Genomic DNA, 57,671 nt, shown 5'->3' with positions numbered 1-57,671 from the left:
ACTAATGAATGTTCATCGCCCCCAGTGCCGTGAAGCAACACTAACGTTCGTTGGGTTAACCCTTGGATAAATAAGTGTTCCATTTTATTTATCGTCCCTTCTCGTTGTGTCAAAAGGCCGGACAGCACTTTCAATGTAAGTCCGTTGACTTTCTAAAAATGGTGGTAAGGATAGACTTTCCCCTAAAGTTTCATAAGGCTCATCTCCCATAAAGCCAGGGCCATCAGTAGCAAATTCAAACAAGATATGACCAATCCGGACATAGAGTGATTTAAAGTAAAAGCGATCCACATAACCTGAATGGCGTAAGCCCTCACTGTCTAAAATTTGTTCCCAATAAGTTAAGGCGGCCCGGTCTTTAACGCGAATAGCTAGATGGTGAACTTCACCGTAACCTTGCTGACCAGAAGGGCTCTCAGAATCAGTCACAACAATAATTTGGGCGCCATTCCCTCCTTCGCCGACTTCGTACAACTTACTCGCCCCAGCTTCAGCTACTTCCCGATAGCCTAGTTTATCAACTAACCAATAAGCCATCTTCGTTTGATAACTAACCGTTAACTCCACTGGGCCTAATCCGACAATTCCAAATTCATGAGGGACTGGACCATTTTGCCAAGGAATCCCTGGGGCAACACCAGTCTCGCCTTCATCAGAAAAGAGCTGATAACGTTGCTGATCAAAGTCGCTAAAACGTAAACTTTGCTTACCGAATGTTTCACTAATGCCTTCATTTTCAACGCCAAATTCCGTCAAGCGTTCTAGCCAATAGTCTAAGGCTTTATCACTAGGAACTCTGAAACCTGTCCGGGTGATTGAGTTATTGCCTTTGATGCCTTGAGGGTTATTTGGAAAATCAAAGAACGTCATATCCGTCCCTGGATTGCCTCGGTCGTCAGCAAAGAACGTGTGATAAGTTTGAATATCGTCTTGGTTGACTGTCTTTTTAACTAGTCTCATTCCTAAGACTTCCGTAAAGAATTGGTAGTTTTTTTCCGCACTACTGGTCATTGCTGTAACATGATGAATACCTAAAATATCGTGATTAGTTGTCATAACATTTCCTCCTAGATAAGTGATTACTTTCAAAAGTAACTTACTTTATGTAAGTATTATACCTTGAGAATTTGACTAATGCAAGTTTTGTCGCTTAAATCACAAAAAAGCAGTCAGAGCCAAGGCTCCAACTGCTTTTTAAGTCGATTAGGAAAGAACTTCTTCGTAATCCCCTTCTTCATCAAATTGACTATTGTATAACTGCTCATAAAAACCACCAGTCGCAAGTAGCTCATCATGAGTTCCTTGTTCGATGATTTCTCCTTGATTCATGACTAAGATTAAATCAGCATCACGGATTGTTGACAAGCGGTGAGCAATGACAAAGCTCGTCCGACCTTCCATGACTCTCGCCATGGCTTTTTGAATTAAAGCTTCTAGGCGGGTATCGACAGAACTTGTGGCTTCATCAAGAATTAAAATCTTCGGATTAGAGATAACGGCTCGGGCAATCGTTAATAATTGCTTTTGACCGAGAGAGACGTTGCCAGCTTCTTCATCGATAGCCATTTCATAACCGTTGGGCATCGTCCGAATAAAGTGATGAACATTGGCTGTTTTAGCGGCATCAACGACTTCATAATCCGTAGCATCTAATTTACCAAAGCGAATGTTTTCCCCAATTGTGTCGTGGTATAACCAAGCATCTTGGAGAACCATACCAAAGAGTGAACGTACTTCACTCCGATTCATCCGCTTCATGTCAATGCCATCAATTTTAATCGCACCTGAATCAACATCATAGAAACGCATTAACAAGTTAATCAACGTTGTTTTCCCAGCGCCAGTTGGCCCAACGATTGCCACAGTTTGACCTGGTTTCACTTCAAAGCTTAAATCTTTAATTAGCGGTTTACGTTCATCGTAACTAAAAGCCACATGCTCAAATTTAACATGTCCTTCCACTGTGGCAGGAACAGGTGTGTCTTGATCATTGACTAGTTCTTCTTCTTCATCTAAAATTTCAAAAATTCTAGTCGTTGAAGCCGAAGCACTTTGCAATACAGCTGCTAGCTGGGTGACTTGCCCCATCGGTTGATTGACTTGCCAAATATATTGAATAAAGGCTTGTAAGTTTCCGACCGTTAAGCTGCCGGCAATAATAAAGAAACTTCCTAGGACTGCCACAACAATATACGCAATGTAAGCTGTAAATTGCACTAAGGGCATCATTAAGCCTGAAATAAAGGCTGATTTAAAGCCAAAATGTGATAAACGGTGACTCACTTCTTTAAAGCCATCTAAAGATTGCTCTTCTCGACCGTATAGCTTTAAGACATTAAAGCCAGTCATATTTTCCGTGACATAGCCATTTAAATCCCCTAAAGCATTTTGTTGTTCTTGGAAATACTTCTGAGACTTAGAGACAATGTAACGAGATAAAAGAATTGAGGCTGGAATCATTAAAATCGCAATTAAAGCCATTTGGACATTTAAGACAAACATCATTGTTCCAGCCATGGTAATTCCAAGAAAAGCCGTAATGACCGCCATAAAACTTTGTTGCATCGCATTACTCACTGCGTCAACATCATTGGTGACCCGGGAAAGGACTTCCCCTTGTTGGTGAGTATCAAAATACGAAACTGGCAAGCGATTAATCTTTTCGGCAATGTCCGTTCGCAGATCTTTCATTGCTCGTTGGACGACTTTAGTCATTAAGACTTGACCAAAGTATTGGGCCAAACTATAAAGGACGGTAATCACTAACATCCAAAAAATTGTCATCAAAATGTAGTTGAAATTAATCGTTTCTTTATTCGTGACATTTTTTAAAATTTCTGTCGTTGGTAAACCAGTTACGTAGGGTAGCACCGCATTCAATGCCACAAAAGAAACGGTGAAAAAGACAGAGAACCAAAACATCAATTGATAAGGACGAATATAGGTCCATAAGCGTTTTAGCGATTTGATTGAATTTTTCATGCTAATTCCTCCTCTGACAATTGCGATGACGCAATATCGTAATAGATGTCACAGGTTTTTAGGAGCTCTTTATGAGTCCCCATTGCGACTAAATTACCTTCGTTAAGCACGACAATCTTATCAGCATTCATAATCGTACTAACCCGTTGGGCGACAATTAAGACCGTTGACTCCGTCGTTTCTTCTTTCAAACGGGCTCGCAAGTTGGCGTCAGTCTTATAATCTAACGCTGAGAAACTATCATCGAAGACATAAATGGCTGGTCGACGAATAATCGCCCGGGCAATCGCTAAACGTTGTTTCTGACCACCAGAGAAGTTCGCGCCACCTTCTGATAACATTTCAGCATAGCCATCAGCTTTTTGTGAGATAAACTCTGTTGCTTGAGCAACATCTGCGGCGTATAAGAAATCTTCTTCGGTAGCATCTTCTTTACCAAAAGCCATGTTTTCTTTAATCGTCCCTGTAAATAACAACGCTTTTTGCGGGATATAACCAATTTTATTCCGTAAGGCAGCTAACTGATAGTCTTTAACATTCACACCATCAATCAAAATTTCACCTTTAGTCACATCATAAAAGCGGGGAATTAACTGAATCAACGTTGATTTACCACTACCAGTACTACCAATAAAAGCCACTGTTTCACCTGGATTAGCCGTAAAACTAACGTCCCGAATGACTGGGCTCTCAGTTGCACCTGGATAAGCGAAAGTCACGTTCTTAAACTCAATCACCCCATTAGTTGCTGTTTCAGTTACCCCAGTCGGATTTTCTGAAATTGAAGTCTTTGTATCAAGGACTTCTTGAATCCGACCAGCGGACACAGCTGCTCGTGGGTACATCATAAAGACTGTTGCAAAGAGCATAAATGAGAACAAGGCGTGGAACACATATTCGATAAAGGAAATTAATTTCCCGACTTCTAGTTGCCCTAATTCAATCTCCTTTGCTCCAAACCAAATGACTAAAACCATAATAATATTAAACAAGAAAAAGAAAGCTGGTTGAGCAATTGCAACGAGTTTAAAAAGTTTCGTTGAACTTTCCGTATAGTTGCTATTGACTTTATCAAAGCGTTTCTCTTCAAATTTTTCATTAACAAAGGCTCGAATGACTCGCAAACCTGATAAATTTTCTCTTAAAATCAAATTGATTTTGTCTAAGTTCTTTTGTTGTTTTTCCGAAAGTGGTTCTGAAATTTTAGCTAAAATCACCACGCCAATCAGTAACAACGGAATAGCGAAAAAGACAAATTTTGACAGTGAGACACTTTCACGCATAATCATGTAAAGACTAGCAGTAAACATCATTGGTGTCATAAAACCAGTTCGCAAAAGCATCCCTAAGAACATCATTACTTGATAAGCATCATTCGTCGTTCTCGTAATTAAGGAAGACACGCCTAATTGCTCATATTCTTGATGAGAAAAAGTTTGCATGTTTTTATACATATCATCACGAATATCAATAATAATTGAGGTATTTAAACGGGCGCCAAAATAAGTTAATAAGATGTTTAGTGTAATCCCAATTAAGGTAATCACAATCATAAAGATCCCCATCATTTTCACATATTCAAAATCCCCTTGTTTTACGCCTGTGTCAATCATTTTACCAAGTAGTGTTGGCAAACCTAACTCAATAATAATAAAGCCAAAGACACATAAAAAATTAAAAAAGAGCAATTTTTTATGGCGCATTGTATACTCCCACATTAGTTTCAACTAATCATCTCCAATCCTTCTTTACAGCATATTTTAAGGAATAAAATACACATTATATTTAACTAGTTAAATATAGCACACAATTAAAGACGAAAACAAACTTTACCTATTATATAAAAAGACTCTTTGTTACCTCCTTCCTATACTTATTCCTGAAATTATGATAGAATTATTTTAATTGTAATGCACACATCTTTTATAAAACAGTTAGCTATGTAAGTCTACATACAAACAAAATGAGACGAATTCAAGGTTTCATTTCTCTAGTAACCAGTGTTATAGAGAGTTTCATAAAAAAAGTAGGTGAATTTCGCCTGATTTTGGTGTGTTCAAATCTTAGTTTTTATAAACAACAATAATAATAATAATACGCATAGCAAACTATGCATGAAGGAGAATGATATATGATTTTCAAAGTATACTACCAAGCAACAAAGATTAGAAACCCAAAAAGAGAGCAAACACAGGTTTTATATATTGAAGCCGAAACAGAAGTTGCTGCTCGTCAATTAGTTGAAGACAATACCCCATACAACATTGAATTAGTTCAGTTACTTGATGGTAACCACTTGGACTATGAAAAAGAAAATACAGAGTTTTCATTAACGGTGTTTAACTAAGATGAAACCCAATATAAAAAACAATGAAACAGGTGTTTTTGGCATTGGTGGACTTGGTGAAATCGGAAAAAATACATACGGGGTACAATTTCAAGATGAAATCATTATTGTTGATGCTGGGATTAAATTTCCAGAAGACGACTTACTTGGAATTGACTATGTAATTCCAGATTATAGCTACATCGTGCAAAACATCAAAAAGGTCAAAGCCTTAGTTATTACTCACGGCCACGAAGATCATATTGGTGGCGTCCCTTACTTATTAAAACAAGTGAATATTCCGATTTATGCTGGACCTTTAGCGCTGGCTTTAATAAAAAACAAACTAGAAGAACACGGCCTTTTACGGGAAGCAGAACTTCATGAAATTAATGAAGACACTGTCATTAAATTCCGGAAAACCGCAGTCAGCTTCTTCCGAACGACTCATAGTATTCCTGATGCATTAGGTGTTGTTGTTAAAACACCTTCAGGTAATATTGTTTGTACAGGGGATTTCAAGTTTGACTTCACTCCGGTGGGTGACCCACCTAACTTACAAAAAATGGCTAAAATTGGTGAAGAAGGCGTTCTGTGTATGTTATCTGATAGTACAAATGCCGAAGTTCCTGGTTTTACTAAATCTGAAAAAACGATTGGTAAATCAATTGAACATATTTTCGAGAAAATCGAAGGACGAATTATTTTCGCTACCTTCGCTTCCAATATTTTCCGTCTTCAACAAACGGCGATGGCTGCTGTTAAAACCGGCCGTAAAGTCGCAGTCTTTGGGCGAAGTATGGAAAACGCCATCATCAATGGTCAAAAACTTGGTTACATCAACGTACCAGATGATACTTTTATTGACGCTCGTCAAATCAACAGTGTCCCTGCTAACGAAATGTTAATCTTATGTACTGGTTCTCAAGGTGAACCAATGGCTGCTCTAAGTCGAATTGCTAACGGGACTCACCGTCAAATTTCAATTCAACCTGGTGATAACGTGATCTTCTCAAGTTCACCAATTCCTGGCAATACTACAAGTGTTAACCGAGTAATTAATTTACTTTCTGAAGCTGGTGCCGAAGTGATTCATGGAAAAGTTAACAACATCCATACTTCAGGTCACGGTGGTCAAGAAGAACAAAAATTAATGTTAAGCTTAATGCGTCCTAAATACTTCATGCCTGTTCATGGTGAGTACCGGATGTTAAAAGTTCATACCCAACTTGCCCAAGATACTGGTGTGCCAAAAGAAAATTGTTACATTTTAGAAAATGGTGATGTCTTAGCCTTAACACCTGAAAGCGCTCGTGTTGCTGGTCACTTTAATGCTGGTGATGTTTACGTCGACGGTAACGGAGTTGGCGATATCGGTAACATCGTTTTACGTGATCGCCGGATTCTTTCAGAAGAAGGCCTTGTCTTAGCGGTTATTACTGTTAACTATAAAAAACAACAAATTATGGCTGGTCCAGATATTTTATCTCGTGGCTTTATCTACATGCGTGAATCTGGAGATTTGATTAATCAATGCCAACGGATTTTAGCCCGTGCAATTAATAAAGCGCTAAAAGAGCCAAACTGTAATGAAGCAATGTTAAAAGACATTATTGTTAAAACCTTAGATCCTTTCTTAGTTGAAAAAACCGAAAGACATCCAATGATTTTACCAATGATTTTAACCTCAGATAATTAAGCAAAAAAGTTAGGAAGACTTGTCCAATGACAGTCCTTCCTAACTTTTTTTAATTTAATGTTGCTTTACTACTAAAACGTTACATTTAGCATGTTGAACGACGTAATTTGTTGTTGAACCGATGATCATTCGATTAACAACTCCACGACCAGTTGCCCCAATTATAATTAAATCAATCTCAAATTGTTCAGGTACTGTCCGGGCAATACTTGTTTTAGGATTTTCTAACCGAACGAGAGGCACCACATTTTTCAAACGATGATTGGCTGTATAACTGACGTATTTTTCCATTTCTGCTTCAGCAGCTTTTTGTTCCCCATCCATAATCTCCCCATAAGCAAAAGGACTATAAGAACCGGCTTGGTCGTTGATGACTTGTAAAATATAGAGTGTGGCTTCGTTCCGTTTCGCCACCGCCACTGCATGTTTAAAGGCACGACTACTATTATCAGATCCGTCCACAGCGACTAATATTCGTTGGTATGTTTCTAACATTGAAAGCACTCCTCTCTTAATACTTTCATTATAACACGTTAAAAGAACGCTTTCACAATTATTTACTACAAAAAAAGTTTGAGAAGAATATCTTTCTCAAACTTTTTTAATTATTTCTTTTTAATTTTACCGGTCCAGCCGTTGTATCCACCTTTTAAGATGTAAACATCCGTATAGCCATTTTTACGTAACACATTAGCTGCGCGAATACTTAAGGTTTTCTTTTGGTCGTATAAGAAAATTGGTAAATCTTTTCTTAATGACCCTTGAGATTGTTTAAACATTGAATAAGGAACACTGCGAGCCCCTAAAATATGACCAGCATCAAAGGATGATTTTTCACGAACATCAATGATTTGACCTTTTCTCATTCGCTCTTTAAACTCTTCTTCAGTAATGGTTTTAGCTGAGCGTTTTGCCATCATGCGAAGGTATAACTCATTGCCGCCCATTCCTAAAAGGATTGCTGCTAAAATAATATTAATCGTTAATAATGTTGGATTCACTTGCTTGCTTCCTCTCTAACTCTAATCTGCTGTTTTAAACTGTAATGCTAAAGAACTTGCGCCGATGACACCAGCTTCATTTCCAAGTTGGGCTAATTTAATCTTAGTGCTTTCCGTAACTTGGGGGAAAGTGAACTCGTTAAAATAAGTCTGAATGCGACTTCTTAAGAACTCCCCAGCTGCTGACACCCCGCCACCAATAACAATATCAGTTGGGTTTAACATATTACCGATATTACCACATGCTAGGCCTAAATAAAAGGAAACTTTATCAACAACCATCAAAGCAAAATCATCCCCTGCCACGGCTTCGTCAAAAACGACTTTACTCGTAACATCTTGACCGTCATCAATCATATATTTCAAGGTTGATTCACCGGCATAACTTTCAGCCATCGTTCGCGCTAAGCGGACAACACCAGTAGCACTAGCCACTGTTTCCAGACAGCCTTTTTTACCACAAGTACAATCGAAACCAGTTGGTTCAACCGTAATATGGCCGATTTCACCAGCTGCCCCAGCAACACCGTGAAGCAATTGACCTTCAGCGATGATTCCACCACCGACACCAGTCCCTAATGTAATAAAGGTAACGTCAGGACTGTTTTCACCAGCACCTTGCCAGCGCTCGCCTAGAGCAGCCACGTTCGCATCGTTATCTAAAGCAAAAGGAATTCCTAAGGCTTTTTCGATGTCTTTTTTGACTTCTTGTTTCGTTTTCCAGTTTAAGTTGTAGGCTCCGATGACTGTCCCAGCTTCCCGATCAACCGTTCCTGGTGTTCCCATGCCGATGCCGATAAAGTCGTCTTTTGTCATATTATACATTTCTAGACGATGTTTAATCGAAGCAATAATATCAGGAACGATTAACGTTCCCTCCTCGGCGCTATTCGTTTCAATGCTCCACTTTTGTTGCACTTCACCAGCTTCCGTTAAAATAGCGAATTTAGCTGTTGTGCCACCTAAGTCAATTCCAATTAATTTACGATTCACTGTTATTTCCTCCTTATGATTGAGCTCTCGCTGTCTTTCAAGGTCATGCTCTCGTGTTAAAACACTTTTGGCTGTTTGATAAACTTTCAAGTCTAACATACCAGCTTGATACAAACTATCAAGTTCAATGCCAATCATTTCAATATCCCATAACCGTTTGCCTAAATAAACATATGACCCAAAGCGCTTTAATAATTGTTGCACATCATAAAGCGTTCTCAATTTTGCCACTTCCTCTTAGTATAATCGCTACAAGCCTAAGCTAAGTCACAATGGGCCTTAGTCTAGACTTGTTCATTAAAAACCACTCAATTTAAATTATACCTAACAACTAGGTCTTTTGGCAATGAATTATCGGTTTTTCAGCATCTTTTAACTGACTTTTCAGCACTCTGCTAGATTTGTTAACAAATAAAAAAACTAGCTGAAATTTCAACTAGTTAAAAACTACCGTAGTTCATAATTTTGTAAAGACAAATCCCAATAAAAAAGACTAAAATTAAGACTGCTCGGATTTTTTGGTGAATGTCTACTTCCAGCCTATCATAACGACTACCTTTAACTGAAGGTAAAGAGATTAACAAGCCTAAGATAAAGCCACCAATCACGCCACCAACATGGCCTAACATGTCAATTCGCGTACTAAACAAATTGAAAATTAAGTTCATAATAATTAACGTTTGCATTCGTTGAGCCATAAATTGAATCGTTGGGTGATAACGATAGACTCGGCCTAAAGCGACAAAAATCCCGAATAAACCAAATAGGGATGTACTTGCCCCGGCGGAAACTGCAAGGGGGTTACCAAAAGCCAAGCTTAACAGATTACCTGAAATCCCTGATAATAAGTAAACAAGTAAAAAACGCCAATGGCCTAATAATCCTTCTAATTGTAAGCCAATAAAATACAAAGTTAAGGAATTTACGATTAAATGCATTAAACCGATGTGGACAAAAATTGGTGAAATTAAGCGCCAATATTCATGGCCGACAATCACTAATTCCTTGTCCATAGCACCGTACTGGACTAAAATACTTGATACTTGTGAGCCATCTAGCCCATACCCTCGAGCTAAGCCTGCTAACGTCATGCCTAAGAAAACTAATAGTTGAATGCCTAATAATAGCCAAACCATCCAAGGTTGATTTTTCAAACGTTTTAATTGCATCTCTTGTTGATAATTCATTCATTTCTCCTTGTCTCTTGATTATTTTCAATAATTAACTGCTGGACAGCTATATCATAAGGCTGAGGTTCCCAATTACTAACCAGTTGTTCTTGCAAGACTAAACTACAAGTTTTCCCTTGGTAGTCTGCCAAATAACGGTCATAAAAACCACCACCAAAGCCAATCCGATAACCATCTGGGCGAAAGCCAACACCTGGCACAATGATTAAATCAAGATCATTTTTACTTATTATAACACCTTTTTTCGGCTCTAATACGCCAAAAGCAGATTCTTCATAAACTGTTCTAAGATTTGTCTTAATAAAAACCATTGCTTTTTCTTGCGTGATTTTAGGGACAACCATCAACTTACCTTCCGCTTGCCCTCTTGCTAAAATTTCTTCAGTGGCGACCTCCACTCCTAAACTAATCGTCACTGCCACTGTTTCTGACTTTTTCCAAAGACTGGAACTAAATAACTTAGTTAGTAGTTCTGCTTCTTTCGCTTTCTTCACCTCAGGGTCATGAGACAGTTCAGTTAATTTAGCTAAGACTTCTTGACGAATGATTTTTTTCATAGAGCTTCCCGCCTAACTTTTTTACTTTTATTAACTTGCTTTTAACTTCAGCTAACTAAGCAACTTCTTCAAGTGCCCCTTAGTCTGTGTGCCTACTTTACTAACTCATAATAACATAAACCCTGACTATCCCACTAATAGTTATTAAATTAATTTACTTGACTTTTTGTGTTTACAATCGTAAACTCTAGCTATAGATTACAAACGTAATCGAAAATTGGAGGGGAATTTTATGACAACTATTTTAGAAGTTCAAAACTTAAAAAAAGTTTATCAAAAGAAAAACGGCGGTACTCATACTGCTGTCAACGGCATTTCCTTTGCACTCAAAAAAGGCGAAATTTTTAGTTTTTTAGGGCCTAATGGGGCTGGAAAAAGTACCACAATTAATATGCTGACAACTCAATTATCACCAACTTCTGGCAAGATTTTATTTCAAGGTCAAAGCATTACTGACAATCCTAGTTTAGTCAGAAGTAAAGTTGGCATCGTCGCTCAACACAACAACTTAGACCGGGGCTTAACTGCCCGTGAAAATTTAATTTACCACGGACGCTACTTCGGCATGAGTCATCAAGAAGTAAACCGTAAGGCCGATGAGTTACTAGCGAGTTTCGGTTTAACGGATTGGCAAAATGAATACGTTAAAAGCTTTTCAGGTGGCATGGCTCAACGATTAAAAATTGCTCGGGCGATTATGCACGAACCTGATATTCTCTTTTTAGATGAACCGACAACTGGTCTTGATCCTGCTTACCGAGAAATTTTGTGGGAGCATGTTTTAAGATTGAATAAAGAAAAACAGACAACAGTCTTTTTAACTACTCACTATATGGAAGAACCAGAACGCTTCTCCGATCGAATCGTTATTTACAATCAAGGGGAAATTAAAGCCATCGGGACAGTGGCTGAATTACGAGAACTCGTCCCTGCTAAAAATGTGATTTCGATTACCCTTAATCAAATCACCCCTAGATTAATTAACGCGATTAAAAATATGCCAGGAGTCAAAGAAGTCTTTCAAAAGAACGAAAAATCACTAGTTGTCTACGGTGATAATAGTCACACGCTTTTAACTGAAGTCATTAGCTTAATCGAAAAACAAGCTGAAACTTTAGAGAGTATTAATTTAAGTGTCACAACTTTAGACGATATCTTTATTCAATTAACTAATCAATCCCAGGAGGACAAATAAATGACAGCAACTAATATAAAACAAAGCCAAGTCTTTTGGACGATGGTCAAACGAGACTTAGTTATTCAAAAGCGCAACTGGTTAGAATTCATCTTTAGAGTCGGTATGTTGCCCTTTATCTTAATTTTAACTTATGGTTATATTTTACCAAGAATAGGGATTTTATCAGCGGATTTTCCTAATCAAATGTTCCCCGGTATGGTTGGAATGAGCTTACTAGTAACAGGAATTCATGGGACTGCTGTTCCTCTTTCCATGGACTTTAATAATTCACGAGAAATTGAGGACCGCTTGCAAGCCCCGGTTAATATCCGTTTGACTGCTTGGGCGAAGATGTTCGTCGGCATCATTGAATCTTGGATTGGCGCCTTAATCGTCTTACCAATTTCCTTAATTTTTATGGGAAATCATTTAAATATCCAACTTGATTTAGCAAGCAGTTTCTTACTTTTGGGCATTTTAATTATTAGTTCGATTACTTCTGCTGCCTTAGGCTTATTAGTCGGAACGATTGTTAAACCAATGCAAATTTCCGCTATGTTCCCAGGCTTTTTAATGCCTTTAATTTTCACTGGTGCAATTTTCTTTAGTTGGTCAGCTTTATCAGCAACTCCAATCATCAAATGGTTAGTGTTAGTTAACCCCTTAGTTTACATTAATGAAGCCTTACGTTTCGCCATGACTTCCTCAACTGAAACAATGCCGATTATGGTCAGCTTAGTTGGCATCTTATTATTCACTGTAGTGATGTCTATTATTGGTTTGAAACGCTTTAGTAAAATGGCTGTCCGTTAATTTAAAATACAAAAAAAGCTAAGACTCTTAAAAATAAGGGTCTTAGCTTTTTATAATCGTTGACTATTTTGTTTCACGGTGAAGCGTAACTTTACGCTCACGCGGACAATATTTTTTAACTTCTAAACGATCTGGATTGTTACGTTTGTTTTTGTTAGATAAATAGTTACGTTCTTTACATTCTGTACATTCTAATGTGATATGAACACGCATGATATTCCCTCCAAGCATTAATAAATAGAAGATTGCTCCTCTTACTTGAATTATCATATCATTTTTATTTAGAGATTACTAGCCTTTTTCGCAAATTTGTTAAGTACTTCTACTTTACAAAATAAAAAAGAGTGACATCTGGCTGACGTCACTCTTTTTCACTAGTCTTTTTCGTAAAAATCATAATAAGCATTTAAGATTTCTGCTGTAATTTTCGTATTCAAATTATCCTCTTCATCTTTTAAATGTGGCAATATAACTGTGACTGCAACTTTTGGATCATCGTAAGGCGCATAAGCTACCATTGTACTATTAACGAGGTTAATTGGGTTTTCAGGATCATTCGGATTGTTTTTTGGAACTTCCGCTGTTCCTGTTTTACCAGCAGCGACATACTTCGTTGAAGGCATTTCGTAAAACTGAGCCGTACCACCGTAATGATTAATCACTTGGTACATTCCTTCTTGGATAATCTCTAGCTGATCTTGAGTACCAACACTAGACATGATTTTTGGTGTAATATTTTGTTCCAACTCACCTAAACCACCATCAGCACTATTACCATAAACCCCTTTAACGACATGAGGCGCGACTTTTATGCCATCATTAGCGATCGTTGAAATATATTGAGCCACTTGCATCGTTGTATAGGCATCAAAGTTTCCATAAGATAAATCCAGTAAGTTACCCATCCGACCTTCGATTAAATTACCATCGTCAGTGTAATGGATTTTCGGAACTAAGCCATTGCTTTCTCCTGGCAAATCAATGCCAGTTGCTGTTCCTAAACCAAAACTCTCATAGCTGTTTCTTAAGGTTTGGAAAACGTTACTATGATCACCTAAAGTCATATTCGGTGTGTAAGTTTCACCCATCATTCCCATCACAATTTTCATCATGTAAACGTTGGAAGACCGTCTTAAGGCATCGATGGCTGTTAACGATTGAGGGCCACTAGTGAAAACTGATTTTTTAGGATTATCACCTTTAAGTTGAATCACTTCATCGACTAAGCTGTCATTTCCAGAAATAATGCCATTTTCGTAACCTGACATAATCGTTGCTCCTTTAATTACCGAGCCTGGAGTAAAGACATTATTAATCGTTCCTAACGTATCGTCTTTCAGTTCCCCAGTGTCTTCATCTCGAGCCAAACCAACCATAGCATTGATTTCACCCGTTTTAGGATGATTGACAACGGCATAAATACCTTCTGAATAAGCTGTTTTGCCTTTACCTTCGATGATTTGGTAGTTTTTCTCAAGAATCTCAGTGACTTTTTTCTGGAACTCCATGTCAATAGTTAAGACTAAGTTTTTACCTTTTTCACCTTCGTAAACTTCTTTATTTGATTCAATCTCATTTGTTTCTTTATTAATGATGACTTCTGATTGAGATTTAGTCCCTTTTAAAACTGATTCATATTGCTTTTCTAAGTAACTTAAACCAACTCGATCGTTGCGAGCATAGCCTTTAGCCAAGTAAGCAGCGCTCTCTTCTTCCGGTAAGCCGGTTTTTTCCGAAGAAACCGTTCCTAAGATACTCCGCATAAAATCTTCTCTTGGGTATTCCCGGTCCCAATCCATCCCCGTTGAAATTCCTGGTATCTCGGTAATGTTCTCACCAATAATCGCGACTTCTTCTTTTGTAACATTTTTATTTTTAATAAAAACTGGGGTCATGGCATAGGCCCCATTGATTCGTTTGAAGACTGTTGCGGCTTTTAACGTCTCTTGATCGAAAGCTATTTCTTCCTCAGTCACTTTATCAACTGTGTTGCTGTAAACTTCCGCATTTGATAAACTAGTTGCTTTTTCTTTATCTTTTAAGCGGCCTTGAGCGGCTTTTAAATTAGCAGCATCAGCTAACCAATAATCCTTTTTGTCTCGTTCGCTTAGTTTATCCGCTTCAATAGCAATTAAATTGACAATTTTCTCTGAAACAGTTCGCATTTCAGGGGTTTGCATCGTTTCTCGCTTCGTATAAATAATCGCTTGATTGGCTTCATTACCAACTAATACTTCACCTTTGGCATCATAAATCATTCCTCTGGGAGCATTGCCTTGAACAACTGTTTTTTGTGACCATTCAATCTTCGCTTCAAAAAAGCTGCCATGAGCAATTTGTAAGTAAGCTAACTGGACTAATAGTGCCACGAACAAACCAAAGACGACAAAGAACAAAAAGTTTAAGCGAAAGGGGATGTGAGATTTTTTGGTTGCCCCTTTGACTTCCGCCTTCTGTTCGGACTTTAATTTTTCTATAAATTTATTTTTAGGTTTTTCTTTCATTTTAATGATTCCTTCCAAACTTGTTTAATAATCGAGTTCAATTAGCCTAGGACTTCCCTAGCTTGAGTAAACTCGGTTGACTCTTGAAAGTATCTCATTTATTTAGCTGATTAGCAATTGAATTCCCTTTAACTTAATAAAATTATTACAATCAATTGAAATAAGAAAAGGATTGCTCTCTAAACTTAGGAGCAATCCTTTTAATTAATCTTTACGGCTATAATTTTTAACTTCAGCTATTACACTCTCAATGAAAACTTCCGCTAACATTGAGGCAGTTTCTTTACTGCCGTAGCGGCGAATATTAACTTCACCAGCTTCGACTTCTTTGTCTCCCACAACTACTTGATACGGGATTTTTTGCGTTTGCGAACTACGAATTTTGTAACCCATTTTTTCGTTCCGTTCATCGACTTCGAAACGTAAGCCTAGGCTAGCTAATTTTTCTTTGATCTCGAAAGCATAATCCATATGGTGATCATTACTAACAGGAATAATCGTTCCTTGAATCGGCGCTAACCAAGTCGGGAACGCCCCTTTGTGGACTTCTGTTAAGTGAGCCACAAAACGTTCCATCGTTGAGACAATTCCACGGTGGATAACAACTGGACGATGAGAGTTCTCACCATCTTCGCCAACGTAAGTTAGATCAAAACGTTCTGGTAATAAGAAATCTAATTGAATTGTTGACAAGGTTTCTTCAATTCCCATGGCTGTTTTAACTTGGACGTCAAGTTTTGGACCGTAGAAGGCTGCTTCCCCTTCTGCTTCAAAGTACTCTAAGCCCATTTCATCAACAGCTTCTTTGATCATTCTTTGAGCCTTATCCCACATCTCGTCATCGTCAAAGTATTTTTCAGTATTTTCAGGATCACGGTAACTTAACCGGAATTTGTAATCATCAATTGCAAAGTCATCATAAACAGCTAACATTAATTCTAATGTCCGTTTGAATTCCTCTTTGATTTGATCAGGGCGAACGAAAGTATGACCATCGTTTAATGTCATTTCTCGGACCCGTTGGAGACCTGATAAGGCACCACTCTTCTCATAACGGTGCATCATGCCAAGTTCAGCAATTCTAATTGGTAGTTCACGGTAACTGTGAACGTCGTTTTTATAAACCATCATATGATGAGGACAGTTCATTGGACGTAAAACGAGCATTTCACCATCACCCATGTCCATTGGTGGGAACATGTCTTCATGGTAATGATCCCAGTGACCAGAAGTTTTGTAAAACTCAACATTTGCCATAATTGGTGTGTAAACATGTTGATAACCTAAGCTGATCTCTTTGTCAGTAATGTAACGTTCGATTGTTCGACGAATTGTCGCACCATTTGGTAACCAGAAAGGTAAACCAGAACCAACATCAGAGTTTGTCATAAAGATGCCTAGCTCTTTCCCTAATTTACGGTGATCACGCTCTTTCATTTCTTCACGGAATTGTAAGTAATCTTTTAACGCTTTTTTATCAAAGAAGGCTGTTCCGTAAACCCGTTGCATCATTTGGTTATCGGAATTACCACGCCAGTAAGCACCTGCCACTGATAGTAATTTAAAGACTTGAATTCGACCAGTTGATGGCACGTGAACGCCACGACATAAATCAACAAAATCCCCTTGATCATAAACAGTGATTTCTTCATCTGCTGGTAAATCAGTAATCAATTCAACTTTATAAGGGTCTGCTTTAAATAATTCTAAAGCTTCCTCTTTAGTCACTGACTTACGGACAATTGGATTATTTTCTTTCACAATTTTCATCATTTCAGCTTCAATTTTCGGTAAATCTTCTTCCGAAATCGGCTGTGAACTATTATCAGTATCGTAGTAGAAGCCATTTTCAATAGCTGGACCTACGCCAAAATGAATCTCCGGAAATAGGCGACGAACAGCATTAGCCATTAAATGGGCTGTAGAGTGACGTAAAATTCCTAAAGCATCTTCGTGATCAGCAGTAACGATTTCGATCTTGCCGTCAACTTCTAAGGGGCGAACTAAATCGACTAGTTCACCGTTAAACTTACCGGCTAGAGCTTTTTTTGCTAAACTTTTGCTAATACTTTCAGCGATTTCAAATGTTGATGAGCCTTTTGGAAATTCTTTCAAAGCGCCATCTGGGAATGTAACATTAATAATTGACATGTGATTTCCTCCTATAGTTTATTACTTATTTTGGTCTGTTCAGTCAGAGATCTGAAACCTTTTGACAATAAAAAAAGCCTAATGTTTTGTAAATAACTTACAAAACATTAGGACGATAATGGTCGTGGTTCCACCTAAATTTTAGAATATTAGCTAGTAAACTCCCTTTGCTAACTTCTCTTAAGACGGGATAACGGTCCGGCCGACTTAGTTTCAAACTAAATTCTCGAAAGTGGTCAATAGTTAGCGATGTTTAGGAAAATTACAGCCAAGTTTTCCTTCTCTGAGAAACAGCATCTAATAATTGGTGTCTTTCTCACTGATAAAGACTATATTCATCTATTTAACCACGATTAAGGGACTTTGGCAATAGTTTATTTCTTAACCTTACCGGCTAAACCGTAATTTTCTTTTTCCATGTCACTAATAATAATTGAAACAGCCTCAGGACTAGCCCCAGTATTTTTAACAACGGCTGCTGTCACATCTTTGATTAAGCCGGCTTTTTGTTCTGGTGTCCGACCTGCTAACATTTGGATATTAATAATTGGCATACACAACTTCCTCCTTTAGTGTTTTCTTTATTTTACCATATTAGTTGATTTTTCAACATTGACTTGCTGAGGTAAAAATTTAATTATCCCTAAGCACAGGCCACTACTCACCATAAAAAGACTTAGGCCCGTCTTTAAACCTAGGGCTGTAATAATTGTTGTAAAAAGGATTGTCATCATTGGGGCTGTTGCCATCAAGATCGTATTAACACCGCCAGAGACAGTTCCTAATTGAGCAACGGGAATGCTTTTTAATAATAAGGCCGATAGTTTCGGACTGGCCACACCACATAAAAAAGTAGCCATAATCGAACTAAGGTAGACGAATGGAATTGATTGCATCATCAAGGAAAGACTAATCAACGTTAAGCTTAGAAAGATTAATTGACAGATGAACATTAAAGAAAGATTTTTTGCTAGCTTCGCTCCTAATAAATTCCCGGCAATAATACCGACTGCGAATATGCCTTGCATCAAGGCAATCATTAAAGCAAAATTACCAACAATCAAATGAGGGTACTGACTGAAGTAAATACTAATTAATGGTGATAAGAGTGATAAAAAGCCATTGGCTGCAGCTAATAATAATAAGGCCCTAAATAAAAGTTGCTGCTGTTTTAAAATTTTCAGTGCACTCAAAATATCTTGAAAGAACTCCTTCAGACTTTGACTTTCAGTCACTGTTAATGACTCTTTTTCAATTTGGTGCAATTTAGGGCTTAACACTAACATCATGACCATCACAGCCCAGAACATTAAACTATTCAACCAAGCCATGACTTGATAAGAAAAGATGCCGATTAAGAAGGCACCGATAAACCCAGCAGCAATACTTGCCGTTTGTTGCAAGGCCCCACTTAAGCCTTGAGCTTCTTCCAAATCTTCTCCTTTGACAATGTAAGGATAAAAAACAATGGTCAAACCACTTGCATATTTACCAATAATATCGGAAATAAAGTTAATTGTAATAATCCCACCTAACAATAATAAGGACTGCTGAAAGCCCATTAAAATTCCAACGATTCCATATAAAAGGCCACGACTGGCTCCCATCATTATCAGCTTGCGATTTTTATTTCGACTTTGATCGGCTAAACCACCTGTCACTACGCCTAATAAGTATGGTAAAGTTTCTGATAAACTGACTAGCGTAATAGCTAAGGTAGCATTTTCAAACTGGCTAGCGTAGGTTAATAAGGCGATATAATAAATGCTGTCGCCAAAAGTTGAAAATAGCGTTGCAAAAATTAAGTGTCGGTAAGTTTGATTCATTTTTAATAGTTTCATAGTCAAGACTCCTTCGTTGGTTTTGATAGTTTTAGTTTACCTTGGAAAACTTCCCCTTCTAAAAAAAGTCTAGTATACTAGACCTATTAAATGAAAAGGAGCATAACTATCGAAACTTACGGACCTACCATTCGCCAAATTCGTCTTGATAAAGGCTTTCGGCAAAAAGAAATTTACAGTGGCATCGTCTCTAAATCTTATGCCATTGCCTTTGAAAAAGGCCAACACCAAATGGGGCTTAATCATTTTGAAAAAACCTTAGAACGGTTGTATTTAACTTACGATGAATTTATTTATATTAAAAATGGTTATCAAGGTCATGAACTGCAACCTTATGCTGAAATTTATGCTGACGCTTCGAACACTGGCAACTTAGCAGAGTTGAAAAAAAACTATCTCTCATTAGCAGATCAACTTGGCTTCAAAGCCACCCTCCAAAAAAACTTGATTTATCTAAGTGGTTTTTCAATTGCTTCTTTGACTAACCATTCTGACATCGCCTTTTGGGAACAAACAGCGGAACCGATCAAGTTCATCAAAAACTACTTGTTAGGGGTTGAAAGCTGGACGTTATTCGAATTAGAAGTCTTTGCTAATAGTTTATCTTACTTTCCAATCTCATTGACAACACAATTAATGGAGCGAGCTTTGCAAAAACTAGCTAACTACCAGCATTTCCAAGCAACTAACCGCTTATTAGCTGCCACTTTAATCAACTTTATCGATCAATTAGTTGATCAAAACGAGTGGTCGAAAGTTAACTATTTCCTCCCTGCTTTAAAAGAAATTAGTGATTCGATTGATATGTCTTTCGAACGAATTATTTATTTGTTTTTCGAAGGGGAATTAAACTACGCTTTAACTAAAGATCCTAACTATCTAAAACAAATTGATCAGTGTATTGCCATGATGAGCTTACTTGATCATCCGAAGTTTCTCCGAAGTTTTCAAACTGCTAAAGCAACTTTATTAAAAAACTGTCAATAAATATTATCTAATTCTTATACTTTTCCTCAACTTTCGTTAATATTTTCTCGTTATACTGTCACTAATGCAATTATAGGAGATGACACACGATGAAAAAATTTAAACGAATTGCCTTATTAATCTTTTCTTTAGGCTTACTCTACAGTATGTTAGTCTTCAGCTTGATTTTAAGCTCTGTTAACGACCAAGGGATTGAGTCCGCTGACTCATTAATCATTTTAGGTGCGCAAGTCCGGGGAAAACCTGCCAAGCCGAGTCCTGTTTTAAAAGAGCGCTTAGACACAGCCTTAATTTATTTACAAAATAATCCAGCTACAAAAGTCGTTGTTACTGGTGCCCAAGGTCATGATGAAATGGATTCTGAAGCTAATGTCATGGCTGACTATTTGATTAGTCACGGCATTGATCCAGACATGATTATCCGAGAAGACGAATCAACTAATACGATGGAAAACTTGCTGAATGCAAAAAAACTGACAGACTTAGGGCAAACAGTTGTGGTTTCTAATGATTTCCATCTCTATCGAGCCAAAATGTTAGCTAAACGAATCGGCATTAACAATGTCACTGGCTTAGCTGCAAAATCGACAACAAGTGCGAAAACCGTGACTTATTTACGGGAAGTTTTCGCCTTAGGCTATGGTTTAATCTTTAGTTGGTAACTTTTTTATTTTTTGTGAGCATAACTTTTTACTTATTTTAAGTAAGCAGATATACTAAGTCATGTAATCAAATAAAAAAAATATTAAAGGGGTACACATATTATGACAAACTTTATCGACACGTTAAAAAACAGACGCTCAATCTACGAGATTGGTTCTAATATTAGTTTAACAGAAACAGAATTAGAAACATTGATTCATTCAGCAGTCAAAGAAAGCCCATCATCATTTAACTCACAAACATCACGCGTCGTTATCTTATTAGAAGATGCTCACCAAAAATTATGGTCAATCGTTGAAGGGGCCTTAAAACCAGTGACACCAGCTGAAGCTTTTCCTAACACCCAAGCAAAATTAGCAAGTTTTGCAGCTGGCAAAGGAACAATCTTATTCTTTGAAGACACTGATGTTGTTAAATCTTTACAAGATCAATTTGCTTTATACGCTGATAACTTCCCAATCTGGTCTGAACAATCAACTGGTATTGCTCAACATTCTGTCTGGGTCGCTTTAGCTGAAAAAAATATTGGTGCCTCATTACAACACTACAACCCATTAATCGATAGCGAAGTCGCTAGCACTTGGGATATTCCAGCTAACTGGAAATTAACAGCTCAAATGCCTTTTGGTTCAATTGAAGCACCTGCTGGCGAGAAAGAATACATGGATGATGCCGCTCGTTTCCGCACAATTAAATAAATAAACAAAAAAAACAATCCCTAGGGATTGTTTTTTGTTTTATTTGAATTTGCCAAAAGCAACGACATTGCCATCATCACAAGAATTAAATCCCAGACTTTCATAAAACCTTCTCGTTCCTGGGGTTTCTTCTGTCAACAAAACTTTTTGTCGAACTTCTGGATAGGCTTCAAAGATTTTTGTCATTAGTTGGCTTCCCAAACCTTGTTTTTGAAAGCTTGGATTAACTAAAATATCTTGAATATAAATAATCGTTAAGCCATCTCCAACAACTCTAATTAGTCCACAAAGTTTCTCACCTTGCCAAAGACTAATCACCTTTAAGGATTTTGCCACAGCTTGTTGCAATAAGGCTGGCTGATCAGTATAGGCTGTCCAACCGACACTTCCATATAGTTCTAGTAACTGCTCTTGGCTGATGACTTGGTTGTCACTAAAGCGATAAGCTTCCGGCATTAGTCAACCTCCACATAACCAGCAGAATCTTGTTTAAATGCCTGACTTGCAAATTGTTGACTATTTTCAACATAATAGGCGGCATTTTGTGTAATGCCAGCAATTTCTTCCGGGGTTAAATGTCTAATAAATTTAGCTGGGCTACCCATAATTAAAGAATTAGGCGGGATTTGCTTGCCTTCCGTCACTAAAGAGTTAGCGCCAATAATGGTATTTTCACCAATCACCGCCCCATTCATCACCGTTGCCCCCATGCCTACTAAAACATTATTCCCAACTTCACAGCCATGAATAATACAGTTATGGCCCACCGTCACATCTGCCCCAATCAGCACAGGATGATCATGATCAACATGAACCACTGCCCCATCTTGGATATTTGTCCGCTCACCGATAATGATTTCGTTATAGTCTCCTCGTAAAACCGCTTGAAACCAAATATTACTTGCCGGTTTCAACTTAACTTTCCCGACAACATCTGCACTTTTAGCAATAAAAATTCCATCTTTACTCACTAGTTTCCGTCTCCTTTAATTGCATTTTACTTAGCTTAACAAAATGAGGTTTCCTCGTTAATGGCAACTCATCTGCCGTGATTATTTGCTTAAATATAATTCTCGACGTCGGCATGGAAAATAAGCTTCCACTAGCCAGACTTCTAAAAACGATTATTTTGTTCTCATTTATTTCTTGAACTACGTTCCAAAATTCTAATTCTCCAGCAACTAGGCTCTCCGCTTGAATGTAATATTTGTCTTGATCAATTGTCACAATTTCAATATAACTCATTCGACATCCCCCTTATTAGTTCCTTAACTATATTTTAGCACATTTCCTGAGAAAGCGCTGACACAAAAAAGCTATGACTTCTGTCATAGCTTTTTTAATTAAAGGGCTTTAATCCCACTCATTATAACATCAACTTATTTTCGCCAATTATTGGGACTCCACAAGGTACCATCGATTTCCCCTTGCTTTTGTTCTAGGCGAATGTCTTGTTCTAGAATGATTTTTTTCGTAGCAAAAATTAGCGCTTTTTGTTTGTAGTCACGACTACTTGTCATCCCCTGACTTAATTCTTTTTGAATCCATGCGCTTTTAGTCATTAACCTCACCCCTTCCTTAATCAAACTCAGCTAAAGTCTGATCTAGCTCAGCAATTTCTTCATAAGACTCTAACACATGACTTTGGGCATAAGTTAACGTTTCCTGATTGGGGTCAGCCAAGTCCCTAGCTCTTGCTTTTTCTAGTTCTCCCAAGAGCCATTTTGTTCGATCCTTTAAAGCCGAGCTATTAGGTCCTGTTAAATAATAGTGATAATCCGTCACTAAAGTTAGCTGTTCTTCCTCTGTTAAATAAGCAAATTGATAAATACAAAAATTTGGTAAATAGTTCATGCCGAAATAACGAGCCACACTTTGATACGGTGCCGTTAAACGATCGATTGTCTGGCCTTCTTTACCACCTACCCGATAAGCCGTTTCCGCCACCCCAATCGTGATGACTAATCCAAACTCTTTCCCTTGAAGCTTGCCTTCTCCTTGGCTTAATACAACGTCTTGCCACTCTTTAAGTAAAGCCGGTGAACTGTACCAATATAATGGAAACTGAAAGATAATTCGCTGATGTTCCTTTAAAAGGGCGAGTTCTTTAGCGGCATCTATTTTTCCATCAGGGTAACAGCTGTCTAAATGATGGAGAGTCACTGATTCATCATGGGCGACAGAATCTCTCAAAAAACGTTGGCTGCTAGAATTAACTAAGTCTGGGTGTGATATTATTACTAAAGTTTTCATAATTTGCCTCCTATTGTCCCATTTATTATATACTAAATCTGACAATCAAGAAATTTTTTGCCTTTCCTAGTTAAAAGATTTGTTTTCACTTAGAATTACCTCTATACTAGATAAGCATGTCATTAAAAAAAGGAGGCTAACACACATGTCAATTAGCGAATTTATCACTTATATCGAAGCCCGTTTAAATAGTAAAGATGCCTTCTACGCCAAATCTTTAGATGATCAACTTGCCAGAAACCAACGCCGGGCACCTGCCAAACGCTGGAATGAAGTTAAAATGGAGCGGGTGATTGATAAACAGTGGAAAGAATTACTTACTAATGTCTATAATCAAATCCGCCCACAAATCAATAAAGAACTACCTGGTGATGAGGCTTGGCTTAATTTTCTAACCCAAGATGATTTTTTAGAATCCATTGACGAATCAGTCTTTGAAATTGAATTTGAGTAATCTTTGATAGTTAGCAGTTATTTATATTATTGGTCATATAATTCAGAATGACACAATTAATTCTTTTTAGCTCTTGCTAAGAAGAATTTTTTATTAGTTTATAATCCCCTCTGACAGTGGCAATTCTTTGACTTTTTTTAGGGAAAGTAAACATTTTTCCCCATTAACCATGGTGATTTCTTTTTGTTTTCGATTGATTTCTCTAATATTTTTGCTATTGACCACACATGATTTATGGCTGGACAATAACTCTGGTGATAGACATTCAACGGCTTTTAACTTGCCATAAAATTCAAGTTGCCCTTTAACTAAGTGCAGCCTCAATTTGTGGGGAGTACCAGTCGTTTCAATAAACATTATGTCTGACAATGAAAAAATACAAGTTCTACTACCTATCTTAAGTTTAATTAAGTTAGGTTCCCATTCACTAGTTAGCTGATAGTGTCTTTGCCCTTGCTTTAAAACTTCTAGGGTCTTCTCTCTCAACATTAAGTAATCATCTTTAACAATGTATGCGATTGCTTCAATCTGATTATCAAAACTCAAAGTGATTTTCTTTATGTCATTGGTTAATAAAACAATTTTCCCCAGAGGATCAATATTTCTGATTTGTTTTCCCAACTCTAAGCCCGCCATTTGACCATCACCATCAATATCAATAAAATAAATCCCTCTAACCTGAGAGTTTTTAACTAAATAGGTAACTAATTTACAGGCTTCATTCGTCTTCATCATCACCTTCATGTCAAATTCTTCTATCATAATTTGATTATTTAACATTTTTTCAATTTTTTGACTTAGCTTCCAATTTGTTTCATAAATAAACACTGATAACATCAACCCCTCCTCCTCAATCAATAGTCCTTACAACTATAAAGTACGTCACTTAAAATCAAAAACATTTTTTAAAACTAACAAAAAAGAAATTTGGTGAGTTATTTTTATTAGTTCATGATAATATTCCCTTTAATTGCTGATTATGAGTTAGAATTATATTATCAAAAATAAGGATTTATTTTTATGTTTAAGTTATTAAAAAAAAATTTCTACAATATTTCTCGTCACTTTTAGTCTCTCAGGGTCATTGTTAACAATTTTATCAGTTACTGCTATGGCAACCGAAATTTCTACTCCTCAAATTAGCCCCTCAGATGATACTAATATTATTCCCACTTTAGCTTTAAATCAGTCTCACATTCAAACTATTTCCCTTGAATATGGCGAGGAAGCTAAGATAATCGTTACTAAAATCGAAGAGGGTGAACCTGAACTTCAGCTCCGGTGGTCTCATTGGCATACGAGGAACAACATAACTAATGGTACTTATAAAATTAATGTCATCTTCGGTCTAAACAATGCTGGTTTTACAATCCGTGTTAATAATAGAAATATAACTTCTGCTTACGATCAGTGGTTTGTTTCCGTTTATCAAGCTACTAGTTCTTTACGTCTCAATAATAGTAAGCAAGCGACTCTTTCTCTAACTTTTACCGCTTCAATACCTTGGATTGGTGGTCCATCATGGACTGGCGGAGTTCGTGCAAAAATTGAAGGAAGTAAATTAGTTACTTATTACCGCTAATATTCTCTCGACGAAGGAGGTCTTTATATGATTGGTGGCATTATTGTTTTCATAATTTTAGTTTGTTTACTGTATCTACTTTATCGATTAATCAAAAAATTTGTTCTCCCCCTACTTTAGTTTCTCTTATAGTTTATTGCTCCCTTACAACTTTGTCATTTTAAGGGGGCTTTCTGACAATTCTGTTAGCCCTTGGCTAGGCGCCTTTGTGGTATTATCAATTTATAGATAAACAAATCAAAGGAGTGGTATCAATGCTAATCTTAAAACTTATTTCTGCTTGTCTCTTATCGGTTTCCGTCATTTGGTACGTTCATTGCTTCTTTCGAGACATTGATGCTTAACCCTTTTCAAAAAAGGTAGTTTTTATTCTTTCTTTAAGATATTATATTAAAGAAAGGATGGTATCACTATGGTATTTGGTCTAATTGGCTTACTATTTTTTATTTTAATATTAATCATTTTTTATTGCGTCATTAAAGCCGCGGTTAGAGACGGCATCAACGAATCAAAGTTAGTTTCAAAAAAAACTCCCCCTCTTAAAGAGTCTGAAAAAATTAATCCAAACTAAAAAAATCCATTCAAGCTTTTTCCTTGAATGGATTTTTTATTTTATTCTAAAATAACTTCTTACAGACGGTTTTCTAATTCTTTTTGTAACTCTTCAAAACCAGGTTTACCTAATAAAGCAAACATGTTTTTCTTGTAGGCTTCAACACCTGGTTGGTCAAATGGATTAACGCCATTAATATAACCAGACACCCCAACGGCGATTTCAAAGAAGTACATTAAGTAACCTAAAGTAAAGGCATCTGTTTCTGGAATCGTAATCACAAAGTTTGGCACGTCACCATCAGTATGAGCTAATAATGTTCCCTCAAAGGCTTTCGTGTTAACGAAGTCGATTTCTTTTCCTTGTAAGTAGCCTAATCCATCTAAATCAAGATCTAATTCAGGAATTGTTAATGTATGACGGGCTTTATCAATTTTGATTACTGTTTCAAAAATGTTTCTTGATCCGTCTTGAATTGATTGACCAATTGAGTGTAAATCAGTTGAGAAGTTAGCACTTGCTGGGTAAATACCTTTTTGATCTTTACCTTCTGATTCGCCAAATAATTGTTTCCACCACTCAGAGAAGTATTGTAACCCAGGCTCATAGTTAACTAAAATTTCAGTCACTTTCCCTTTACGGTATAAAATATTTCTTAAAGCCGCGTATTGATAAGCTTGGTTGTCAGCAAGTTGATCACTACTGAAATCTGTTCTTGCTGCTGCTGCTCCAGCCATCAAGCCATCGATGTCTGCGCCACTAACGGCAATCGGTAATAAGCCAACTGCGGTTAAGACTGAAAAACGTCCGCCGATATCATCAGGAATAACGAATGTTTCCCAATTTTCAGAGTCAGCTTCAACTTTAACTGCCCCTTTTTCTTTATCTGTTGTTGCATAAATTCGTTTGTTAGCTGCTTCTTTACCGTATTTTTTAATTAATAACTCTTTAAAGACACGGAAAGCAATCGCTGGCTCAGTTGTTGTCCCAGATTTAGAAATCACGTTAATCGAGAAGTCACGATCACCAATAATTTGGATTAAATCTGCTAAATAAGTTGAGCTAATGCTGTTACCTGCAAAGAACACTTGTGGTGCTTTACGCTCCTTGCTATCTAATAAGTTGTAAAATGAGTGGTTTAAGAAATCTAGAGCAGCTTTCGCTCCAAGATATGACCCACCAATTCCGATGACTACTAATACTTCAGAATCTTCTTGAATCTTCGTCGCTGCTTTTTTAATACGAGCAAATTCATCTTTGTCGTAATTAACAGGTAGGTCGATCCAACCTAAATAATCACTACCAGCACCAGTTCCTTCTCTTAATGCTTTATCAGCTGCTGAAACTTGGTTTTGCATATATTCTAATTCGTGTTCGCCAATGTATGAACCAATTTTAGAATAATCAAACTTAATGTGTGACATTGTTGTTCCTCCTTCAAGGTTTTAGTAATTCTTCATTCCCTCTATACTTTACGTTTTTTTCAAGCATTTTTCAAGTAAACAAGTAAACTTCCATGTAAAAAAGTGAAAAAAAGAGCAACTAATAAATAGTTGCTCTGCCCTTTTAGCATTTTTGTTTGTGAAATTTTAATTAATTAGACCAATCCTTGAGAGATCATCGCTGTCGCAACTTTAGCAAAGCCAGCAATATTAGCACCGGCAAGTAAATCACCACTGGTGGCATATTCTGTGGCAGTATCACGACAAGTTGTATAAATTTTTTCCATAATTTGATCTAACTGTTGATCCACTTCGTCTTTCGTCCAAGCTAATCGTTGAGAGTTTTGTGACATCTCTAGAGCTGAGACAGCTACACCACCAGCATTAGCCGCTTTTCCAGGACAATAATTAATCCCTGCTTCTTTAAAGATTTCAACTGCAGCTAGAGTACTTGGCATATTAGCTCCTTCTGCCACAATCTTAACGCCTGCTGCGACTAAAACTTTAGCTAGCTCAGCGTCAATTTCATTTTGAGTGGCACAAGGTAAAGCGATATCGTAGGCTTCACGATATGACCAAACTGATTCCCCTGGAAAATAAGTCGCTGAGTCTCGTTCATTTGCGTAAGCTGACAGGCGTTCCCGTTTAACTTCCTTAACCTCTTTCAATAAAGCCACATCAATTCCCTCGGTATCAATAAGATAACCACTTGAATCAGAACAACTAATCACTTTTCCACCTAGTTCTTGAGCCTTTTGAATCGCATAAATCGCCACATTACCACTACCAGAGACAATGATTTTTTTAGCTTCTAACGTGTCCTTTTGATCAGCTAATAAATACTTCACAAAATAAACTAGACCATAGCCTGTGGCTTCGGTTCTGCCTAAACTGCCCCAGTAAGCTAAAGGTTTACCTGTTAAAACCCCGCCTTGATGGCCATTTAAACGTTTATATTGACCAAAGAGATAACCAATTTCCCGAGCACCTACCCCAATATCGCCAGCAGGCACGTCCATACTTGGACCAATGTACTTTTGCAATTCCGTCATTAAACTTTGACAAAAACGCATAATTTCCGGGTCTGATTTCCCTTTAGGGTCAAAATCACTGCCACCTTTACCTCCACCGATTGGCAGGCCGGTTAAGCTATTTTTAAAGATTTGTTCGAAGGCTAAAAATTTCATGACACTTTCTGTCACTGTCGGGTGAAAACGCATGCCACCTTTGTAGGGACCAATCGCTGAATTATACTGAACCCGAAACCCGCGATTAACTTGCCATTTCCCTTGGTCGTCTTGCCAAGGTATTCTAAATTGAATTAAGCGCTCCGGTTCTAACATCAGTTCCAAAACATTACTTTCCATGATTTGAGGATTTTTAGTTAAAAAGGTGGCAATTGTTGGCAAAAACTCATGAATTGCCTGTAAATATTCCTCTTGCCCTGGATTCTTTTGTTCAATTTTTTCAGTTAAGTTTAACAAATAGTTGCTTACTGTCATTTTCCCGACACCTCCATTAATATTTTTTATAAGTATATAGTATATTGCAACAAAATAAAAGTATTTTCATTATTCTTTCACTAGTTTCTTTCAATCTTAAGAGAGTAGCTTTTATACTCATTTATGGTAAACTTATTTAGAACGGAGGAGAGTATTTATGACGAAAGATGTCATCGTTATCGGTGCCGGGACTAGTGGCATGATGGCAGCTATTTCTGCTGCCCAACATGGCGCAAAAACCATGCTAATCGAAAAAAATAAAAAAGTTGGAAAAAAACTACTATTAACAGGGGGTGGTCGCTGTAATGTGACTAATAATCGCCCTGCAGAAGATATTATTCACCACATTCCCGGGAACGGCAAATTTTTATACAGCGCTTTTTCACAATTTGATAATCATCAAGTGATGGCCTTTTTTGAGGAAAATGGCGTTTCACTTAAAGAAGAAGATCACGGTCGGATGTTTCCTGTTAGCAATCGCTCGAAAACAATTGTCGGTTGTCTCTTTGATAAAATGATTGAACTAGGCGTCGAAGTCTTAACAGAAGCCTCTGTTAAAAAATTACTTATTGAAGACAAACGGATTGTCGGTGTCCAATTAGACTCTGGTGAGCGCCACATTGCCCCTTGTGTGATTGTTTCTACTGGTGGTAAAACCTATCAACACACTGGTTCTACTGGTGATGGGTATCGCTTCGCTAAAAAAGCTGGCCATACTGTCACTCACTTATTTCCAACCGAGTCTCCCTTATTATCTGATGAACCATTTATAAAAAATAAAACCCTCCAAGGTCTAGCTTTGCAAGACGTGGGTTTAACTGTTTTAAATGAAAAAAATAAAGCCATCGTGACTCATGAAATGGACTTATTATTCACCCATTTCGGTGTTTCTGGTCCGGCGGCTTTACGTTGTAGCATGTTTGTTAATAACGAACTTGAAAAACGGCAAACTGTAACGGTGGCTTTAGATGCCATGCCTTTAAAAACACCTCAAGAGGTCTCTCAAATGATTACTGAGCGCCAAAGAGAGTTTGAAGATAAATCCATTAAAAACGGCTTGAAAAATCTCTTACCTGAACGTTACTTAGAGTTTCTCTTAGAAAAAGCTGGCATTGATGGTAGTCTACCTTTAAAACGCTTAGAAGATAAAGAACAAGCTGAGCTAGTTGCTTTAATTAAAGAGTTTAAAATTGAAGTTAATGGGACTTGGCCTGTTGAAAAATCTTTTGTAACAGGTGGTGGCATTGCTCTTAAAGAAATCCAACCAAAATCTCTTGAAAGTAAATTAGTCGATGGTTTATTTTTCACTGGTGAAGTCTTAGACGTCAATGGTTATACTGGTGGCTATAACATTACGGCTGCCTTTGTCACAGGTCATGTGGCAGGTAAACACGCTGCTGAAATTGCTAGTTATTATGCTTATTAATTAAAAAAGAGTGTCAGAACCTATTTTTACTGTCAGGTTCTGACTCTCTTTTATTTTTTGTACCGTGAAAGTAATTTAGCTTGATGATTGACCATAATTGTTTCTAAAGAAATCTCATATTTATCAGCAATAATAAAGACATTATCTAAGACATCTCCTAATTCTTCAATTAAATTAGCTAACTTAGCTTCTGGGGTCTCTTCAATTTCATCTGGTCGATCACGGCCTATTTCCAAATCACGAATGGCCCGACTGACTTCACCAACTTCTTCATTCAAAAAATTAGCCCGAATGAACGGCCCGTAATTATACCAATCTCTTTCTTTATAAAACTCACTAATAAATAACTGATAATCCTTAATATCCATCTGCCACGTCACCCCATCATTCTTTTTATACCAACAAAATAGTAGCTCATTTATTTATAAATTGAAAGAGATTTAGCTTGAATTTTTTAAAAATAAACTTCTAACTGCCTTGAGCTAACAGGAATTGGGACTTCTATTAATGGCTTCTTTTTGTAAGTCCGCAAACTTTGTTATATAATAGAACTGATAAGAATTATTATATTGGAGGAGATTAAATGTTCCAACAAAAGAAAGTTTTTAAGACCTTAGAAAATCGTCAATTTACATCAGAAAGTTTATTAGCCGAATTAGAATTAATGAAGAAATTTGATTTTGACGACGTGTCATACACAGGTTTAAACTTAAACTTAGACATGTTAATGACTCAAAATATTCGTGATAAAAATTTCCAACTGATTGAATCAGTTAACGGATTAGCTAAAAAATCTTATCAAAATTGGCAAGCTGATTTAACGACAGCAATTAATATTTATAACCAATTTGCTGAATACACCCGTGAACACTTTAATGAGTTTTTAAAAGAATCACAGGCTTTCCAAGAGGAAACAGGTTACTCTAACACTTCTAGCCAGTTTAAAGATTTCTTCGAACAAGGAAACTCAATGTACTTCCATGATGTTTTACATAGTGTTTTTAATATCTCCCGTCGCTTAGACTTATCGATTGAAGATTTTGAAGAAGCCTTAGCGACTGATAATGAGACTGTCTCTGATTATCCTTTACCAAAGAAAAAAGTTTTTGAAACTAAATAAAAAAAACGGATCTGGGACTTAACTGTCACAGATCCATTTTTTTATGTTAACGTCAGCTTGGCAAACTGTCCCTTAGTAGCTCTCGCTAAATCTTCTGATTGAAGACTCATTTGCAAGCCACGGCGACCGGCTGAAATATGGATTTCCTTTTGAATCTGAGCCTTGTCATCAATAAAAGTCGGAAATAATTTCTTCATACCAATTGGCGAACAGCCGCCGCGAATATAACCTGTAGTGCTCTCTAACTCTCTCAAGTGCAACATTTCCATTTTTTTATTACCACTGATTTTGGCTAAACTTTTTAAATCTAGTTCACAATTACCAGGGATTACCGCAACTACTGGTCCAGTTTTATTGCCCACAGTCACAAGTGTTTTATAAATCGCCCCTGCTGGCAAGCCCAATGTTTTAGCTGTTGTATTGGCATCAATGTGTTCTTCCTCAAAAGGGTATTCCGCTTCTTGATACGCAATCTTCATTTGTTCCAAGAGCCGAATTGCATTAGTTTTCTGAATTTTTTTCTTCGCCATCTCTTCACTTCCTAGAATTTGCTGATTTTCTCTAGCTCGGGGTGAGCCATTGAGAAAGCTCTGAAACCATTAATTGTCCTGGCGCTGAAGTCGTCCTCAATCCACCAAAAGTAATCGCTGACCCAACTAAGCCCCCTGCTAAACGACTGATTTTGCCTAATTCGCCCATCGATATCGTAATCAATGGTTGGCTATCTAATCGCTGATTTAGTTGATCTGTCACAACTAAAAGGTCTAGGACGTCACTCGCTTTTTGCGGCATCACCGCAATTTTCGCTAGATCCCCACCAACTTCTTCTAGTTCCAGAATTTTTTCGACTAATGCCATTTGGCTAGGTGTCTCTTTAAAGTTGTGATAAGAAATAATGATTGCTACGTTTGCCTGACGGGCGGCTTTAATCACTGGTTCTAAACTACTTTGACCAAAACGACCTTCTAAATCAATTCCTTGACCAATTTTTGCGGTCAGTAAGCCTAAGTACAACTGATTGTAGGCACTCCCTTTTAAGGCACTTTCACCACCTTCAACTTTCGATCTAAACGTTAAGAGTAACGGTTTATCTCCCAGGACTTCTTGGACTTTTTGACCTAAATTGATGATTTGAGCTGGAGTAAATTGCGGAATTAAGTAATCTAAACGCCATTCAATCAATTCAGCTTGAGACTCTTTAATTTCTAAGGCTTGAGTTAAACAGCTTTCTTCATCTTTGCCAACAATTGACACACAGATTTTAGGACTGCCTTGACCTATTGCTACTTTTCCCATCAAAACTTCTTTCATAATTGCCTCCTTGTTAATCTAATTGATAGATTAATACTTTTAAGTAGTTTCCTTCTTTGAAACTACGATTAATTACATAATCTTGCGGTAAACGATGAGTCTCAGTTAATTTAAATTTGCGACCTTGACTTTTCAAGCCTTGTTCAACCATCTTTTGGTATTTATCCAAAGACACATTAGCCGCATTAGTTGAGGCAATTAACCAACCTTGTGAGTTAATTAACCCCGCCACATCTGCTACTAAATCACCATAATTTTGGGCCACTGAAAAAGTTCGCTTTTTACTTCGGGCAAAACTTGGTGGATCAAGAATAATCATATCGAAGGACATCCCTTTGCGTTTCGCATAATTAAAATAATCAAAGACATCCATCACAACAATCTTATTCGCTTCTAGAGATAAATCATTGACTTCAATCATTTCTTTAGTCTTTGGTAAACTTCTTTTAGCTAAATCAACACTGACGGTACTAGTCGCACCTCCCCTTGCTGCCGCTACAGAGAAAGCACCAGTATAACTAAAGGTATTTAAAACACTCATGCCACTAGCCATCCCAGCCACTAAGCGACCTCTGACATCTTTTTGATCAAGGAAGATACCAGTCATCATGCCTTCATTTAAATAGGTGGCAAAGGTTACCCCATTTTCTAAAACTAACAAAGGCTCTGGGGCAACCTCACCAAAGATATGTTGGGATTCGACAATCCCTTGGCTTTCAAAGCGATTTTTTTCATAGAGTCCTTTAATCATTGGGACAGCTTCAATCAAAGCGGCGGTAATTAATTCACGGTGTTGATAAATGCTTTGATTGTACCAAGAAATCACTGCAAACTGATTGTAAATATCAAGGGTCATTCCACCAACCCCATCCCCTTCACCATTAAACAAGCGGTAAGCCGTTGTTTGAGGGTTATTAACTAAGTCGTGACGTTTAGCCAAGGCCTTAGCAAATGACTGCTGGAAAAATTCAAGATCGATTGCCTCATTCGCTACCCGACTTAAGACCCAGCCGATGCCTTTATTTTGAACGCCTAAATAGCCAGTCCCTAAATACTCATTTTGAGGAGAATAAAAAGTGACCCAGTCTGAAGTGACTTTTTCTTGTGGATTAAGTAAATCCATTTTTTGAATCAAAGGATAGCCTTGGCTAATTTTGCCACAGACTTTTTTATTTAATTGAATTTTTTTCATAATTTTCTCATTTCTAATATAATTTCTTCACACTTTTTTTGTATACTTTTCTTAAAGTCTATTCTAACATAATTTTAGTTGTTTGATGATATCTTCCATTAATAACCAACTTTTGCTTTTATATATGAAAATAATCAGATTGTAATTTTCATGAAATGAATGCAAATTGACAAAGGAGTCACTTTCTTGGTAAAATGAAGAGTGTGGGTTTCTGTGCCCACAACTAAAATTACGCAAAAACTCTAAAAATAACGACTGAAACATGGAAACTGAAAGGAAGTTTTAACTTTGAAAAAATCACACTATCCAAACTGGCTTAACAAACGGATGGGGTTCTTCGGATTATTAATTATTTTATTTTGGGCAAAAAGTATTTTTGCTTACATAATTGACTTTAATTTAGGCGTTGAAAATGCCTTCCAATACTTTATCTTATTCATTAATCCATTTGCCTCATCAATCTTTTTACTATCAGCTGCCCTCTACATCAAAAATAAAAAAGGCTCATACATTACAATGCTAATTATTTACTCATTAATGACCTTACTATTATTCTCTAATGTGACTTATTACCGAGAGTTTACTGATTTTATTACGATCAATACGATGCTAGGTGCTGGTAAAGTTGCTTCTGGCTTAGGGGAAAGTGCTCTTCGACTTTTCCGTCCTTATGATTTCGTCTACGTGATCGACATTCTAATAATTATCTTTATGTTAGCAACTAAACGAATCAAAATGGAAACTCAACCTTTACGTGCCCGTTTAGCTTTTGCAATGACTGCTCTGTCAGTGATGGTTTTCACCGCTAACTTATCTTTAGCTGAAACAAGCCGCTCTGAATTGTTGAAACGAACATTTTCAAGAGACCATATCATTAAATACTTAGGAATTAACTTCTTTACAGCTTACGACGGTGTCCAAACTTACAAAGCAAACCAAAATCGTGCTCAAGCAAGTGAAAACGATGTTGTTACTATTGAAGAATACGTTAAAGAACACCACGCTGAAGCAAATCCTGAATTATTCGGAATTGCTAAAGACCGTAACGTTATCTACATTCACTTAGAAAGTTTACAACAATTTGTAATTGATTATAAACTAAAAGATGAAAATGGCGTTGAACACGAAGTCACACCTTTCTTAAACAAAATTTTCCACGGCCAAGATACTTTTAGTTTTGAAAATTCATTCCACCAAGTAAAATCTGGTAAAACGAGTGATGCTGAAACCTTACTTGAGAATTCATTCTTTGGTTTAAACCAAGGGCCATTGTTTACTCAACTGGGTGATAAAAATACGTTCCAAGCCGCTCCTGCTATTTTAAATCAAGAAGCTGGCTACACTAGTGCCGTCTTCCACGGAAATGCTGGGACTTTCTGGAACCGCAACGAAACTTACAAACACCTTGGTTACAATTATTTCTTTGATGCTAGTTACTATGATGTTAACGAAAGTAATTCGTTCCAATACGGTTTACATGATAAGCCATTTTTCCAACAATCAATTCAATATTTAGAACATATGCAACAACCTTTCTACACGAAAATGATTGCTGTTTCAAATCATTATCCTTATTCAGAATTTAAAGATGACGATGCTGGCTTCCCCTTAGCAGACACGAAAGACACTACGATTAATGGTTACTTCGCCACTGCTAACTATTTAGATAAGGCCGTTGAAGAGTTCTTCAACTACTTAAAAACAAGTGGCCTTTATGAAAACTCAATGATCGTGATGTACGGCGATCACTACGGAATTTCAGACTCACGTAACACCGACTTAGCAGAACTTGTTGGCAAGAGCCCTGTTGAATGGGGAGACTTTGACAATGCGCAAATGCAACGTGTGCCTTTAATGTTCCACATTCCAGGTGAAACTAAAGGTGGCGTTAACTCAACCTTTGGCGGTCAAGTGGATGTCTTACCAACCTTACTAAGTTTACTAGGCATTGATAACTCAAAATACTTACAATTAGGACAAGATTTATTTTCAAAAGAAAATGAGCAAATCGTAGCCTTTAGAAATGGTAACTTTATGACACCTAAATACACTGTTATTGGGGACAATGTCTATGATAATTCTACTGGTAGTATGATTCATGAACTTGGTGAAGAGTTAACAGAAGAAATTAAAGGTTACCGTGAGAAAGTCATGAAACAGTTAAATACATCTGATAGCTTAACCAATGGTGACTTATTACGTTACTTTGACAGTGGCTTGAAAGAAGTTGTTCCAACTGATTATAATTATAAAAATCAACTGGAGCAATTACAACAAATTGAAGCTGATAAAGGCGCCGACTCAACTAGTCTCTTTAGCCAAAATGGTAATAAATCAACCGTTGATTCATATATCACTAAACCTTTTAAAGAGTACTACCCAGAGTTAGCTAATGAGAAAACTGAAGCAACTTCTTCAACTGAAGAAAAAACAGAATAAGCTTAAGCCACGAATTAACTTAAATTCGTGGCTTTTTTATGCTTTATCCGCTTTAATTTCATATATTTTTCACATGTTCTGTTTATAATAAATAGTATGAGGTGACCAGAACATGAAGAAAGCGCAAAATACATTTGCTAGTATTCGTTACTATAAAAAATATAATCTGTTGCTCTTTGGTTTTTTTAGTCTTTCTTTAATGGTCCTGACTTTGTTAAGACTCTTACTTAAATTTCAAAAAAGCAAAATGTTATTAATTTCTGAGCGTTGGGACGTCCTTTCCCAGTATTTACCTGGAACACCAACTAAAGGCTTCAATACGATCGTTACTGCTAATATCGAACTTCAAGAAACATATTTCTTCGTCACTAAAATCGCAATGTCGAGTATTCTGATAATTGGAATTGCTCTAACAGGAACATTGTTATATCACCGACGGCAAGATATCAAAGCCTTATTAAGCTTAGGCCTCAGCCTTTGGAGAATTAGTTTTCAATTAATCATCGAAGCCTTATTTCCAATTATTTTCAGTTTCTTAGGAGTCCTTTTAGTCATGTTGCTTTCCCAAAACTTTATTAAAGAAGAAACAATGTCGATAAACGAGCAACTCTTTTCTAAAGAGCTGCCTTTTGAAATTGTGATTAAGTCCCATAACGACTTAGAAAATACTGATCAAACGAATAAAAAACTTTTACTCCCTTTCAATGCAGAAGCTTTTTATAGTATTGAAACATCTGAAAGTACTTTTGGCAGCCTACAATTAACAACTGAAGTTGCCCGTAGCTTTGTTCAGCTCTTTTTACTTAGTCTACTTTTTATTACTTTAACTTCAATTGCTAGCGTTTTTTATCTTCAAAAAAACATGTATGCCTAAAGGTGGGTTGTTAATGACTAAACTAATTGATGAATTGAAACAACAAAATCACCCTTTAATTATCGTTTACTTTGATAAGGAGGGATCACCAGACTTAGCTAAAAAAAATCCTCACTTGGCTAAAGAAATGACAAGCTATTATTATATTGGTAACGATAGTTCGCTGCTCCCTTTTTTGTCAGTCCAAGAAAATCTCTTACTAGGCATTTCTCGTAAACAAAAAAAGAGCTACTTTCAAAATATTCTTAAATGGAGTCAATACTTTAAACTAGCTACCGTTGTCAGTAATCAACAAGCAGCCAGTATTAGTCCTGAAACTAAGTTTTTAATCCACTTAATTCGAGGGCTAGCCTTACAGCGGGAAGTTATTTATTTAAATGATGTTGAACTAGCTTTGCCTCTCGATTTTCTCTTAGATTTACTCCCTTCCTTAAAGAAAATCACAAAAGAAACGCCGACATCTTTTGTGATTTTTACTAAACAAGCCCTTTTGAAACAACAAACCGGCGTCCTTTTAATCGAAGGTTCAAACTAATATCCCTAATAATTTCAGTTAGATTACTTACAAAAAAAAGTCAGCGCCTTGATCGGCACTGACTTTTTTTGCGTTTACGACTTTTTACGTTTAGTTGCAACAAAGGCAACTGAAACTAAAGTCATTCCTACTAATGTTAATAATAAGCTACTAGCTTCATTTGTTTGTGGTAATTTATTACTTGGTTTATTACTTGGTTTATTGTTAGGCTTAGATTGGTCTGTTTTCCCTGGTTTAAGAGGTTCTACTGGATCAACGGCCGTATTCCATGCTGTCACTTCAATGACGTTAGGTTGGCCTGCTATGATAGTTTCAATCTCAAATGGTACTGGCGTTTCATCTAGCTGGTAACCACTTGGCGCTTTCGTTTCGATAAAGTGGTACTTACCTGGCGCTAAATCAGTAAATTTGATTTTTCCAGCTTTATCCGTTGTTAATTTTTCTTTTAACACTTTGCCAGTTTCATCGACTAATTTGAATTCTGCACCGGCTAACGTTTTTTGTTTGCCCTCAACAGCACGTTTAGTTAATTCAACTGAACCTTGGTAGTTGATTAATTCTAAGTCTTTCACATCAACACGACCATTAGCTGATTCTTCATTAATCGTGAATGGTTGTGGCGTACTATTAATGATATATCCTGTTGGAGCTTCGATTTCAACTAATTGATAGTCTCCTGGTTCCAAGTTTTCGACTTTGACTAAGCCAGTTTTATCAGAGATATGTTCTGGATAATCTGCTTCAGTATCAACTTCTCCAGCAACTAGTTTCTCTAGTTTGAAGACTGCTCCTGCTAAGCCATTGCCTCGGTTATCACGTTTCATTAATTCAACTGACCCTTGATAGTTAATTAATTCCAAGTCTTTCACAACTTCAGGTTGACCTGTAGCTGTCTTTTCAATTGTAAACTCAACTGGTTCACTATTTAAGATATAGCCTGTCGGTGCTTTGATTTCTTCAAAGTAGTACGTTCCTGGCGCTAAACCTTTAACAGTAATGTTACCTTCTTCATCAGAAGTTAACACGTCCCCAACTGACTTATCATTAGCATCGAAGACTTTAAATTCTGCTCCAGCTAACGCCTTGTTTTGACTGTCTTTTTTAACTAATTCAGCACTGCCTTGATAGTTGATTAACTCTAAATTATTAATATCTGCATGACCAGTCTCTGATGTTGCAGCAATTGTAAATTCAACTGGTTCGCTATTAATGATGTAACCTGTTGGTGCTTGTGTTTCAATTAAACGGTATGTACCAGGTTTAATATCACTTTGGCTCACTAAGCCTGCTTCATTAGAGACAAGATTTTCAAACACAACATTATCTTGCTCATCAATAATGCTAAAGACGGCTCCCGCTAAAGGATTCCCCTCTTGATCACGTTTATTTAATTCAACGCTACCTTGATAGTTAATCAATTCTAAACCTGTGACATCACTACGTCCTGATTCTGACTCTTCAGCAATAGTGAAAGCCACTGGGTTACTGTTAATGACGTAACCTGTTGGTGCTTGTGTTTCAACAAAGAAATACTTACCTGGTGCTAGGTTTTCAGCTAAAACTTTCCCTGTGTCATCAGAAGTTAAGCCTTCAATAACTGTTTCGCCAGTTTCATCAGTGACTTTAAATTCAGCCCCAACTAACCCTTGACCTTCTTTGTTTGTTTTAATTAGTTCTGCCGTTCCTTGGTAGTTTTCAAAAACTGCCCCTTGTTCAATGCCATAGGCGTGTTCAGGACGACCTTTAGCACTTCCCTCGATAGTAAAATCAAAGACTTTCGTCCGAGTGATATAACCTGTCGGTGCTTTGATTTCAGTCATCTTGTAATCACCAGGTGCTAACCCAGTTACTTTAACTAAACCAGTTTTATCTGCTTTAATAATCGCTACGTCTTCGACTTCTTCATCTGTTTCAGCCTCAAGGGTACTTCTCGCAACTAATTTTTCTAATTTAAATTCTGCTCCAGCTAAACCATTATCAACAAAAGTAGCTCGTGGACGAACATCGCCACTGACTTTTCTGAAGACAATCTCACCTTGATAGTTAACAAAATCAACTTCAACAATCGTCGGTGTTGCTGTCGCTTCATGACTAATTGTAAAGGAAACTGTTTCTTCATTCAAAACATAGTCTGTTGGTGCTTGAGTTTCTTCAAAATAATAATTACCTGGTGCTAAGTTTTTGACTTCAATTAGCCCTTTGTCATTTGAAGTTAAGCCACTAGTAATTAGTTCTTTTCCTTCATTAAAGAGACTAAAGACCGCCTCTGAAAGTGTCTCACCTGCTTCGTTAACTTTAGTTAACTGTGCGCCACCTTGATAGTTAATTAATGATCCTGCATTAACTAACACTGGTTGACCGGCTGCTTCTGCAACAATTTCAAAAGTAATTGGTGTTTTATTTAACATATGCCCTGGTGCTGCTTTTGTTTCAATAAAAGCGTATTTACCTGGTGCTAAATCTTGAATTGTTACTAGGCCATTTTTGTCGGAAATTAAATCCGTTTCAATGACTTGACCTTGATCTGTTTCAACTTTGAAAGTTGCCCCAGCTAAAGCTAGGTTGTCTTCGTTAGTTTTAACTAATTGAGCTGAACCTAAGTAGTTGATTAATTCAAGACCTGTAACAACAGTTGGTTCGCCTGCTGCTTCTGGACTAATTGTAAATTCAACTTTTTCAGTGTTTAAAATATAACCTGTTGGTGCTTTGATTTCTTCGAAATGATAGGTACCTGGTGCTAAGTTTTCAACTACTAACTTACCATCTTTATCCGATGTTAAGACCTCGCCAACTTTTTTACCTTCAGCATCAGTTACTTTGAATTCTGCTCCAGCTAACCCTTCGCCATCGTTGTTAGTTTTAATTAACTCCGCTGAACCTTGGTAGTTAGTCGCTTTACCAACTTCAATCATCATTGGAGTTTCAGTTGCTTCATTAGCTACTGTGAACTCATAAGTTTCACTATTTAAAAGATAACCTTCTGGGGCAGTAACTTCTTTAAAGAAGTAAGTCCCTGGTGCTAAGTTTGTTGCTTCAACTATTCCGTTTTCATCAGAAATTAAATCTGTAAGGATACTTTCGCCCTCTTCATTAATAATTTCAAAAACGGCACCTGCTAACCCTTTGCCAGCTTCATCAACTTTTGTTAATTGAGCTGATCCTTGATAGTTGACAACATCATTTAAAGGCACGTTGACAACTTCACCTTTGGTTTCATTAACAATTGTAAAACTTTGCGACGTTTTATTTAACATGTAACCTGGGGCTGCTACGGTTTCAAGAAGGATATAGCTTCCTGGTGCTAAGTTTTTAAACTCAACTAAGCCATCCTCATTAGCAGTAGCATTAATATTTAAAGGTTGCATTTTACTATCAAAGAGGCTAAAGACCGCTCCTGAAATCGGTGTTCCTTGGCTGTCTTTTTTTATTAAACTTGCTTGACCTTGATAATTGACAAATTCCCCTAAGTTAACAGCGGCAATTTCATTACCAGTAATTTCAAAAGACTTAATTTCAGTATTTTTAATAAAACCTGGCGCTGCTTCAACTTCCGTCAATTGATAGTTACCAATTGCTAAGCCTTCAATTAATAGTTCGCCATTTTCATTAGTGGCAATCTTTTGGAACGCTGGCAATTCTTCAAATTGACCTTGAGGATTTTCTTTCGCTAGACTAAAGATTGCTCCAGCTAAGGGCGTACCCTCTTCATTAACTTTTTGCATCCGTACTTCATTTAACGTGTTAACAACGATTAATGGCTGAGCTTCATTGGTTTCACCACGAACAACTTTAATTTCTTTCGTACCTGCTGTTAATGATTCATCCAACATATAGCCTGAATTACGTGTCACTTCTTTTAACGTATATGTTCCTGATAAGATATTAGCAAAATGGATGATACCATTTTCATCTGTGGTGTTCTCACGGACCATTTTACCGGCCTTATTAAATAGTTGGAACTTAACTCCAGATAATTTACGTTTATGGTCATCTTCTTTTCTAATAAAGACTTCTGAAATCTTACCAGAGCTTGTACCATCATGATCAGTGTGATAAACATTAATCGTTTCACTGACTTCTTTAACTGTTACTTTTTCATTGTCCCCATAAGCTGAGACTTTGTTAGTTAAGGCATTATTGCCGTCTGTTAGTAATAAGTCGGTACTATAACTAATCCCATAAGTTTTAGTAATTTCTTTTAAAAATGAGATTGTCATTGTTTCTTGACCTGTTGCTAAGTCTTGAGTAATGACTAATGAATAATCTTCATCACGCGTTAAGACTTTGTCTGTGTAAGAATGATCGCCATTTTTATCAGTTTTCATTTCTGTAATTTTAACTGTGTCTTCTTTAATGACTTGATTTAAAGAAGGCTCATCAATTACGGTAAAGCCTGAAACTGTTGATTGGCTTTCATTGGCACGAATTTCCCAATCGGCTTGTTTCTCATTTTCTTGGTTTTGATTCCCACGTTTTGTAGCGAAAGTACCACCATTTTTAATCGTAACATCAGCGGTTAAAGTATCTTGTAAGTTCTCGCCAACATAGAATTCAGCCTTGTTTTTATAACTGTCTTGCTCTTCAATAATCTCACCAGCTAAACTTGTTTGGAAAGTTAACTGATACCCCATCTTTTCAGAAGGTGACGGTAAAAAGACTTCTAAAGTGGCTTCATTTTCTGCTGTTGGTTCAGTTACGGCAGCGTCTGAGATTACTTTCCCAGTTTGGATATTACCATTTTTATCAACAGTAAATTCTTTTAATTCTGCGGACTTGGCTACGTATTTTTGGTTGCCGTTAATTTTATCTGAAATATAACCATCGATAATCTCTTTACGGTTATAGTTAACATTAATTGTCCAAGTAATCAGTTTCGTTTCAGCATCATAGACACCTGACTTACTACCATTGTTATAAGTTTCAGAATTTGGCCAGTGCTCTGCCCCAACCTCATTTTTACGAGTCTCACCATTTGTATCGGTCCAAGTCGCAATGGCGTGATTATAGAAGCCACGGCTCTTATCAGCTAGCTCATTTTTATCATAGCTTGTTCGATAAGAAATATATAATGTCTCATTGGTAGTTTCATAGTTACCCTTTAAGGATAAATCAAAACCGGCTTTGTCTGGTTTTGGTGAAACGACATAGTCAGTTCCAGCTTTTAAGACTTCGCCATCTCCATCATTTAATCTAACTTCTAACGTTTCAGCTAAGAAAGTTAAGCCTTTGTTTGCAAAAATATCTTCTAATACCCAGTTCTTCATTTCGTATTTACTTTGATTGACTGTTAACTGCCAGTCAATCGTTTCATTTGTGTAGTCGTAATCTTTGACACTTTTAACTAAGCCATTTTGAGTAACCCCGTTAGTTGTACCACCTTTAGAGTCACCCGCGGTTTTCACAGTGTTTTTAACTTCTTTAGTACCACTGTCAACGAAGTAGTTATCTTTAAATTTAGTGTCATAAGTCATTTTCACTGCATGATCGAGACCATCAGTGAAGGTGACTTTAAAACTATTATCTGTTTCGACTAATTCATAATCTTTGCCTAACACTAATTGACGGCCTTCAGAAAAATTACCTTTTTCATCTGCCACTTGTTCATATAATTTGACTGACTCTTTAACTAAGACCATTGATTCATCAAATGTATCTTCTAAATAACTGTCTTTCTCGTTCAGCTTTTTCTCGCCGTAGTTATATTCAACTGACCAACTAGCAGTTTCCGTTGCGGTATCATAAGCACCATTTGATTTATTTAATAAGACACCATAGTTTACGCCAACTGTGGCACTTGTTGATAAGTCTTTGCCATTGTCTGAGGTTTGTTTAACATTATTTGTAAACTTTACATGTCCACCGTCGGCAGGTTTAGCTGATTCTTCAATTTGAGTTTGGTACTCAATTTGGTAGGCTTTATTCGTACTACCTTTAAATTTAATTTGACCTGTTTTAATATCAAGGTCGTACTCACTTGGAGAAACTAGTTCTTTTCCACCAGTTAATTTTCCGTTAATATCAACGCTAACAGCATAAATCTTAACGTCTTCAGCTTTAGCAATGACTAAACCTGTTGGTAAAGTATCAGTAATCGTTAAGTTAGTTAAGTTCTTTTGAGCTGTATTAACCATTAAAGTCCAATCAATGGCTGTAGCATTTTTATCTTTATTCGCTTGACCAGTTTTCCCAATTTTTTCTTCTGTTTTAGATGTAACTGGAATTTCGATTGTAAAGTCTTTATCTTTAATCGGGTTTTTAATCGTGTAAGTTTCTTCTTTTGTAATTAACTTCTCGTTCAAAGTCGTTTTAATATTGAAGCTACCTTGAATATCTTCCATGTCTTGAACATTGTCATTAAAAGTAATAACTACTTTGCCTGCTTCAGAAACAGTATAGCTGGCGTAAGGTTTACCGTCGTCATTTTTAAAATCTCCAGAAAACCCACTACCAATTTTAAATTCTGGTGCTAAGTCAAATGAGAAAGTTTCCCCTCCATAAATATTATCTCTTAATTTTTCTGGTAAGGACCAATCAACTTTTAAAGAGATCGTTGAGTCAATAGTCACAGCACCAGCTGGTTCAACTGTATAAGTTAAATCTTTAATAATATTTTCCTTGATTTCTTTGCCATCAAATAAATCCGATTCTCTCAGACTTAATTTTTTGGCTGGTTCTTTGCTTTCAGTACTAGTTGTTGCTTCACTGCTGTCTTTTGTGACTTCTTCTGTACTGCCTACTGTTTCTTTTGTTTCTTCTGCTTCTTCTGTTTCGCTAGTTGCTAGTTCACTTGAACTAGTTTCAGTCCCTGTCACAGCGACTGGAATCTCTGTTGTTCCTAATGAACTATTAAGGGCTAAGCTATCATTAGTGACCGCCTCTTGACCTTTATAAGTTACAGCTAGATCAAGACTGAACTTTTCTTCTGCAATAATCTCTTCCTTAATAGCTAAGTTAATTTCTTGGTCTGCTGTTGACGCTTGACCTAATACTTTGCCATTCAAGTTCGTTAAAGCAACTTGTTGATTTACTAACTTAAAATTATTACTAATAGTAATTAGTAATTCAGCTAATTCCGTCTCATTCTTTGTGAAATCACCAGTCACATGTAACTGGTATGCTTTGTCTTTTTCAATAGAAGTGACTTCTTGGTCTCCTTCTCTTAATTCAGCATTAATGCTCGTTAAGTTAATTTTAGGTAGGTTGTCCGTTGCTCCTAATGTATCTGCTACGGCAACTACTGGTCCTACTAGTGTCTGTAAAAGTAAGGTTACAACAGCTAGTATCGGTACAATTTTTTTCAAGTTAAATCTTTCCTCTCTCATTTTGGATTTGAGTTAAACGATTTACGTTCTCGTTCTTTATTTACTCATTATTCATAAATATGGCTGTAGCTAAAATTTCAACTTCTCTAGTATAGGTTTCACAAGGAAAATACACATCTATGGTTACTTTTAGAAAGTGATTTATACTTTTTTACCTTCTCATTTATAAAACGTTTTCATTCATTGGTAAATCAAACATTAATTATTAAATGACAGATTTATGAGAGTTTTTCTAATTAACAACGCAATCATATCTATTGACTAAAAAATAATAATCATTATAATAAATCGCTTATATTTTTATTTACCGTTCAATTAGTTTTTGAAACGAAAAAGAACAACAAGGTGATTTTGCTAATTCCTTGATGTCCTTTTTGCTTCCGTTATTTAATTCGTTAATTCAGTCATTTTGCTCACAAAAAAAGCCGACAATTTTCATTGTCGGCTTTCTAAATGAGACTATTTTTTAATTAATTCTGCTACTGCCTCAACGTGAGGTGTTTGTGGGAACATATCAACTGGTTGGACTTGTTTGACAACATAGCCTTTTTCAGCAAATAATTGGCAATCCCGAGCTAAACTAGCAGGGTTACATGAGACATAAATGATTTTTTTCGGTGCCATCTCAACAGCAGCCTCAATAAAGCTTTCGGCTAAGCCTTTACGAGGTGGATCAACGACTAAGACATTTGGTTTAATGCCTTTTTCTAACCACTTAGGCATGACTTCTTCCGCTTTACCAACTTCAAATTTCACGTTATGAATTTCATTAACTTGAGCGTTAATTTTAGCATCTGAAACAGCTTCACGACTAATTTCCATGCCGTAAACTTGCTTGACTTGATCAGCTAAAGATAAAGCAATTGTCCCAATGCCGCAATAGGCATCAATGACTGTATCGCTTTTCTTGAAATTAGCAAAATCAATGGCCGTTTGATAAAGGACTTCTGCTTGAACAGTGTTCACTTGGTAGAAAGATTGAGCAGAAATACGGTATTTATGGTCTAACAGTTTATCTGAAATATAGTTTTGACCGAATAAGGTTTTTGCTGATTTACCAAGAATGACATTAGTTTTTTCTTCGTTAATACTTTGAACGATTGACACAACTTCCGGTAATTGTAAGTGAATTTCTTGAACCATTTTCTCATAGTTAAATAATTTAGCTGTTCTCGTTACTAAAACAACCATCATTTCATGAGAATAGTGACCACGACGAATAATAATATGACGTAAGTTACCAGTATGTTCTTCTTCGTTGTAGGCTTTAACACCATATTTTTCTAGGACGTCACGGACAATCACAATCGCTTCATCGATTTTTTTATCTTGAATGTAAAAATCTTCTAAAGGCACAAGGTCGTGACTATTTTTACGGAAAAAGCCAGTGGCTAATTTATTATCGATGCGACGAACGGGAATTTGCGCTTTGTTACGGTACTCTAAAGGATTTTCCATTCCTTTGATTGGTAAAATTTTAACATCTGACATTTTCGCAATTCGTTGGAAAACATTGTTAACTTGTTGCTCTTTAAACGCTAATTGCGCTTCATAAGTCATGTGGTGTAATGGGGCAATGCCAGTTCTAATCAAGGTTTCATTGATTTGAGAAACACGATCCGGGCTTTCTTTTAATAACTTAACAACTTTTGCAAAGCCGAATTTTTTACCAGCTTTTAAGACTAAAACTTCAGCTTCTTCACCAGGTAAAGTGTTTTCGATAAACAGTGGGTAGCCGTCAACTTTTGCGACACCTGAACCTTCATGAGATAAATCGATAATCTCAACTGTTAACGTATCATTTTTTGCTACAGGTAATGTTTTCATTTGTTTGCTCTTTTCTTTTAGTTTTTTGTGCATTTATCTACTATTGCTACTAGACAGATCTTATTTGACTACAAATTATAACACGAATAGACAACAAAAGAAATCAGACACTATTTCAGTTCTGATTTCTTTTTGCTTAAACTTTCTAAGACACTTTGCCATCCCCATCAATGTCTTCATCTGTTAATTGTTCAACTTCCTTCACAAAGGCATCAGAAGCATCTTGCAGTTCTTCTAATTCCCCAGAAACAGCTTCATTTGGAATCATGTCTAAATCAGCAAACATTTCAATGTGTTGGTGTAAATTAGTAAAGGTCATTGGGGCATCCCCACCATATTCCCCGTCTAAGTTAATCATCATCCGGACACCATCATCTAATGTTTCGGCAAATAAAGAACTTGTTTTTGTATAAATCACCCGAGGGTCATCAACGTGCTTACCGCCGTTAATCATTAAAGCGACTAAGTGAAGAATTTCAACGACATTCGCTGTTTTCACAATAATCAAAGAAAAATTGCCATCATCAAGTTGGGCATTCGGGGCAATCTTTTCGAAACCACCAACTGAGTTAGTTAAGCCTAAGAAGAACATTGAAGCTTTTCCAATGTATTCACCTTGATCATAGACTAGGCGCATGTTAATCGGCTTAACCCGAGGCAACATTTCCGCTCCTTTAACTAAATAAGCTAAGTAACCAAAAACACTTTTAAGTTGTGAAGGGACATCATAAGTCAGCTCAGTTAAGTAGCCACCAGCTCCAATATTCATAAAATAAGTGTCGTTAGCCTTACCGATATCCATTTTTACTGTTTGATTTTTTAAAATGACTTTGGCTGCTTCAACGATATTGTCACGAGGGACTTTTAGCGCTCGGGCATAGTCATTAGTCGTTCCACCTGGTAAAATTGCCATTTTCGGACGTTTAGCCAAGGGAGCAATCCCATTAATGACTTGATTGATTGTCCCATCACCACCGCCAGCCACAATTAAATCAAAACCAGCTAAAGCCACTCGCTTAGCTTCATTTTGGGCTGAATCAGGTTCAGCCGTTGTGGCAAAGGCACTCGCTTCATAGCCAGCCCGCTCCAAAATATCTAGGACATCAGGTAAGTTCTTCTTTAATAGCTCTTTACCTGAGGTTGGATTGTAAATCACTCTAGCTTTCATGATAAATCTCCTTCGTTTATGTTAATAACACTTCTTTTTTTATTATATCATGCTTTAGGCAAAGTTAAGACTAGAACTTAAATAAGTTCTAGTCTTCTTTGACTCTATAGCGACAATCTAACGTTTGCCTAATTCTTCTTGTAAAAGTTTATTAACTACCCCAGGGTTAGCTTTCCCTTTAGTTGCTTTCATAATTTGACCAACTAAGAACCCAACAGCACGATCTTTACCATTTTTAAAGTCTTCAATGGATTGTTGATTTTGTTCTAAGATGTCATTGATAATTGGCAGTAATTGAGCTGGATCAGACAATTGAACTAAGCCTTTTTTCTCAACGACTTCTTTGGCGTCGCCACCATTTTCAATCAATTCTTTAAAGACTGTTTTAGCAATTTTCGAGCTGATTGTTCCGTCAGCAACTAAATTAATCATGCCGGCTAAATTACTTGGTGTTAATTTAGTATCATGTAATTCGATGTGAGCGCTGTTCAAGTAAGCCGAAACATCACCCATTAACCAGTTAGACGCTTGCTTGCTGTCAGCGCCATTGGCTAAGGTTTCTTCGAAGAAATCAGACATTTCTTTCGATAAAGTTAAGACCATTGCATCATACTCTGGCAATTCTAATTCCTTCACATAACGCTCACGACGAGCAGTTGGCATTTCTGGTAATGAGTTGCGAACTTCTTCAATCCACTCATCACTAATATGAAACATTGGCAAGTCTGGCTCTGGGAAGTAACGGTAATCACTGGCCCCTTCTTTGACTCGCATTAAAATTGTTTCGCCAGTGCTATCATCGTAACGGCGAGTTTCTTGTTCAATAATACCACCAGATAATAAGACTTTAGCTTGACGTTTTTCTTCGAAAATCAAGCCTTTGCGGACAAAGTTTAATGAGTTTAAGTTTTTAAGCTCGGCTTTTGTTCCAAATTCTTCCTGACCATAAGGACGAAGAGAAATATTGGCATCACAACGCATTGAGCCTTCTTCCATTTTAACATCACTGACACCTGTAAACTGAATGATTGAACGAACAGCGTCTAAGAAGGCATGAGCTTCTTCTGGCGAACGCATATCTGCTTCAGAAACGATCTCGATTAATGGCGTACCTTGACGGTTTAAATCAACGTAAGAGTAACCGCCATCGCCGTGAATATTTTTACCCGCGTCTTCTTCTAAGTGAACCCGTTCGATTCTAATAATTCGTTTTTCTCCAGCTACTTCAATTTCAATCCAACCATCATGACCGATTGGTTGTTTGTCTTGGGAAATTTGGTAAGCTTTCGGATTATCTGGATAGAAATAGTTCTTACGGTCAAAATAAGTTTCTTGAGAGATTTGACAGTTTAAAGCAAGAGCCGCTTTCATGCCAAATTCAATCGCTGTTTCGTTAGCAACTGGTAAGACGCCTGGATAGCTCCAGTCAACCACGTTAGTATTCGTATTTTGTTCCGCTCCAAAATGAGCGGGTGATGATGAAAAGATTTTTGAGTTAGTTTTAAGTTCAACGTGAACTTCTAAACCAATGACTGTTTCAAAATTCATTATGCCTTACCCCCTAAAATCTCTGGTTTTTGCGTATGGAACGTTGTGGCTTGCTCGAAAGCATAAGCCGCTTGATACATCGTTGATTCATCAAAATGTTTACCAATTAATTGTAAGCCTACTGGTAAACCATCAACTAAGCCACAAGGAATTGACATTCCTGGTAGACCAGCTAAGTTAACTGGAATTGTTAAGACATCAGCGGTATACATCGTAATTGGGTCTTTAATATTTTCACCTAAACCGTAAGCCACAGTTGGTGTTGTTGGGCCAATAATTAAGTCATAATCATTAAAGACTTTATCAAAATCTTCTTTTATTAACGTTCTAACTTGACCGGCTTTTTTAAAGTAAGCATCGTAGTAACCAGCACTTAAAGAGAAAGTTCCTAACATAATCCGACGTTTCACTTCTGTACCAAATCCTTCTGAACGTGAATTAATATAAATGTCTTCTAAATCCTTCACATTTTCAGAACGGTAACCGTAACGAATGCCGTCAAAACGTTGTAAGTTCGATGAGGCTTCTGATGAAGCAATGATGTAGTAAACTTCCACTCCGTATTTCGAATGAGGTAAGCTAACTTCTTCAACAGTTGCGCCTAATTCTTTGAAAGTCGCCACTGCTTTTTCGATTTGTTCACGAATCGCTGGTGCAACCCCCTCAGTCATAAATTCTTTAGGAACAGCAATTTTCATCCCTTTAATGTCTTTGCCTAAGTTGGCAGTAAAATCTGGCACATCAATTTGGGCACTAGTACTGTCATTTTTATCCCAACCGCTAATCGCATTTAGAACTAAAGCATTGTCTTTAACAGTCCTTGTTAAAGGACCAATCTGATCCAAACTTGAAGCAAAGGCGATTAAACCAAAGCGTGACACCCGACCATACGTTGGTTTCATGCCAACAACGCCATTGAAAGCCGCTGGTTGGCGAATACTACCACCTGTATCTGTTCCTAATGAAGCTGGTACTTGTCCGGCAGCCACGGCTGCTGCTGAACCACCTGAAGAACCACCAGGTACTTTACTGTGGTCCCAAGCATTTTTAGTTTGCTTGAAGTATGATGTTTCTGTTGAACCACCCATGGCGAATTCATCCATGTTTAATTTACCGACTGGCACCATGCCAGCGTCAGCTAGTTTAGTCATTACTGTGGCATCATAGATTGGCTCAAAGTTATGAAGCATTTTACTCGCTGCTGTTGTCGTTAAATCTTTCGTTACAATATTATCTTTAATCCCGATTGGTAAACCAGCTAAGGGACTAGTTAATGTTCCTTGATCAAGATCACTAGCAAGTTTTAGGGCTGCTTCTTCATTCAAAGTAATAAAAGCTCCTAAGTCTTCCTCAGTTCCTTTAATTCGAGCAAAAGTTGCTTTAGTTAGTTCACTGGCAGTTAGCTCTTTAGCTGCTAGTAAGTCATGTAATTCAACTAAGTCTTTTTGGTATAGTTCTGACATTAGGCACCGGCCTCCCCATTCTCAATAATTACTGGTACGCGAATATAGCCATTTTCTGAATCTGGCGCATTTTTCATTAATAAGTCACGATCAGTTCCTGGAACTGCCACGTCTTTACGCATGACGTTATCGTTATAAATAACATTGGTCGTAACAGCTACTCCTTCAGTATCAACTTCACTTAAGGTTTCTACCATGTTAATGATCTTACTTAATTGTTCAGTAAAACTATGGACTTCTTCTTCTGAAAAAGCTAATTTTGACAATTTTGCTACATGTTTAATTTGCTCTTCACTAATTGACATACTGACCCTTCTTTCCATTCATTTTCATGAAACCATTTTACCATACTTTCAGAAATCTAGCAGACTCTTCTAAAAGTCCTTAGTCTAGGTTTCTATTAATTAAAGATTGTCGTCTGAACTTGATCAGAACCAACTTCTTTTTTGACTAAGCCTTTAGGGGCATTTAACGTGTTGATTTGGACTTCAATGTTGCCATTCATCGTAAAAATAGTTTCGACACTGCCACTTACAAATTGGGTAAAATTAATCATTTCCGTTTCACCGAAATATTTTGATTCAATCACAATTGTAAATTTGACTAGTTCATTGTTACGGTAACTTGCTACACCCGAAATACCACTTGTATTCGGAAAAAATCGTTGAATATTGTTTTTGAAATCTGTGAACTTATTTTCTAAGCCATCATCAGCTGGCGGTGTCTTATCGTTACTGCCAGTTCCTAAAACAAAATAGTCTTCATTGACGTCTTGCCATTTATCTAGCTTGTCACCACTAGAACTATAGGCAGTTGAAAAGTAGCTACCGCCTGCAATATTATCTTTTGGTGCTTGTTTAAATAAGCCAATCGTTACTGGGATTTTGTCCATGCCATCTTTTGAACGAATTTCCTTTAAAATTAGGGGAGCAATTCGTTGCCCTTCGGCTAGAATAGTTGCATCATCAATTGACTCTACTGGATCACTACTATAATCCACTTGATTCAAGGCAATCCCAATACTAATCCCTTCCAATTTTTCACTCTTTTTATTAATGTAATTTTGTTCGACGATTTGTTGAAAGACGATTGGTCCACTTTCTGGGTTTAAGCCTTTTTTTGATTCTTTTGGATTACGACTAAATAGTTGAATGACTTCCTCCCGGGAAAAGAGTTGCCCTTCTTGAAAATAGAAGTCATTAACGGCAAAGTGTTCTTTCGATAGTTCTAACAAGCCCCGTTCGAAATTAATGCTATTGTAATTACTATTTAAGCGATTAGCAGTTAAGCCACGGGCTTGACTCGTCCGATATTTCCCATCAATCAGTAAGGCTTGATAAGAGCCACTATCGACTTGAGCTGTTGCTACAGCTTTGTCTTTAGCATTACTATTTGGTGAAATACTTGAGGTACCTTTTTCCAGTTTGCCACAACTGGCTAATAAGAAGGCGCCACTAACTAAGAGGGCTATTTTAAATTTTTTATTCATTCTTTGTACTCCCTTCAATGGCTGCTACCATCTGTTCTTCATTCCAGACTGTGACGCCAAGTTCTTGGGCTTTAGTTAACTTACTACCGGCTTCAGCCCCTGCAACAACAATATCAGTCTTCTTAGAAACACTGCCAGTTACTTTCCCGCCAAGGGCTTCAATTCTTGCCTTGGCTTCATTGCGATTAAAGTGACTTAAACTGCCTGTTAAAACAATTGTTTTATCTTTAAAAGGAGAGTCAATATCTGCTAAATCTGCAGTCGTTACGCCTTTATAAGTCAAGTTAACGCCTGCTGAGCGTAACTCAGAAATTAACAGCTGAACTTCTTCTTGTTCAAAATAAGTCACTATACTTTGGGCGATTGTCTCGCCTAAAGAATCAATTTCAGTCAACTCAGCAACGGTTGCTGCCATGACAGCTTCAATCGTTACATAATGCTCTGCTAAGACTTGGCCAGCTTTTGCACCAACATGACGAATGCCTAAGCCAAATAGTAATTTTTCTAAGGAATTAGCTTTACTGGCAGCAATCGCCCTTAACATGTTATTCGCAGATTTTTCTTTGACTTTATCTAAAGTTAAAAAATCAGCTTCTGTTAATGTGTACAAATCTGCCACATCTTTAATTAAGCCTTTATCAAAAAGCTGTTCTAAGACTCTTGGTCCTAAACCATCAATGTTCATAGCGTTACGGGAAACAAAATGACTTAACCCTTCTTTCAGTTGGGCTGGACACATTGGGTTAATACAGCGTAAAGCCACTTCTTCTTCTAAATGGACTAACTCACTGCCACAAGCCGGACAATCCTTTGGGGCTTCGTATGGTTGGCTAGCTGGATTACGCTTAGTTAGCAGAACTCTAGTGACTTCGGGAATGATATCCCCAGCCTTATGAATCATCACACTATCCCCTAAACGAATGTCACGTTCACGGATTAAATCCATATTATGTAAGCTAGCTCTAGCAACGGTTGTTCCGGCTAAGCGAACAGGAGTCATAATCGCTGTCGGCGTAACAACACCTGTTCGACCAATTGTCCATTCGATCTCGTTAACTACCGTTTCCGCTTCTTCTGCCGGAAATTTATAAGCAATTGCCCAACGAGGGGCTTTGACAGTATAGCCAATTTCTTCTTGAGTTTCAAAGGTATTCACTTTTATTACAATGCCATCGATTTCGTAATCTAAGTTCGGCCGTTCCTCTTGGAATTTTTGGACATAATCCCAAACGTCATCAATGGTTTGGCAGACTTTCCGCTCCTGATTAGTTTTAAAACCTAAACGATCCAACTCCTCTAAAGCTAAACTTTGGGAAGTCGCCGGTAAGTCACCTAAATCAGCGACTGAATACATAAAGGTGCTTAAATTCCGCTCGGCTACAACTTTGGCATCTAATTGTCTTAGACTGCCAGCAGCTGCATTACGCGGATTGGCAAAGACTTCTAAGCCGTTTTCTTCCCTTGTTAGATTTAAAGCCACAAAAGATTTTTTAGGCATGTAACATTCCCCACGGACTTCAATGTTCAAGGGCTCCGTTAGTTTTTTAGGAATGGCTTTGACCATTTTTAAGTTAGCTGTAATATTTTCACCAATCCGGCCATCGCCACGAGTGGCTCCTTGGACAAAGCGACCATTTTCGTATTTCAAAGAAATCGCTAAACCATCAATTTTCAACTCGCACATGTACTCGATTTGATCCGTCGTTAATTTTTTAATTCTTTGATCATAAGCTTCTAAATCAGCTTTATTAAAAGCATTGCCGAGACTTAACATCGGAATTGAATGAGTGACTTTCGTAAAGCCCTCCGCTACTTCGCCACCGATTTGTTGAGTGATTGAGTCGGGAGTCACTAAGTCGGGATAAGATTCTTCTAAGGTTACAAGTTCATGATATAACTGATCGTAAACTGTATCTTCCACTGCTGGTTTATCTAACACATAATAAGCATGAGCCATTTCAGCTAACTCTGCTCGTAATTCAAGAATTCGTTTACTCACCTGTTCTTTATTCATTGTTTCCTCCTAAATCTTTACATCTTTTCAATTGGGGCAAAAGCCGCTAAGAGGCGCTTAATACCTTGAGCTGGAAAGGCAATGTCTAATTCGATGTCTTTTGCTGAACCACTCACTTTGACAACTGTTCCAACACCCCATTTTTTATGATTCACTTTATCGCCAGAACGCCAAGCTTCTTTATCGCCACCAGTTGCAACTTTCGCTGAAGTTTTAACAGCTTGAGCTTGGGGTGCAGTTGGTCTAACGACACTAGCTCCTGTTGTGTATGACTGGCGATTTTGTAAAGCAGTTGCCGAGCCTTCGTTCATTAAAAGTTCTTGATTAATTTCCGTAATAAAACGTGAGGGCCGATTGTATTGGGTTCGGCCGTATAAAGTTCTTGAAAAAGCATTTGAAATAAAGAGTTTTTGTTCGGCCCGGGTAATACCAACGTAAGCTAATCGCCGTTCTTCTTCTAATTCTGATTCTTCCATTAAGGCTCTTGAAAGCGGGAAAATCCCTTCTTCTAGACCTAATAAGAAGACGACTGGAAACTCTAATCCTTTGGCAGCATGGAGGGTCATCAACGTCACTTGGGAAGTTTCTTCTTCTAAGGAATCAATGTCCGCAACTAAGGCTAAGTCATTTAAGAAAATCGTTAACTTTTCAGTTGGGTCTGCTAATTCTTCCTCAGCTGCCGCTTGTTGTTTATCAAAGGCTTGGGTAACTGTTAAGAATTCCTCTAAGTTTTCTAGTCTATTTTGTGATTCTAAGGTATTTTGCCGTTTTAAATCCGCCTCGTAACCACTGCGCTTTAAGGTTTCTTCAACTAGCTCAGTAATCGTTAAGAAGGGCACCATCTGTTGTAAGTCTTCCATCATAATTGCAAAATTGGCTAATTCTTTGCCAGCTTTACCACTAATATTAGCTAGATCAACATTTAAAGAGGCTTCTAAAAGGGACCACTCATGAATGTTAGCAAAATCTCGGAGTTTTTCAATCGATGTGGCGCCAATTCCCCGTTTAGGTTCATTGACAACGCGAGCGTAACTTAACGAATCCATTGGGTTCGCGATCACATTTAAGTAAGCTAAAATATCTTTAATCTCTTTACGGTCGTAGAACTTATGACCACCAACCATTTTATAAGGGATATTCGATTTAAGGAGCATTTCCTCCATCACCCGTGACAAGGCATTTGTTCGATATAACACAGCAAAATCACCGTAGTTACGTTGATTTTCTAATATTTCTTTTTGGATAGACTGAACGATATACTGGGTTTCTCCCCGTTCTGTTTCTCCCCGGTAGTAGGTAATTTTTTCACCTTCAAGGTTATCTGTCCACAATTTTTTATCTTTACGTTTGCTATTGTTACCAATGACATGGTTAGCGGCTGTTAAAATATTTTTAGTCGAACGGTAATTTTGTTCTAATAAGACGACTTTAGCTGTGGGATAATCTTTCTCAAAATCTAAAATATTTTCCATATCAGCCCCACGCCAACCGTAAATACTTTGATCCGCATCACCAACGACACAAAGGTTTTTAAAGCGATCAGCTAACATGTTAACTAAGGTATATTGGGCATGGTTAGTATCTTGATACTCATCTACATGAATGTAGTGAAATTTATTTTGATAATATTGTAAGGTTTCTGGGCTATCTTCAAATAAACGAATCGTCAGCATAATCAAATCATCAAAATCCATACATTGATTATGGCGTAATTCTTTTTGATACGCATGATAACACTTAGCAACGATTGCTTCTACAAAGCCTTGATTTTTAGCTTCATATATTTTAGGCGTTTGTAGTTCATTTTTAGCATTACTAATCGCCCCAATAATACTGCGAGGATCGTGTTGTTTTGGATCAATGTTTTGCTCTTTTAAAATCCGTTTCATCAACGTTAACTGTTCTGAACCATCGATGATTGTAAAGTTGCTATTATAACCAATTTGATCAACATCTCGACGTAACATCCGCACACACATTGAGTGAAAAGTTGAGACCCAGACATCATTGCCACCAGTCGTTAATAAACTGTTGACACGTTCTTTCATTTCTTTCGCTGCTTTATTAGTAAAGGTAATTGCTAAAATATTCCAAGGATTAACTTCCTTTTCAGTAATTAAATAGGCAATTCGATGAGTCAGTACCCGAGTTTTACCACTACCTGCTCCTGCCATAATTAAAAGCGGACCTTCTGTTTGTAATACCGCTTCTTTTTGCATTGGATTCATTCCATTAACCAAATTGTTTCTAGTTGACATGAACAAGGTCCTCCTAATTTTTCATTTCCTTCTTCTAAAAAAGAACTGTCTTTTTTAGAATTTCTACATCCCTTCTATTATAGCAAATTTTAAGCTAAACTTCTTTAAAAAAAGCATTAAAAATCTAGTAAGAAAGGGACTCTTTAGTCGCAAAAAAAACATTCTATCACTAATGATAGAATGTTTTTTAGGCTGTATAATTTTTGGTGTGGATGAAGAAATTCATTCACGCCTATTTTTACACAAAAAAATAGAAACATATGAACTTTCCAGTTAGAATAAAGTTGCTAAGACCAATTCAGGGAGGAAGATTCATA

General features: G+C 37.1%; 50 protein-coding genes (1 of these 50 running past the window's edge). 15 read left to right on the top strand and 35 right to left on the bottom strand.

All coding sequences use genetic code 11. The features are described from left to right. The 4 genes from CBF35_RS10680 to CBF35_RS10665 all read right to left on the bottom strand — a co-directional run. Positions 1-83, bottom strand: the start of a protein-coding gene (locus tag CBF35_RS10680; RefSeq protein WP_126780978.1) for an alpha/beta hydrolase. 517 nt of this gene lie to the left of the window's left edge; only the first 83 of its 600 coding nucleotides appear in the window; the start codon lies at positions 81-83; the stop codon falls past the left edge of the window. A 1-nt stretch (position 84) separates the two neighbouring features. Then, a complete protein-coding gene (locus CBF35_RS10675) occupies positions 85-1,056 on the bottom strand; it encodes a ring-cleaving dioxygenase (RefSeq protein ID WP_126780976.1) in 972 nt (323 codons plus the stop codon). Positions 1,057-1,203: 147 nt separating this feature from the next. Continuing rightward, positions 1,204-2,982 (bottom strand): ABC transporter ATP-binding protein, encoded by a 1,779-nt coding sequence (locus CBF35_RS10670; RefSeq protein ID WP_126780973.1) that lies wholly within the window; start codon positions 2,980-2,982, stop codon positions 1,204-1,206. Beyond that, a complete protein-coding gene (locus CBF35_RS10665; RefSeq protein ID WP_126780971.1) occupies positions 2,979-4,709 on the bottom strand; it encodes an ABC transporter ATP-binding protein in 1,731 nt (576 codons plus the stop codon). Before CBF35_RS10665 ends, CBF35_RS10670 begins: the two co-directional genes overlap by 4 nt. 404 nt (positions 4,710-5,113) lie before the next feature. Between CBF35_RS10665 and CBF35_RS10660 the strand changes: the two genes are divergently transcribed. Together CBF35_RS10660 and rnjA are read left to right on the top strand one after the other, a co-directional pair. Further along, entirely contained in the window at positions 5,114-5,329 is a 216-nt protein-coding gene (locus CBF35_RS10660; protein WP_126780969.1) for a DNA-directed RNA polymerase subunit epsilon, read from the top strand. Position 5,330: 1 nt separating this feature from the next. Beyond that, a complete protein-coding gene (rnjA, locus tag CBF35_RS10655; protein WP_126780967.1) occupies positions 5,331-7,007 on the top strand; it encodes a ribonuclease J1 in 1,677 nt (558 codons plus the stop codon). A gap of 54 nt (positions 7,008-7,061) precedes the next feature. Here the strand turns inward: rnjA and CBF35_RS10650 are convergent, their stop codons facing one another. The 5 genes from CBF35_RS10650 to CBF35_RS10630 all read right to left on the bottom strand — a co-directional run bounded on the left by CBF35_RS10650 (position 7,062) and on the right by CBF35_RS10630 (position 10,748). Continuing rightward, the gene (locus CBF35_RS10650) at positions 7,062-7,502 is read right to left on the bottom strand and encodes a universal stress protein (RefSeq protein ID WP_126780965.1); all 441 of its coding nucleotides are present in this window, start codon (positions 7,500-7,502) and stop codon (positions 7,062-7,064) included. Positions 7,503-7,612: 110 nt separating this feature from the next. Further along, on the bottom strand, positions 7,613-7,954 hold the full coding sequence (locus CBF35_RS10645) for a rhodanese-like domain-containing protein (protein ID WP_126781043.1): 342 nt from the start codon (positions 7,952-7,954) through the stop codon (positions 7,613-7,615). A 75-nt stretch (positions 7,955-8,029) separates the two neighbouring features. Continuing rightward, positions 8,030-9,223, bottom strand: a complete 1,194-nt coding sequence (locus CBF35_RS10640; RefSeq protein ID WP_193992614.1) for an ROK family glucokinase — start codon at positions 9,221-9,223, stop codon at positions 8,030-8,032. A gap of 218 nt (positions 9,224-9,441) precedes the next feature. After that, entirely contained in the window at positions 9,442-10,188 is a 747-nt protein-coding gene (locus CBF35_RS10635) for a rhomboid family intramembrane serine protease (protein ID WP_126780961.1), read from the bottom strand. Then, the gene (locus CBF35_RS10630) at positions 10,185-10,748 is read right to left on the bottom strand and encodes a 5-formyltetrahydrofolate cyclo-ligase (RefSeq protein WP_126780959.1); all 564 of its coding nucleotides are present in this window, start codon (positions 10,746-10,748) and stop codon (positions 10,185-10,187) included. Before CBF35_RS10630 ends, CBF35_RS10635 begins: the two co-directional genes overlap by 4 nt. A gap of 232 nt (positions 10,749-10,980) precedes the next feature. On the opposite strand from CBF35_RS10630, the gene CBF35_RS10625 reads away from it, so the two are divergent. Together CBF35_RS10625 and CBF35_RS10620 are read left to right on the top strand one after the other, a co-directional pair. Continuing rightward, positions 10,981-11,943, top strand: a complete 963-nt coding sequence (locus CBF35_RS10625; protein ID WP_126780957.1) for an ABC transporter ATP-binding protein — start codon at positions 10,981-10,983, stop codon at positions 11,941-11,943. After that, positions 11,944-12,738: an ABC transporter permease gene (locus tag CBF35_RS10620; RefSeq protein ID WP_126780955.1), complete on the top strand. Its 795-nt coding sequence runs from the start codon at positions 11,944-11,946 to the stop codon at positions 12,736-12,738. It begins immediately after the preceding gene. Positions 12,739-12,801: 63 nt separating this feature from the next. Here the strand turns inward: CBF35_RS10620 and rpmG are convergent, their stop codons facing one another. The 5 genes from rpmG to CBF35_RS10595 form a co-directional block, all read right to left on the bottom strand. Continuing rightward, a complete protein-coding gene (rpmG, locus tag CBF35_RS10615) occupies positions 12,802-12,951 on the bottom strand; it encodes a 50S ribosomal protein L33 (protein ID WP_023606847.1) in 150 nt (49 codons plus the stop codon). 161 nt (positions 12,952-13,112) lie between these two features. Next, complete coding sequence (locus tag CBF35_RS10610) at positions 13,113-15,242, bottom strand: peptidoglycan D,D-transpeptidase FtsI family protein (RefSeq protein ID WP_126780953.1); 2,130 nt, start codon at positions 15,240-15,242, stop codon at positions 13,113-13,115. 204 nt (positions 15,243-15,446) lie between these two features. Next, a complete protein-coding gene (gene thrS / locus CBF35_RS10605; RefSeq protein ID WP_211345308.1) occupies positions 15,447-17,387 on the bottom strand; it encodes a threonine--tRNA ligase in 1,941 nt (646 codons plus the stop codon). A 380-nt stretch (positions 17,388-17,767) separates the two neighbouring features. Next, a complete protein-coding gene (locus tag CBF35_RS10600; RefSeq protein WP_126780949.1) occupies positions 17,768-17,947 on the bottom strand; it encodes a 2-hydroxymuconate tautomerase in 180 nt (59 codons plus the stop codon). Positions 17,948-17,974: 27 nt separating this feature from the next. Further along, positions 17,975-19,234: an MFS transporter gene (locus CBF35_RS10595; protein ID WP_126780947.1), complete on the bottom strand. Its 1,260-nt coding sequence runs from the start codon at positions 19,232-19,234 to the stop codon at positions 17,975-17,977. Positions 19,235-19,324: 90 nt separating this feature from the next. On the opposite strand from CBF35_RS10595, the gene CBF35_RS10590 reads away from it, so the two are divergent. From CBF35_RS10590 to CBF35_RS10580, 3 genes are all read left to right on the top strand, one after another. Further along, positions 19,325-20,221 carry an Rgg family transcriptional regulator gene (locus CBF35_RS10590; protein WP_126780945.1) on the top strand — a complete coding sequence of 299 codons (897 nt, stop codon included), beginning with the start codon at positions 19,325-19,327 and terminating at the stop codon, positions 20,219-20,221. Between the two features lie 89 nt (positions 20,222-20,310). Then, positions 20,311-20,883, top strand: a complete 573-nt coding sequence (locus tag CBF35_RS10585; protein WP_126780943.1) for a YdcF family protein — start codon at positions 20,311-20,313, stop codon at positions 20,881-20,883. Between the two features lie 102 nt (positions 20,884-20,985). Continuing rightward, a complete protein-coding gene (locus CBF35_RS10580; RefSeq protein WP_126780941.1) occupies positions 20,986-21,582 on the top strand; it encodes a nitroreductase family protein in 597 nt (198 codons plus the stop codon). A gap of 39 nt (positions 21,583-21,621) precedes the next feature. Here the strand turns inward: CBF35_RS10580 and CBF35_RS10575 are convergent, their stop codons facing one another. The 5 genes from CBF35_RS10575 to CBF35_RS10555 all read right to left on the bottom strand — a co-directional run bounded on the left by CBF35_RS10575 (position 21,622) and on the right by CBF35_RS10555 (position 23,835). Then, on the bottom strand, positions 21,622-22,038 hold the full coding sequence (locus CBF35_RS10575) for a GNAT family N-acetyltransferase (RefSeq protein ID WP_126780939.1): 417 nt from the start codon (positions 22,036-22,038) through the stop codon (positions 21,622-21,624). Then, a complete protein-coding gene (locus tag CBF35_RS10570) occupies positions 22,038-22,553 on the bottom strand; it encodes a gamma carbonic anhydrase family protein (protein ID WP_126780937.1) in 516 nt (171 codons plus the stop codon). The genes CBF35_RS10575 and CBF35_RS10570 overlap by 1 nt, the downstream gene beginning before the upstream one ends. Then, positions 22,546-22,827: a hypothetical protein gene (locus CBF35_RS10565; RefSeq protein WP_126780934.1), complete on the bottom strand. Its 282-nt coding sequence runs from the start codon at positions 22,825-22,827 to the stop codon at positions 22,546-22,548. Before CBF35_RS10565 ends, CBF35_RS10570 begins: the two co-directional genes overlap by 8 nt. 134 nt (positions 22,828-22,961) lie before the next feature. Continuing rightward, positions 22,962-23,144 (bottom strand): hypothetical protein, encoded by a 183-nt coding sequence (locus tag CBF35_RS10560; protein WP_126780932.1) that lies wholly within the window; start codon positions 23,142-23,144, stop codon positions 22,962-22,964. Between the two features lie 16 nt (positions 23,145-23,160). Continuing rightward, positions 23,161-23,835, bottom strand: a complete 675-nt coding sequence (locus CBF35_RS10555) for an NAD(P)H-dependent oxidoreductase (RefSeq protein ID WP_126780930.1) — start codon at positions 23,833-23,835, stop codon at positions 23,161-23,163. A gap of 145 nt (positions 23,836-23,980) precedes the next feature. Between CBF35_RS10555 and CBF35_RS10550 the strand changes: the two genes are divergently transcribed. Further along, positions 23,981-24,289: a hypothetical protein gene (locus tag CBF35_RS10550; protein WP_126780928.1), complete on the top strand. Its 309-nt coding sequence runs from the start codon at positions 23,981-23,983 to the stop codon at positions 24,287-24,289. A gap of 93 nt (positions 24,290-24,382) precedes the next feature. On the opposite strand, the gene CBF35_RS10545 is transcribed toward CBF35_RS10550, so the two are convergent. After that, positions 24,383-25,117 (bottom strand): LytR/AlgR family response regulator transcription factor, encoded by a 735-nt coding sequence (locus CBF35_RS10545; protein ID WP_170174779.1) that lies wholly within the window; start codon positions 25,115-25,117, stop codon positions 24,383-24,385. 283 nt (positions 25,118-25,400) lie between these two features. Here CBF35_RS10545 and CBF35_RS10540 point away from each other — a divergent pair, with 283 nt between their 5' ends. Then, positions 25,401-25,871, top strand: a complete 471-nt coding sequence (locus tag CBF35_RS10540; protein ID WP_126780924.1) for a DUF5626 family protein — start codon at positions 25,401-25,403, stop codon at positions 25,869-25,871. A gap of 412 nt (positions 25,872-26,283) precedes the next feature. Further along, positions 26,284-26,442 (top strand): hypothetical protein, encoded by a 159-nt coding sequence (locus CBF35_RS14910; protein ID WP_170174778.1) that lies wholly within the window; start codon positions 26,284-26,286, stop codon positions 26,440-26,442. Positions 26,443-26,501: 59 nt separating this feature from the next. Here CBF35_RS14910 and CBF35_RS10535 read toward each other — a convergent pair whose 3' ends face one another. Beyond that, entirely contained in the window at positions 26,502-27,848 is a 1,347-nt protein-coding gene (locus CBF35_RS10535) for a glucose-6-phosphate isomerase (RefSeq protein WP_126780922.1), read from the bottom strand. A 173-nt stretch (positions 27,849-28,021) separates the two neighbouring features. Next, positions 28,022-29,368: an NADP-specific glutamate dehydrogenase gene (gdhA, locus tag CBF35_RS10530; protein ID WP_126780920.1), complete on the bottom strand. Its 1,347-nt coding sequence runs from the start codon at positions 29,366-29,368 to the stop codon at positions 28,022-28,024. A gap of 157 nt (positions 29,369-29,525) precedes the next feature. Here gdhA and CBF35_RS10525 point away from each other — a divergent pair, with 157 nt between their 5' ends. Further along, entirely contained in the window at positions 29,526-30,794 is a 1,269-nt protein-coding gene (locus CBF35_RS10525) for a BaiN/RdsA family NAD(P)/FAD-dependent oxidoreductase (RefSeq protein ID WP_126780918.1), read from the top strand. Positions 30,795-30,844: 50 nt separating this feature from the next. Here the strand turns inward: CBF35_RS10525 and CBF35_RS10520 are convergent, their stop codons facing one another. Next, complete coding sequence (locus tag CBF35_RS10520; RefSeq protein ID WP_126780916.1) at positions 30,845-31,162, bottom strand: MazG nucleotide pyrophosphohydrolase domain-containing protein; 318 nt, start codon at positions 31,160-31,162, stop codon at positions 30,845-30,847. 215 nt (positions 31,163-31,377) lie between these two features. On the opposite strand from CBF35_RS10520, the gene CBF35_RS10515 reads away from it, so the two are divergent. Beyond that, positions 31,378-31,914: a hypothetical protein gene (locus CBF35_RS10515; protein WP_126780914.1), complete on the top strand. Its 537-nt coding sequence runs from the start codon at positions 31,378-31,380 to the stop codon at positions 31,912-31,914. 41 nt (positions 31,915-31,955) lie between these two features. Here CBF35_RS10515 and ybaK read toward each other — a convergent pair whose 3' ends face one another. The 3 genes from ybaK to CBF35_RS10500 are packed head-to-tail and all read right to left on the bottom strand — an operon-like array spanning position 31,956 to position 34,417. Continuing rightward, positions 31,956-32,444: a Cys-tRNA(Pro) deacylase gene (gene ybaK / locus CBF35_RS10510; RefSeq protein WP_126780912.1), complete on the bottom strand. Its 489-nt coding sequence runs from the start codon at positions 32,442-32,444 to the stop codon at positions 31,956-31,958. A gap of 31 nt (positions 32,445-32,475) precedes the next feature. Beyond that, complete coding sequence (gene aroD / locus CBF35_RS10505; RefSeq protein ID WP_126780910.1) at positions 32,476-33,225, bottom strand: type I 3-dehydroquinate dehydratase; 750 nt, start codon at positions 33,223-33,225, stop codon at positions 32,476-32,478. Between the two features lie 13 nt (positions 33,226-33,238). After that, entirely contained in the window at positions 33,239-34,417 is a 1,179-nt protein-coding gene (locus tag CBF35_RS10500) for a class I SAM-dependent rRNA methyltransferase (protein ID WP_126780908.1), read from the bottom strand. 288 nt (positions 34,418-34,705) lie between these two features. Here CBF35_RS10500 and CBF35_RS10495 point away from each other — a divergent pair, with 288 nt between their 5' ends. The 3 genes from CBF35_RS10495 to CBF35_RS10485 all read left to right on the top strand — a co-directional run bounded on the left by CBF35_RS10495 (position 34,706) and on the right by CBF35_RS10485 (position 38,265). Beyond that, positions 34,706-36,856, top strand: coding sequence for an LTA synthase family protein (locus CBF35_RS10495; RefSeq protein ID WP_280530459.1), 2,151 nt, complete (start codon positions 34,706-34,708; stop codon positions 36,854-36,856). A gap of 112 nt (positions 36,857-36,968) precedes the next feature. Further along, entirely contained in the window at positions 36,969-37,730 is a 762-nt protein-coding gene (locus CBF35_RS10490; RefSeq protein ID WP_126780906.1) for an FtsX-like permease family protein, read from the top strand. Positions 37,731-37,743: 13 nt separating this feature from the next. Continuing rightward, positions 37,744-38,265: a hypothetical protein gene (locus tag CBF35_RS10485; RefSeq protein ID WP_126780904.1), complete on the top strand. Its 522-nt coding sequence runs from the start codon at positions 37,744-37,746 to the stop codon at positions 38,263-38,265. Between the two features lie 74 nt (positions 38,266-38,339). Here the strand turns inward: CBF35_RS10485 and CBF35_RS10480 are convergent, their stop codons facing one another. The 9 genes from CBF35_RS10480 to pcrA all read right to left on the bottom strand — a co-directional run bounded on the left by CBF35_RS10480 (position 38,340) and on the right by pcrA (position 57,315). Next, positions 38,340-45,566 carry a SpaA isopeptide-forming pilin-related protein gene (locus CBF35_RS10480; protein WP_170174777.1) on the bottom strand — a complete coding sequence of 2,409 codons (7,227 nt, stop codon included), beginning with the start codon at positions 45,564-45,566 and terminating at the stop codon, positions 38,340-38,342. 480 nt (positions 45,567-46,046) lie between these two features. Then, positions 46,047-47,414, bottom strand: a complete 1,368-nt coding sequence (gene rlmD / locus CBF35_RS10475) for a 23S rRNA (uracil(1939)-C(5))-methyltransferase RlmD (RefSeq protein ID WP_126780900.1) — start codon at positions 47,412-47,414, stop codon at positions 46,047-46,049. Positions 47,415-47,559: 145 nt separating this feature from the next. After that, positions 47,560-48,585 carry a diacylglycerol kinase gene (locus tag CBF35_RS10470; RefSeq protein ID WP_126780898.1) on the bottom strand — a complete coding sequence of 342 codons (1,026 nt, stop codon included), beginning with the start codon at positions 48,583-48,585 and terminating at the stop codon, positions 47,560-47,562. Between the two features lie 114 nt (positions 48,586-48,699). Next, complete coding sequence (gene gatB / locus CBF35_RS10465) at positions 48,700-50,130, bottom strand: Asp-tRNA(Asn)/Glu-tRNA(Gln) amidotransferase subunit GatB (protein WP_126780896.1); 1,431 nt, start codon at positions 50,128-50,130, stop codon at positions 48,700-48,702. After that, entirely contained in the window at positions 50,130-51,593 is a 1,464-nt protein-coding gene (gene gatA / locus CBF35_RS10460; RefSeq protein WP_126780894.1) for an Asp-tRNA(Asn)/Glu-tRNA(Gln) amidotransferase subunit GatA, read from the bottom strand. Before gatA ends, gatB begins: the two co-directional genes overlap by 1 nt. Beyond that, positions 51,593-51,898 carry an Asp-tRNA(Asn)/Glu-tRNA(Gln) amidotransferase subunit GatC gene (gene gatC, locus CBF35_RS10455; RefSeq protein ID WP_126780892.1) on the bottom strand — a complete coding sequence of 102 codons (306 nt, stop codon included), beginning with the start codon at positions 51,896-51,898 and terminating at the stop codon, positions 51,593-51,595. Before gatC ends, gatA begins: the two co-directional genes overlap by 1 nt. Positions 51,899-51,993: 95 nt before the next feature. After that, complete coding sequence (locus tag CBF35_RS10450) at positions 51,994-53,082, bottom strand: CamS family sex pheromone protein (RefSeq protein WP_126780890.1); 1,089 nt, start codon at positions 53,080-53,082, stop codon at positions 51,994-51,996. Next, positions 53,075-55,096, bottom strand: coding sequence for an NAD-dependent DNA ligase LigA (gene ligA, locus CBF35_RS10445; protein WP_126780888.1), 2,022 nt, complete (start codon positions 55,094-55,096; stop codon positions 53,075-53,077). Before ligA ends, CBF35_RS10450 begins: the two co-directional genes overlap by 8 nt. A 17-nt stretch (positions 55,097-55,113) precedes the next feature. Continuing rightward, entirely contained in the window at positions 55,114-57,315 is a 2,202-nt protein-coding gene (pcrA, locus tag CBF35_RS10440) for a DNA helicase PcrA (RefSeq protein ID WP_425330186.1), read from the bottom strand. Positions 57,316-57,671: the final 356 nt, after the last annotated feature.

It is taken from the genome of Vagococcus salmoninarum (genome assembly GCF_003987495.1).
In the GTDB taxonomy this organism is placed as follows: domain Bacteria; phylum Bacillota; class Bacilli; order Lactobacillales; family Vagococcaceae; genus Vagococcus_D; species Vagococcus_D salmoninarum.
Note: the sequence above shows the minus strand (reverse complement) of the source record. Positions and strands in the feature narration are given on the sequence as shown.

Excerpts from the sequence above, each read along its gene's own strand:
- CBF35_RS10535 (WP_126780922.1), bottom strand. The coding sequence starts at position 27,848 with ATGTCACACATTAAGTTTGATTATTCTAAAATTGGTTCATACATTGGC.
- CBF35_RS10600 (WP_126780949.1), bottom strand. The coding sequence starts at position 17,947 with ATGCCAATTATTAATATCCAAATGTTAGCAGGTCGGACACCAGAACAA.
- CBF35_RS10500 (WP_126780908.1), bottom strand. The coding sequence starts at position 34,417 with ATGAAAAAAATTCAATTAAATAAAAAAGTCTGTGGCAAAATTAGCCAA.
- CBF35_RS10485 (WP_126780904.1), top strand. The coding sequence starts at position 37,744 with ATGACTAAACTAATTGATGAATTGAAACAACAAAATCACCCTTTAATT.
- CBF35_RS10525 (WP_126780918.1), top strand. The coding sequence starts at position 29,526 with ATGACGAAAGATGTCATCGTTATCGGTGCCGGGACTAGTGGCATGATG.
- CBF35_RS10490 (WP_126780906.1), top strand. The coding sequence starts at position 36,969 with ATGAAGAAAGCGCAAAATACATTTGCTAGTATTCGTTACTATAAAAAA.
- CBF35_RS10610 (WP_126780953.1), bottom strand. The coding sequence starts at position 15,242 with ATGAAAGAAAAACCTAAAAATAAATTTATAGAAAAATTAAAGTCCGAA.
- CBF35_RS10575 (WP_126780939.1), bottom strand. The coding sequence starts at position 22,038 with ATGCCGGAAGCTTATCGCTTTAGTGACAACCAAGTCATCAGCCAAGAG.
- CBF35_RS10560 (WP_126780932.1), bottom strand. The coding sequence starts at position 23,144 with ATGACTAAAAGCGCATGGATTCAAAAAGAATTAAGTCAGGGGATGACA.
- CBF35_RS10585 (WP_126780943.1), top strand. The coding sequence starts at position 20,311 with ATGAAAAAATTTAAACGAATTGCCTTATTAATCTTTTCTTTAGGCTTA.
- CBF35_RS10520 (WP_126780916.1), bottom strand. The coding sequence starts at position 31,162 with ATGGATATTAAGGATTATCAGTTATTTATTAGTGAGTTTTATAAAGAA.
- CBF35_RS10645 (WP_126781043.1), bottom strand. The coding sequence starts at position 7,954 with ATGGGCGGCAATGAGTTATACCTTCGCATGATGGCAAAACGCTCAGCT.
- CBF35_RS10625 (WP_126780957.1), top strand. The coding sequence starts at position 10,981 with ATGACAACTATTTTAGAAGTTCAAAACTTAAAAAAAGTTTATCAAAAG.
- CBF35_RS10565 (WP_126780934.1), bottom strand. The coding sequence starts at position 22,827 with ATGAGTTATATTGAAATTGTGACAATTGATCAAGACAAATATTACATT.
- gatB (WP_126780896.1), bottom strand. The coding sequence starts at position 50,130 with ATGAATTTTGAAACAGTCATTGGTTTAGAAGTTCACGTTGAACTTAAA.
- pcrA (WP_425330186.1), bottom strand. The coding sequence starts at position 57,315 with ATGCAAAAAGAAGCGGTATTACAAACAGAAGGTCCGCTTTTAATTATG.
- gatA (WP_126780894.1), bottom strand. The coding sequence starts at position 51,593 with ATGTCAGAACTATACCAAAAAGACTTAGTTGAATTACATGACTTACTA.
- rlmD (WP_126780900.1), bottom strand. The coding sequence starts at position 47,414 with ATGAAAACATTACCTGTAGCAAAAAATGATACGTTAACAGTTGAGATT.
- CBF35_RS10630 (WP_126780959.1), bottom strand. The coding sequence starts at position 10,748 with ATGAAAAAAATCATTCGTCAAGAAGTCTTAGCTAAATTAACTGAACTG.
- CBF35_RS10660 (WP_126780969.1), top strand. The coding sequence starts at position 5,114 with ATGATTTTCAAAGTATACTACCAAGCAACAAAGATTAGAAACCCAAAA.
- CBF35_RS10675 (WP_126780976.1), bottom strand. The coding sequence starts at position 1,056 with ATGACAACTAATCACGATATTTTAGGTATTCATCATGTTACAGCAATG.
- CBF35_RS10555 (WP_126780930.1), bottom strand. The coding sequence starts at position 23,835 with ATGAAAACTTTAGTAATAATATCACACCCAGACTTAGTTAATTCTAGC.
- gatC (WP_126780892.1), bottom strand. The coding sequence starts at position 51,898 with ATGTCAATTAGTGAAGAGCAAATTAAACATGTAGCAAAATTGTCAAAA.
- CBF35_RS10590 (WP_126780945.1), top strand. The coding sequence starts at position 19,325 with ATGAAAAGGAGCATAACTATCGAAACTTACGGACCTACCATTCGCCAA.
- CBF35_RS10620 (WP_126780955.1), top strand. The coding sequence starts at position 11,944 with ATGACAGCAACTAATATAAAACAAAGCCAAGTCTTTTGGACGATGGTC.
- CBF35_RS10650 (WP_126780965.1), bottom strand. The coding sequence starts at position 7,502 with ATGTTAGAAACATACCAACGAATATTAGTCGCTGTGGACGGATCTGAT.
- CBF35_RS10540 (WP_126780924.1), top strand. The coding sequence starts at position 25,401 with ATGGCAACCGAAATTTCTACTCCTCAAATTAGCCCCTCAGATGATACT.
- gdhA (WP_126780920.1), bottom strand. The coding sequence starts at position 29,368 with ATGACAGTAAGCAACTATTTGTTAAACTTAACTGAAAAAATTGAACAA.
- rpmG (WP_023606847.1), bottom strand. The coding sequence starts at position 12,951 with ATGCGTGTTCATATCACATTAGAATGTACAGAATGTAAAGAACGTAAC.
- CBF35_RS10595 (WP_126780947.1), bottom strand. The coding sequence starts at position 19,234 with ATGAAACTATTAAAAATGAATCAAACTTACCGACACTTAATTTTTGCA.
- CBF35_RS10670 (WP_126780973.1), bottom strand. The coding sequence starts at position 2,982 with ATGAAAAATTCAATCAAATCGCTAAAACGCTTATGGACCTATATTCGT.
- aroD (WP_126780910.1), bottom strand. The coding sequence starts at position 33,225 with ATGAAAGAAGTTTTGATGGGAAAAGTAGCAATAGGTCAAGGCAGTCCT.
- CBF35_RS14910 (WP_170174778.1), top strand. The coding sequence starts at position 26,284 with ATGGTATTTGGTCTAATTGGCTTACTATTTTTTATTTTAATATTAATC.
- CBF35_RS10450 (WP_126780890.1), bottom strand. The coding sequence starts at position 53,082 with ATGAATAAAAAATTTAAAATAGCCCTCTTAGTTAGTGGCGCCTTCTTA.
- CBF35_RS10550 (WP_126780928.1), top strand. The coding sequence starts at position 23,981 with ATGTCAATTAGCGAATTTATCACTTATATCGAAGCCCGTTTAAATAGT.
- rnjA (WP_126780967.1), top strand. The coding sequence starts at position 5,331 with ATGAAACCCAATATAAAAAACAATGAAACAGGTGTTTTTGGCATTGGT.
- CBF35_RS10635 (WP_126780961.1), bottom strand. The coding sequence starts at position 10,188 with ATGAATTATCAACAAGAGATGCAATTAAAACGTTTGAAAAATCAACCT.
- CBF35_RS10580 (WP_126780941.1), top strand. The coding sequence starts at position 20,986 with ATGACAAACTTTATCGACACGTTAAAAAACAGACGCTCAATCTACGAG.
- ybaK (WP_126780912.1), bottom strand. The coding sequence starts at position 32,444 with ATGGCGAAGAAAAAAATTCAGAAAACTAATGCAATTCGGCTCTTGGAA.
- CBF35_RS10515 (WP_126780914.1), top strand. The coding sequence starts at position 31,378 with ATGTTCCAACAAAAGAAAGTTTTTAAGACCTTAGAAAATCGTCAATTT.
- ligA (WP_126780888.1), bottom strand. The coding sequence starts at position 55,096 with ATGAATAAAGAACAGGTGAGTAAACGAATTCTTGAATTACGAGCAGAG.